This is a genomic window from Burkholderia pyrrocinia (assembly GCF_003330765.1).
Lineage (GTDB): Bacteria > Pseudomonadota > Gammaproteobacteria > Burkholderiales > Burkholderiaceae > Burkholderia > Burkholderia pyrrocinia_B.
In genome coordinates, this window is record NZ_CP024902.1 from 2657240 (window position 1) to 2713393 (window position 56154).

53 protein-coding genes (2 of these 53 only partly in view) are annotated in these 56154 nt (G+C 66.9%); 27 read left to right on the forward strand and 26 right to left on the reverse strand.

The features are described from left to right. Positions 1-582: the 3' portion of a tRNA glutamyl-Q(34) synthetase GluQRS gene (gene gluQRS, locus CUJ89_RS12840; RefSeq protein ID WP_114177646.1), read on the forward strand. Its footprint begins 312 nt before the window's first position; 582 of the gene's 894 nt are visible here — the last part of the coding sequence; its start codon lies beyond the left edge, outside the window; it ends in the stop codon at positions 580-582. Positions 583-758: 176 nt separating this feature from the next. On the opposite strand, the gene CUJ89_RS12845 is transcribed toward gluQRS, so the two are convergent. From CUJ89_RS12845 to purT, 4 genes are all read right to left on the reverse strand, one after another. Further along, positions 759-2357: a DEAD/DEAH box helicase gene (locus CUJ89_RS12845; RefSeq protein ID WP_114177647.1), complete on the reverse strand. Its 1599-nt coding sequence runs from the start codon at positions 2355-2357 to the stop codon at positions 759-761. A 387-nt stretch (positions 2358-2744) separates the two neighbouring features. After that, positions 2745-3125, reverse strand: a complete 381-nt coding sequence (locus CUJ89_RS12855) for an MliC family protein (protein ID WP_114177648.1) — start codon at positions 3123-3125, stop codon at positions 2745-2747. An 81-nt stretch (positions 3126-3206) separates the two neighbouring features. Then, positions 3207-3392: a DUF6726 family protein gene (locus tag CUJ89_RS12860; protein WP_114177649.1), complete on the reverse strand. Its 186-nt coding sequence runs from the start codon at positions 3390-3392 to the stop codon at positions 3207-3209. An 18-nt stretch (positions 3393-3410) separates the two neighbouring features. Next, positions 3411-4625 (reverse strand): formate-dependent phosphoribosylglycinamide formyltransferase, encoded by a 1215-nt coding sequence (gene purT, locus CUJ89_RS12865; protein WP_114177650.1) that lies wholly within the window; start codon positions 4623-4625, stop codon positions 3411-3413. A gap of 213 nt (positions 4626-4838) precedes the next feature. On the opposite strand from purT, the gene CUJ89_RS12870 reads away from it, so the two are divergent. Both CUJ89_RS12870 and CUJ89_RS12875 read left to right on the forward strand, forming a co-directional pair. Then, positions 4839-5384 carry an META domain-containing protein gene (locus CUJ89_RS12870; protein ID WP_114177651.1) on the forward strand — a complete coding sequence of 182 codons (546 nt, stop codon included), beginning with the start codon at positions 4839-4841 and terminating at the stop codon, positions 5382-5384. Positions 5385-5561: 177 nt separating this feature from the next. Further along, entirely contained in the window at positions 5562-9641 is a 4080-nt protein-coding gene (locus CUJ89_RS12875) for an FtsK/SpoIIIE family DNA translocase (protein ID WP_114177652.1), read from the forward strand. Positions 9642-9743: 102 nt separating this feature from the next. On the opposite strand, the gene CUJ89_RS12880 is transcribed toward CUJ89_RS12875, so the two are convergent. Then, positions 9744-10988, reverse strand: coding sequence for a lactonase family protein (locus CUJ89_RS12880; RefSeq protein ID WP_114177653.1), 1245 nt, complete (start codon positions 10986-10988; stop codon positions 9744-9746). A 164-nt stretch (positions 10989-11152) separates the two neighbouring features. Between CUJ89_RS12880 and CUJ89_RS12890 the strand changes: the two genes are divergently transcribed. Both CUJ89_RS12890 and CUJ89_RS12900 read left to right on the forward strand, forming a co-directional pair. Further along, positions 11153-12982, forward strand: a complete 1830-nt coding sequence (locus tag CUJ89_RS12890) for a glycoside hydrolase family 15 protein (RefSeq protein WP_114177654.1) — start codon at positions 11153-11155, stop codon at positions 12980-12982. 211 nt (positions 12983-13193) lie between these two features. Then, positions 13194-14666 (forward strand): polyhydroxyalkanoate depolymerase, encoded by a 1473-nt coding sequence (locus CUJ89_RS12900; protein ID WP_114177656.1) that lies wholly within the window; start codon positions 13194-13196, stop codon positions 14664-14666. A gap of 81 nt (positions 14667-14747) precedes the next feature. Here the strand turns inward: CUJ89_RS12900 and CUJ89_RS12905 are convergent, their stop codons facing one another. Further along, entirely contained in the window at positions 14748-15380 is a 633-nt protein-coding gene (locus tag CUJ89_RS12905; RefSeq protein WP_049031880.1) for a TetR family transcriptional regulator, read from the reverse strand. Between the two features lie 156 nt (positions 15381-15536). Between CUJ89_RS12905 and rsxB the strand changes: the two genes are divergently transcribed. After that, positions 15537-16559, forward strand: a complete 1023-nt coding sequence (gene rsxB, locus CUJ89_RS12910) for an electron transport complex subunit RsxB (protein WP_114177657.1) — start codon at positions 15537-15539, stop codon at positions 16557-16559. Beyond that, complete coding sequence (nth, locus tag CUJ89_RS12915) at positions 16556-17200, forward strand: endonuclease III (protein ID WP_114177658.1); 645 nt, start codon at positions 16556-16558, stop codon at positions 17198-17200. The genes rsxB and nth overlap by 4 nt, the downstream gene beginning before the upstream one ends. Positions 17201-17295: 95 nt before the next feature. Here nth and CUJ89_RS12920 read toward each other — a convergent pair whose 3' ends face one another. Further along, on the reverse strand, positions 17296-18225 hold the full coding sequence (locus CUJ89_RS12920) for a DMT family transporter (protein ID WP_114177659.1): 930 nt from the start codon (positions 18223-18225) through the stop codon (positions 17296-17298). A gap of 245 nt (positions 18226-18470) precedes the next feature. Between CUJ89_RS12920 and CUJ89_RS12925 the strand changes: the two genes are divergently transcribed. Beyond that, positions 18471-18938: a DUF1841 family protein gene (locus CUJ89_RS12925; protein ID WP_236654889.1), complete on the forward strand. Its 468-nt coding sequence runs from the start codon at positions 18471-18473 to the stop codon at positions 18936-18938. Between the two features lie 85 nt (positions 18939-19023). Here the strand turns inward: CUJ89_RS12925 and CUJ89_RS12930 are convergent, their stop codons facing one another. Then, a complete protein-coding gene (locus tag CUJ89_RS12930; protein WP_048249238.1) occupies positions 19024-19383 on the reverse strand; it encodes a c-type cytochrome in 360 nt (119 codons plus the stop codon). Between the two features lie 39 nt (positions 19384-19422). Further along, entirely contained in the window at positions 19423-19782 is a 360-nt protein-coding gene (locus tag CUJ89_RS12935; protein WP_114177661.1) for a c-type cytochrome, read from the reverse strand. A gap of 245 nt (positions 19783-20027) precedes the next feature. Between CUJ89_RS12935 and CUJ89_RS12940 the strand changes: the two genes are divergently transcribed. The 5 genes from CUJ89_RS12940 (at position 20028) to CUJ89_RS12960 (ending at position 25156) form a co-directional block, all read left to right on the forward strand. Further along, positions 20028-20870 carry an AAA family ATPase gene (locus CUJ89_RS12940; RefSeq protein ID WP_114177662.1) on the forward strand — a complete coding sequence of 281 codons (843 nt, stop codon included), beginning with the start codon at positions 20028-20030 and terminating at the stop codon, positions 20868-20870. Positions 20871-20897: 27 nt separating this feature from the next. Then, positions 20898-22073: a vWA domain-containing protein gene (locus tag CUJ89_RS12945; RefSeq protein ID WP_114177663.1), complete on the forward strand. Its 1176-nt coding sequence runs from the start codon at positions 20898-20900 to the stop codon at positions 22071-22073. 56 nt (positions 22074-22129) lie between these two features. Next, on the forward strand, positions 22130-23341 hold the full coding sequence (locus CUJ89_RS12950; protein WP_114177664.1) for a benzoate/H(+) symporter BenE family transporter: 1212 nt from the start codon (positions 22130-22132) through the stop codon (positions 23339-23341). Positions 23342-23509: 168 nt separating this feature from the next. Further along, complete coding sequence (gene tal / locus CUJ89_RS12955) at positions 23510-24463, forward strand: transaldolase (protein WP_114178600.1); 954 nt, start codon at positions 23510-23512, stop codon at positions 24461-24463. A 240-nt stretch (positions 24464-24703) separates the two neighbouring features. Then, positions 24704-25156: a VOC family protein gene (locus tag CUJ89_RS12960; protein ID WP_114177665.1), complete on the forward strand. Its 453-nt coding sequence runs from the start codon at positions 24704-24706 to the stop codon at positions 25154-25156. Positions 25157-25218: 62 nt separating this feature from the next. On the opposite strand, the gene mctP is transcribed toward CUJ89_RS12960, so the two are convergent. From mctP to CUJ89_RS12975, 3 genes are all read right to left on the reverse strand, one after another. After that, the gene (gene mctP / locus CUJ89_RS12965) at positions 25219-26769 is read right to left on the reverse strand and encodes a monocarboxylate uptake permease MctP (protein ID WP_114177666.1); all 1551 of its coding nucleotides are present in this window, start codon (positions 26767-26769) and stop codon (positions 25219-25221) included. Continuing rightward, entirely contained in the window at positions 26766-27008 is a 243-nt protein-coding gene (locus CUJ89_RS12970) for a DUF3311 domain-containing protein (protein ID WP_114177667.1), read from the reverse strand. Before CUJ89_RS12970 ends, mctP begins: the two co-directional genes overlap by 4 nt. A 199-nt stretch (positions 27009-27207) precedes the next feature. Then, complete coding sequence (locus CUJ89_RS12975) at positions 27208-28125, reverse strand: spermidine synthase (protein ID WP_114177668.1); 918 nt, start codon at positions 28123-28125, stop codon at positions 27208-27210. 170 nt (positions 28126-28295) lie between these two features. On the opposite strand from CUJ89_RS12975, the gene CUJ89_RS12980 reads away from it, so the two are divergent. Continuing rightward, positions 28296-28574 (forward strand): YlcI/YnfO family protein, encoded by a 279-nt coding sequence (locus CUJ89_RS12980; RefSeq protein WP_114177669.1) that lies wholly within the window; start codon positions 28296-28298, stop codon positions 28572-28574. 41 nt (positions 28575-28615) lie between these two features. Further along, positions 28616-28870: a hypothetical protein gene (locus tag CUJ89_RS12985; RefSeq protein WP_114177670.1), complete on the forward strand. Its 255-nt coding sequence runs from the start codon at positions 28616-28618 to the stop codon at positions 28868-28870. Between the two features lie 40 nt (positions 28871-28910). On the opposite strand, the gene CUJ89_RS12990 is transcribed toward CUJ89_RS12985, so the two are convergent. From CUJ89_RS12990 to CUJ89_RS13005, 4 genes are all read right to left on the reverse strand, one after another. Then, positions 28911-29387 carry a DNA-deoxyinosine glycosylase gene (locus tag CUJ89_RS12990; RefSeq protein ID WP_114177671.1) on the reverse strand — a complete coding sequence of 159 codons (477 nt, stop codon included), beginning with the start codon at positions 29385-29387 and terminating at the stop codon, positions 28911-28913. Continuing rightward, positions 29387-29983 carry a chorismate--pyruvate lyase family protein gene (locus CUJ89_RS12995; protein ID WP_114178601.1) on the reverse strand — a complete coding sequence of 199 codons (597 nt, stop codon included), beginning with the start codon at positions 29981-29983 and terminating at the stop codon, positions 29387-29389. Before CUJ89_RS12995 ends, CUJ89_RS12990 begins: the two co-directional genes overlap by 1 nt. Before the next feature lie 8 nt (positions 29984-29991). Next, positions 29992-31890, reverse strand: a complete 1899-nt coding sequence (htpG, locus tag CUJ89_RS13000; protein ID WP_114177672.1) for a molecular chaperone HtpG — start codon at positions 31888-31890, stop codon at positions 29992-29994. Positions 31891-32048: 158 nt separating this feature from the next. Further along, positions 32049-33506, reverse strand: a complete 1458-nt coding sequence (locus CUJ89_RS13005; RefSeq protein ID WP_114177673.1) for a PLP-dependent aminotransferase family protein — start codon at positions 33504-33506, stop codon at positions 32049-32051. A gap of 231 nt (positions 33507-33737) precedes the next feature. Between CUJ89_RS13005 and CUJ89_RS13010 the strand changes: the two genes are divergently transcribed. The 7 genes from CUJ89_RS13010 to CUJ89_RS13045 all read left to right on the forward strand — a co-directional run bounded on the left by CUJ89_RS13010 (position 33738) and on the right by CUJ89_RS13045 (position 42088). Continuing rightward, positions 33738-34430, forward strand: a complete 693-nt coding sequence (locus tag CUJ89_RS13010) for a VOC family protein (protein ID WP_114177674.1) — start codon at positions 33738-33740, stop codon at positions 34428-34430. A 56-nt stretch (positions 34431-34486) separates the two neighbouring features. Beyond that, a complete protein-coding gene (locus CUJ89_RS13015; RefSeq protein ID WP_114177675.1) occupies positions 34487-35395 on the forward strand; it encodes a DMT family transporter in 909 nt (302 codons plus the stop codon). Positions 35396-35547: 152 nt separating this feature from the next. Further along, the gene (locus tag CUJ89_RS13020; RefSeq protein ID WP_114177676.1) at positions 35548-36729 is read left to right on the forward strand and encodes a PLP-dependent aminotransferase family protein; all 1182 of its coding nucleotides are present in this window, start codon (positions 35548-35550) and stop codon (positions 36727-36729) included. A gap of 42 nt (positions 36730-36771) precedes the next feature. After that, positions 36772-37230 carry a RidA family protein gene (locus CUJ89_RS13025; protein ID WP_114177677.1) on the forward strand — a complete coding sequence of 153 codons (459 nt, stop codon included), beginning with the start codon at positions 36772-36774 and terminating at the stop codon, positions 37228-37230. 13 nt (positions 37231-37243) lie between these two features. Next, positions 37244-38125, forward strand: coding sequence for a PhzF family phenazine biosynthesis protein (locus CUJ89_RS13030; protein ID WP_114177678.1), 882 nt, complete (start codon positions 37244-37246; stop codon positions 38123-38125). Between the two features lie 217 nt (positions 38126-38342). Further along, on the forward strand, positions 38343-40682 hold the full coding sequence (locus tag CUJ89_RS13040) for an EAL domain-containing protein (RefSeq protein ID WP_114178602.1): 2340 nt from the start codon (positions 38343-38345) through the stop codon (positions 40680-40682). Between the two features lie 197 nt (positions 40683-40879). Then, positions 40880-42088 (forward strand): chromate transporter, encoded by a 1209-nt coding sequence (locus CUJ89_RS13045; RefSeq protein ID WP_114177679.1) that lies wholly within the window; start codon positions 40880-40882, stop codon positions 42086-42088. 41 nt (positions 42089-42129) lie between these two features. Here CUJ89_RS13045 and CUJ89_RS13050 read toward each other — a convergent pair whose 3' ends face one another. After that, a complete protein-coding gene (locus CUJ89_RS13050; protein WP_114177680.1) occupies positions 42130-42576 on the reverse strand; it encodes a multidrug/biocide efflux PACE transporter in 447 nt (148 codons plus the stop codon). 113 nt (positions 42577-42689) lie between these two features. Between CUJ89_RS13050 and CUJ89_RS13055 the strand changes: the two genes are divergently transcribed. Further along, on the forward strand, positions 42690-43574 hold the full coding sequence (locus CUJ89_RS13055) for a LysR family transcriptional regulator (protein WP_114177681.1): 885 nt from the start codon (positions 42690-42692) through the stop codon (positions 43572-43574). A gap of 48 nt (positions 43575-43622) precedes the next feature. On the opposite strand, the gene CUJ89_RS13060 is transcribed toward CUJ89_RS13055, so the two are convergent. The 5 genes from CUJ89_RS13060 to CUJ89_RS13085 all read right to left on the reverse strand — a co-directional run bounded on the left by CUJ89_RS13060 (position 43623) and on the right by CUJ89_RS13085 (position 51538). Then, entirely contained in the window at positions 43623-44081 is a 459-nt protein-coding gene (locus CUJ89_RS13060; RefSeq protein ID WP_114177682.1) for a CopD family protein, read from the reverse strand. Positions 44082-44327: 246 nt separating this feature from the next. Beyond that, positions 44328-46649 carry a DNA topoisomerase IV subunit A gene (gene parC, locus CUJ89_RS13065; protein ID WP_114177683.1) on the reverse strand — a complete coding sequence of 774 codons (2322 nt, stop codon included), beginning with the start codon at positions 46647-46649 and terminating at the stop codon, positions 44328-44330. A 69-nt stretch (positions 46650-46718) separates the two neighbouring features. Continuing rightward, positions 46719-48701, reverse strand: coding sequence for a DNA topoisomerase IV subunit B (gene parE / locus CUJ89_RS13070; protein WP_114177684.1), 1983 nt, complete (start codon positions 48699-48701; stop codon positions 46719-46721). 234 nt (positions 48702-48935) lie between these two features. After that, positions 48936-50885: an ATP-binding cassette domain-containing protein gene (locus CUJ89_RS13075; protein WP_114177685.1), complete on the reverse strand. Its 1950-nt coding sequence runs from the start codon at positions 50883-50885 to the stop codon at positions 48936-48938. Positions 50886-51133: 248 nt separating this feature from the next. Next, positions 51134-51538 (reverse strand): DUF4399 domain-containing protein, encoded by a 405-nt coding sequence (locus tag CUJ89_RS13085; protein ID WP_114177686.1) that lies wholly within the window; start codon positions 51536-51538, stop codon positions 51134-51136. Between the two features lie 198 nt (positions 51539-51736). On the opposite strand from CUJ89_RS13085, the gene CUJ89_RS13090 reads away from it, so the two are divergent. Continuing rightward, a complete protein-coding gene (locus CUJ89_RS13090) occupies positions 51737-51919 on the forward strand; it encodes a rubredoxin (protein WP_114177687.1) in 183 nt (60 codons plus the stop codon). Positions 51920-52217: 298 nt separating this feature from the next. Here the strand turns inward: CUJ89_RS13090 and CUJ89_RS13095 are convergent, their stop codons facing one another. The 4 genes from CUJ89_RS13095 to CUJ89_RS13110 all read right to left on the reverse strand — a co-directional run bounded on the left by CUJ89_RS13095 (position 52218) and on the right by CUJ89_RS13110 (position 54471). Continuing rightward, on the reverse strand, positions 52218-52622 hold the full coding sequence (locus CUJ89_RS13095) for a hypothetical protein (RefSeq protein WP_152036617.1): 405 nt from the start codon (positions 52620-52622) through the stop codon (positions 52218-52220). Beyond that, the gene (locus tag CUJ89_RS13100; protein ID WP_114177689.1) at positions 52619-53197 is read right to left on the reverse strand and encodes a Panacea domain-containing protein; all 579 of its coding nucleotides are present in this window, start codon (positions 53195-53197) and stop codon (positions 52619-52621) included. Before CUJ89_RS13100 ends, CUJ89_RS13095 begins: the two co-directional genes overlap by 4 nt. A gap of 131 nt (positions 53198-53328) precedes the next feature. Further along, positions 53329-54033 carry an SOS response-associated peptidase family protein gene (locus tag CUJ89_RS13105; RefSeq protein ID WP_321970374.1) on the reverse strand — a complete coding sequence of 235 codons (705 nt, stop codon included), beginning with the start codon at positions 54031-54033 and terminating at the stop codon, positions 53329-53331. A 48-nt stretch (positions 54034-54081) separates the two neighbouring features. Continuing rightward, positions 54082-54471, reverse strand: a complete 390-nt coding sequence (locus tag CUJ89_RS13110; protein WP_236654890.1) for a hypothetical protein — start codon at positions 54469-54471, stop codon at positions 54082-54084. Between the two features lie 333 nt (positions 54472-54804). On the opposite strand from CUJ89_RS13110, the gene CUJ89_RS13115 reads away from it, so the two are divergent. The 3 genes from CUJ89_RS13115 to CUJ89_RS13125 all read left to right on the forward strand — a co-directional run. Beyond that, positions 54805-55305: a hypothetical protein gene (locus CUJ89_RS13115; protein WP_236654891.1), complete on the forward strand. Its 501-nt coding sequence runs from the start codon at positions 54805-54807 to the stop codon at positions 55303-55305. 90 nt (positions 55306-55395) lie between these two features. Next, on the forward strand, positions 55396-55809 hold the full coding sequence (locus tag CUJ89_RS13120) for a PAAR domain-containing protein (protein WP_114177693.1): 414 nt from the start codon (positions 55396-55398) through the stop codon (positions 55807-55809). A 3-nt stretch (positions 55810-55812) separates the two neighbouring features. Beyond that, positions 55813-56154: the 5' portion of a DUF4123 domain-containing protein gene (locus CUJ89_RS13125; RefSeq protein WP_114177694.1), read on the forward strand. The gene runs 162 nt beyond the window's last position; 342 of the gene's 504 nt are visible here — the first part of the coding sequence; its start codon is at positions 55813-55815; the stop codon falls past the right edge of the window.

Consider the following 56154-nt stretch of genomic DNA (forward strand, 5'->3'; position numbering starts at 1 on the left):
GAAATCGCCGATTCGCTGCGCGCCGCGCACGAGCGCCACACGACGCTCGCGTATCCTGGCACCTGCCGCACCGGCCTGCACGGCAAGCCCGCGCGCGCATGGCGACTGCGCGTGCCCGACGGCGACGACGCGATCGTAGCGTTCGACGATCGCTGGCAGCACGCGCAATCGCAGAACCTCGCGACCGAAGTCGGCGATTTCGTGCTGAAGCGCGCGGACGGGCAATGGGCCTATCAGCTCGCGGTCGTCGTCGACGATGCCGATGCGCGCATCACGCACGTCGTGCGCGGTGCCGACCTGCTCGATTCGACCGCGCGCCAGATCCATCTGCAGCACTGCCTCGGCGTGCCGACGCCGCGATATCTGCACGTGCCCGTCGTCGTCGATGCAAACGGCGAGAAGCTCAGCAAGCAAACGGGCGCGACCGCACTCGAACACGGCGATCCGCTGCCGGCGCTGCAGGCCGCGGCCGCGCACCTCGGCCTCGCGCCCGATGGCGCACCGGGCGACACGACGCTGGATGCGTTCTACGCGGCCGCGACGGCTGCGTGGGCGCGGCGCTTCGGGCCGCTGGCCGGCTAAGGCGCAGCGAGCCGATTTCGCGGTGATCGAATGCCGGCTGCATCGCTCGCCGGCACCCGCGCCCGCTCCCGATCCCCCACCCAATCGCGGCCCAAATAAAAAACGGGCACATGCTCATCGCATGCACCCGCTTCTCCGGCAGCGCTCGCGCGCCGCCCCCGCCACGTCCGCCGGGCTTACGCCGACGGCTTGCGCGGCATCCCGAACCCGCCGAGCAGCGCGGCAACCTGGCGCTTCGGCCCTTTCTTCTCGGGCTGCTGCTCAGGCTGCGCGTCGTCCAACTGCTTCGCCTGCGCCGACGGCTCATACGGCTTCAGGAAGAAATCGTCGACCGGCGCTTCGTGGCGACGGTGATGGCCGCCGCGCTCGGAACCGGTCGACCGCCGCCCCGACGCACCACGATGCTCGTCGCGATCGCGCCGGCCGCCCCGTTCGCCACCGCGCTCGCTGTTGCGATCGCCGCCGCTACGTTCGCCGCTACGTTCGCCGCTACGTTCGCCGCTGCGTTCGCCGCCACGGTCGTCGTGACGATGGCGTGCCGGCTTGTCGAGCGCGAGCGTCTGCACCTCGAGCGGACGCTTGATCAGCTTCTCGATATCGGCGAGCTGCTTGCGTTCGTTCGGGCTGCACAGCGACAGCGCATCGCCCGTCGCGCCCGCGCGGCCGGTGCGGCCGATCCGGTGCACGTAGTCTTCCGCGCTGAACGGCAGGTCGAAGTTGATCACGGCCGGCAGCTCGGCGATGTCGAGGCCGCGCGCGGCCACGTCGGTCGCGACCAGCGCCTCGATCTCGCCGCGCTTGAACGCGTCGAGCGCCTGCATCCGCTCAAGCTGCGTCTTGTCGCCATGGATCGCCGATGCGACCACGCCGTCGCGCTCGAGGTTGCGCGCAAGCCGGCTCGCGCCGATCTTGCTGTTGCAGAACACCAGCACCTGCTTGAGGCCGCGATCGCGCAGCAACTGCACGACGGCCGCCTGCTTGTCGCCTTCGGCGACGTCGTAGACGATCTGCGTGACGTTCGCGTTCGTCGAGTTGCTGCGCGCGACCTCGATCGTCTGCGGGTTGCGCAGGTAGGTCGACGCGAGCTTCTTGATTTCCGGCGAGAAGGTGGCCGAGAACAGCAGCGTCTGGCGCTCCTTCGGCAGCAGGTTCAGGATGCGCTGCAGATCGGGCAGGAAGCCCATGTCGAGCATCCGGTCGGCTTCGTCGAGCACGAGGATCTGCACCTGGCCGAGATTCGCCGTCTTCTGCTGCACGTGGTCGAGCAACCGGCCCGGCGTCGCGATCAGGACTTCGACACCGCGGCGCAGTTCGGCCATCTGCGGGTTCATGTCGACGCCGCCGAACACGACCGCGCTGCGCAGCGACGTGTGCTTCGCATACGCGTGCACGTTCGCGGCGACCTGGTCGGCGAGTTCGCGAGTCGGCGTGAGGATCAGCGCACGCACGGGGTGGCGCGCCGGTGACGCGCTCGTGCTGGCCTGCGGCAGCAGGCGCTGGATGATCGGCAGCGAGAAACTCGCGGTCTTGCCGGTACCCGTTTGCGCGGCGCCCATGACGTCGCGGCCGGCGAGCACGACCGGAATGGCCTCCGCCTGGATCGGCGTCGGCGTCGTATAGCCCTGCTCCGCAATGGCTTTCAGGATATCGGCGGCAAGGCCGAATTGGTCGAAGGTTGCGTCGACGGGCTTGGCGACAGAATCGGACATGGTGGCGTTTCGCTCAAAAGGCGCGGCGGGGACATCGTGCGTCAGGCCAGCCGGGCCTGCGCTCATCACAATTCGGAAGTAGACGGAGCCGCGGCGCGCCGCGCGGCGCCGCTCTGGCGCTTGGAACCGGCTCAATTCGAACACCGGGCACCAGGCCGTGCGGACTCCGTTCGGCGCGAATGCCGGCGGAAAGGGGCACATTGTAGCACTGCGCGGCCATCTGTCCGTGACAACGCCGCGAACGGCCGCAACGGCAGTGCGCGCGGCGGGCCCGTACGGCCCGCGCGGCCGACAGACGGCCTGATCGAGCTATCCCGATCGGCTGGCGAGCAATATCAGGGGTCCGATCGCGAGTTGCCTTGCCCGAACGCGCGCCGCCAGCCCGCGTGTCGGGCCTCGGGCCCCGCCGCCGGCAAACACTGACCGGGCACATTCCGCGATCGTGCCCCGCGTTCAGCCCTTCTTCTTTTTCTTCTCGACCTGCACGCAGTCGGCAAGCAGCGGCGGCGCCTTCTGGTCGGCGATCTCGTCGCGCAGCGTCGCTTCCTTGCCCTTCGTCCACCACGTATAGCGACCGGCCTGGTAGCGTGCGCCCGAGGCCGATACGGTATCGACGAACAGCAACTGCCGCCCGTTGACCGGCACGAGCGCGAAGCTCTGACCGTTGCCCGCGAGCCAGTACGACACGCGCACGGGCTGCTTCTGGTTCGCGCACTGGTAGACGGCCAGCTGGCGCGAATCGGCGTCGATTTCCTCGACGGTCAGTTGCGCGGCATGCGCGACGGAAACGGCGGTGCCGGCGAGCGCGAGCGCGGCGAGGGTTTGGCGAATCATGCAGGTCCTCTCACGAGACGGGTGGAAACGCGCCCTCGCGGGGCGCGCGTTTATTGTTGGTTATCGCGTCGGGTATCGTGGTCAGGGATCGATGACGTCGGCGCATGCGTCGGTCGGCGCGGCCGCGACATGGCCGACGAGCGGCACGATCTTGAGCCCGGCCGATGCCACCCGGCACGGCGCGGCCGCGAGGCCGCAACCCGCGAGACTCGCGGCAAGCGCCAGCGCGGCGCCCAGCTTCCCGATATGCAGCCACCTCGACGCCATCGTCCTCTCCTTGTTCCGTCAGCGGGCCGACACGGGCCGCACGGCCGCGGCGGCGCGCTGCGCGCGTTCGCGGGCTTCGTCGACGGTCGCGCCGGTCGCCAGCGCGACGCCCATGCGCCGCTTCGCAAAACTTTCCGGTTTGCCGAACAGGCGCAGGTCGGCGCCCGGCACCGCGAGCGCGTCGCGCACGCCTTCGAACGCGATCCCGCGCTCGTCGAGCCCGCCGTAGATCACGGCCGACGCGGCCGGCGTACCGAGCGCCGGATCGACCGGCAGCCCGAGAATCGCGCGCGCGTGCAGTTCGAATTCCGACTGGCGCTGCGACGCGAGCGTGACGAGGCCCGTATCGTGCGGCCGCGGGCTCACCTCGGAGAACCACACGTCGTCGCCGCGCACGAACAGCTCGACGCCGAACATCCCGCGCCCGCCGAGTGCCTCGGTGACCTTGTGCGCGATGTCGCGCGACTTCTCGAGCGCCACCGCGCTCATCGGCTGCGGCTGCCACGATTCGACGTAGTCGCCCGCGACCTGCACGTGGCCGACCGGCTCGCAGAAGTAGGTGCGCGTGCCGAGCGTCGCCGGGTCGATCGCGCGCACGGTCAGCTGCGTGATCTCGTATTCGAAATCGATGAAGCCCTCGACGATCACGCGGCCGTGGTTCACGCGCCCGCCCGCCATCGCGTAGTCCCACGCGGGCTTCACGTCGGCCTCGGTCTTCACGACCGACTGCCCCTTGCCCGACGACGACATCACGGGCTTCACGACGCACGGCATGCCGATCTTCGCGACGGCCGCGCTGAACGCTTCGAACGATTCCGCGAACGCATACGGCGACGTCGGCAGGCCGAGCTCCTCGGCCGCGAGCCGGCGGATTCCTTCGCGGTTCATCGTGAGCTGCGTCGCGCGCGCGGTCGGAATCACCTCGGCGAGACCGGCCGCCTCGATCGCCGCGAGCGCATCGGTCGCGATCGCCTCGATCTCGGGCACGATCAGGTGCGGGCGCTCGGCCTCGACGATCGCCCGCAGCGCGGCGGCGTCCGTCATGTCGATCACGTGCGCGCGATGCGCGACCTGATGGCCCGGCGCGTCCGGATAGCGGTCGACCGCGACGACTTCGACGCCGAGCCACTGCAACGCGATGATGACTTCCTTGCCGAGCTCGCCGGCGCCGAGCAGCATGACGCGCGTGGCCGAAGGTGAAAGCGGCGTACCGAGCCGCTGACCGATCTGCATGTGATTTCCCGCTTCTGGTGGAGGACGAAAACGGCTTCGATGTTAACATGCGCCACGGCACCGGTTTAGCGCGTTTCGCCGCGCCGGCGCCCGGCCGCGGGCGGCTCGCGGGCCGGCCGCGAACGTTTTCACGCGCGAAGTGTCGGCTCGCCTGCCGCGGGGCGGGTGCGTTACTCTTACGCCTTGATCAGAATCCGATGAGGAACGAGGCTCATGTCCCACCTGTTCGCAGCCGCACGCGCACGCACCGGCCTGCTTCGCCCGCTGCGCGCGCCGCTCTGCGCGTTGACGCTTGCCACGCTTCTCGCCGCCTGCGCGATGCCGACCCACCCCGATTCCGCCGCCCCCGCGCCCGACCCGTACAACCCGGCCGCCGTCCAGCTGCTCGACGATACGCGCTGGGAACTCACCAGCTGGCTGAACGCCGACGGCACGCCGCGCACGGTCCCGCACGGCGACAACGGCGAGCCGATCAAGCTCGCGCTGTCGACCGAATCGGGCATCCGGCGCGCCAGCGGGTTCTCGGGCTGCAACCGCTACATGGGCACCTACGCGATCAAGAACGGCCTGCTGAGCTTCGGGCCGCTCGCCGGCACGCGGATGGCCTGCCCGAATACGCTCGGCGGCCAGCTCGAGCACGCGTACCTCGACGCGCTCGCGCACATCGAGAAGACCGGCGTGCAGATGCGCGAGCCGCAGCAATTGCAGATCGTGACCGATGCCGGCGCAACGCTGACCTTCACGCACCGGAGCCCCTGATGCATGGTGCGCGCGAAGGCCGACCGACCGCCTTCGCGTTGCGCGCCACACGCGTGTGCCGGGCACACGCGTCGCGCGGCGTGAATCGAGTTCACGCCGCGTTAGAGTCTTGTCCGCCGGCCGGTTAAACTCGGCGGGTCGCGCCCCGCGCGCCCCTCCCCACTCCTGTTTCAAAGCATGCACACGGTTGTCTTCGGCTGGTTCGGCATCTCCGCCGTCTGGTTCCTCCTTCTCTTCGGGCGTCTCGTGCAGGCAATGCTGCCCGGCGGCGGCGGGCTCGCCGGCCGCGGCTCGATCCGCCTGTGGCTCGGCTTCGCCGCGGTCTTCGTTGCAAGCTGCACGCTGACGAGCGCGCTGTCGGGCCCCGACACGAACGCGCTCGGCCATGCATTCTCGGCGGGCTTCGCGCGCGTGCTCGGCCCGATCGGCACGCCGGTCGCGATGGTCGTGCTGTTCTTCGCCGGGCTGCCCTGGCTGACCGGCATCGGCTGGCGGCAGTTCGCCGCCTGGGTCGACACGTCGTTCGGCGTCAAGCTGTCGCGCGACGGCGGCGACGACGACGCGCGCGGCATCGCCGACCTGCCGCGCAGCGCGCTACATCGCGACGACGACGTCGTGCAGCCGACCACCGCGCACACCGTCAACTCGATGGCGCCGCGCCAGAACGGCCGGTATTCGCGCCCGACGCTGTGGAAACCCGACCCGCAGGCGCGGCCGAAGCCGCGCAGCAAGACGCCCCCGCGTCCGCACGCGGAACCCGTCGCGCCGTCGGGCTGGTTGAAGCCGACCGCGACCCAGCGCGTGCCGGCGCCGCCCGCGCCGATTCCGACCAGCGCGATGCCGCCCCCCACGGCCGGCAGCACCGCCAGCCTCGCGCGCGCGGCGGCGAACGCGCAAGTGCCGCGCCCCGATCCAGCCCCGCTTCCTGTCGGATTCGAACCCGTCCGCCCGCGGCCGACTGCTGCGCGACCGGCCACCGCTGCGTTGAAGCAGACGGCTCCGCGCGCCACGGTCACGCCGCGGCCAGCAAGCGCACAGCCGCCCCGCCCGACCGTACGCCCGGCCGCAGGAACAGCCGCGGCCGGCCTGCCGCCGGACACGGCGCGACGCCGCCCGTCGCCGCAAACGCCGGCGCGCGCGCCGCTCTATGCGTGGACGGAAAAGCCCGCGGCGCCGATCACGCCGGCACCGAGCGTGCACGACACGCTGCGCTCGATCGAGGCCAGCACCGCGCAATGGGCGACGCTGAGTGGTGCGCAGTCGGACGCAGCGCATGCGGCTGCCGCAGCCGCAGCCGCAGCCGTGGCCGGTGTAGCCGCGGCAGCAGGCAGCGTTGCCGCGCCGGTATCGGCGGCCGTGTCGAACGGGTTCGTCTCCGCAACGCACGACCTCTCAGCCCATGACGCCGGCGTTCCGGTCGAACACGATGCGGCGCCTGCGTACGACGACAGCGCGCCGATCGTGCTGGATGCGTTCGTGCCGGCAGAGCCCGGCATCCACACTCCGGTTGCCGATTTGGGCACCACGGCGTTCGACGACGCGGCACCGCACGCGCTGTCGAATACCGCCATCGACAATGCCGCGTTTTCGCATCACGCCGGCGACGAGATTCGTTACGTCGACGATGCGCCCGCCGCGCCGGCATTCGGGATCGCGCCCGCGCCATCGTTCGACGCGCCCATCGACCTCGCGCCGTGGGAAGACCTCACCAGCCAGCCGGTTTCCGCATTCGACATATCGACCCGGAACCCGATCGCTGCGTCGCTGGCGGACGCGACGGGATCGGAGCCGGCCAATGTCGCCTCCGCGCAACCGGAAGACGAAGCGGTTCACGATGTCGTCGCAAGCACGCCGGCTGCGTCCATCGATACCGACAACTGGTACGACGCGCAACCGGCTCCTGCAATCGATCGCACTGCATCTGCCTGCGTGCCGCAGGGCGCTGCCGATGCGGACACCGACGCAAAACCCGCCGGGGGCATCGCTCCGTTTGCCGCCCTCCCCTCGTCGTCGATCGCCGGAACCGCGGCGCGTGCAATGTCCGAGGTCGCGCCGCTTGCGACAACGTCGGCACTGGCTGCATCGAATACCGCACCGGTAGTCGCCAGACCGGACGCGGCGGAGCGTGCAGCGCCGCTGTCGGCAATCGCCCAGCGCACCGTGCCCGTGACGGATTGGGTGCGGACGCCGTCGATTCCGCCGACGGTGCACCCTGCAACGACAAATACCACCGTCTCCGCGGAATTGCCGAAAGCGTCGGCAGCTCAACCGTTTGCCGCCGCACCGACGGCTCCGGCCGCCGCTGCGGCGACGCCGGCCGGTGTCACGGGCATGACTTACGGTTCGCTCTCCCTCGCATCGACTCCCGCATCGACCGTTGCGCCCGCCGCGACGCCGTCGACGACCGGCATATCGGGTTCGACATCCGGTTCGACCGCGCCTGCGCCTGCGCCTGTAGCAATCACAACCACGACGTTCACAACGCCGCCCGCCCCTGCCGCATCGTCGGCAAGCTGGTCCGTATCGAATGTGTCCGGAACGCCGGCTGTCGCATCGACCGGAGCACCGCAGCCTGCAGCAACCGTTCCCGGCGCGGGCCTGTCCACGCCGGCGGCTGTCGCTGCCGTACCGACGATTCCCGTTGCCCCGCTGATCGGCGCAACCGCCACCATGGCAATCGAACCGGCCGCGCCGGCCGCAGCCGATGCAGCAGCCCCCGACGCCCCCACCCGCCCGCCGCGTCCGAACGCGTTTGAATTCCACGCACCCGCGTCGTTCAGCGTCGAACTGCCGACGCTCGACCTGCTCGAGCCCGCGTCCGACGACGTCGAAACGATCACCGACGAACACCTCGCCCAGACGGCGCAGGTGATCGAACAACGGCTGCAGGAATTCAAGGTGCCGGTGACGGTCGTCGGCGCATCGGCCGGCCCCGTGATCACGCGCTTCGAGATCGAACCCGCGCTCGGCGTGCGCGGCAGCCAGATCGTCGGCCTGATGAAGGACCTGTCGCGCGGCCTCGGCCTCACGTCGGTCCGCGTCGTCGAGACGATTCCCGGCAAGACCTGCATGGGCCTCGAACTGCCGAACGCGAAGCGCCAGATGATCCGTCTGTCGGAGATCATCGAGTCGCGCCAGTACCAGCACTCGACGTCGCAACTGACGATCGCAATGGGCAAGGACATCACGGGCCACCCGGTCGTCACCGATCTCGCGAAGGCGCCGCACATGCTCGTCGCGGGCACGACGGGCTCGGGCAAGTCGGTCGCGATCAACGCGATGATCCTGTCGCTGCTGTACAAGGCGACGCCCGAGGACGTGCGGCTCATCATGATCGATCCGAAGATGCTGGAGCTGTCGGTCTACGAAGGCATCCCGCACCTTCTCGCGCCGGTCGTCACCGACATGAAGCTCGCGGCGAACGCGCTGAACTGGTGCGTCGGAGAAATGGAGAAGCGCTACCGGCTGATGTCGGCCGTCGGCGTGCGCAACCTCGCGGGCTTCAACCAGAAGATCCGCGATGCGGAAGCGAAGGAAAAGAAGATCGGCAACCCGTTCTCGCTGACGCCCGAGGATCCCGAGCCGCTGTCGAAGCTGCCGCTGATCGTCGTCGTGATCGACGAGCTGGCCGACCTGATGATGGTCGCCGGCAAGAAGATCGAAGAGCTGATCGCGCGCCTCGCGCAGAAAGCGCGCGCAGCCGGCATCCACCTGATCCTCGCGACGCAGCGTCCGTCCGTCGACGTGATCACGGGTCTCATCAAGGCGAATATCCCGACGCGCGTCGCGTTCCAGGTGTCGTCGAAGATCGACTCGCGCACGATCCTCGACCAGATGGGCGCCGAATCGCTGCTCGGGATGGGCGACATGCTGTTCCTGCCGCCGGGCACGGGTTATCCACAGCGCGTGCACGGCGCGTTCGTCGCCGACGAGGAAGTGCACCGGATCGTCGAGTACCTGAAGCAGTTCGGCGAGCCGCAGTACGAGGAAGGGATCCTCGACGGCCCGGCCGCCGACGGCGCGACGCAGGACCTGTTCGGCGAAGCGCCGGACGCGGAAGCCGATCCGCTGTACGACGAAGCCGTTGCGTTCGTCGTGCGCACGCGGCGCGCGTCGATCTCGTCGGTGCAGCGGCAGTTGCGCATCGGCTACAACCGCGCCGCGCGCCTCGTCGAGCAAATGGAGGCGGCCGGGCTCGTATCGGCGATGGGTATCAACGGCAGCCGCGAAGTGCTCGTGCCGGCCGCGGCCGACTGAGCGCGGCGGCCGGTGGGCCGCCACCAACCGATGCGGGCGCACCGGAAAACCGACCGCCCCGAAAAACCAAGGGCGCTGCATCGGCAGCGCCCTGTTTCATTTTTACTGCATCGGCACCAGCTTGAAGTCGACCGGCTTGCCGACCGCGACCTTCTGCGGATTCGGGCCGAGCTGCCCCGTTTCGGCATCGCGGCGGAACACGTAGAACGTGTCGCTGTCCTGGTTGCCGACGATCAGCCACTTGCCGGTCGGATCGATCAGGAACTCGCGCGGCGTCTTGCCGAGACTCGACTGCCGGCCGACATGCTTCAGCCGGCCATCGGCCTTGTTCACCGCGTAGATCACGATGTCGTTCGCGTCGCCGCGGTTGCTCACGTACAGGAAGCGGCCGTCCGGCGACAGGTGGATCGCGCCGCCGCCGACCTTGCCCTTGAAGCCCGGCGCCGTCATCGGCAAGGTTTCGACCGGCGTCAGCTTGCCGTCGCGGTAGCCGAACACCTCGACCGACGCGTTGAGCTCGCTCGTCACGTACGCGAACCGGCCGTCGGCGCCGAACACCATGTGACGCGGGCCCGAGCCGGCCTTTACCGGCGTGTAGCGCGTGTCGGTCGGGCTGATCAGCCCGCGGCTGCCGTCCACCGTATAGCGGTAGCCGTAGATCTTGTCCGCGCCGAGATCCTGCACGAACAGGTAATGGCCGTCCGGCGAAAACACCGTCGAGTGCACGTGCGCGCCGTCCTGGCGGCCCTTCACGGGCCCCGTGCCTTCGTGATGCACGGTCAGCACGGCCTGGCCGACCGCGCCGTCGTCGCGCAGCGGAAACACCGCGAAGCTGCCGCCCGGATCCGCCGCGACCGAATAGTTGGCCGTCACGAGCGTCTTGCCGTCCGGCGACAGCGCGAGATAGCAAGGATCGTTCCCTTCCGACGACACGCGGTCGATGAAGGTCAGCGCGCCCGTCTTCGCGTCGAAGCGGAATGCGCTGACGCCGCCGCGCTGCGTCGCCGGCCCGTTGTCGCCGGGTAGTTCGTTGACTGCGTAGACGGTGCGACCGTCGCGGCTCGGCAACAGGTACGACGGATTCACGGTCTTCGCCGACGACACGGGCGCGACGCTGCCGGTCCTGGTATCGAAGCGGTAAACATAGATCCCGTCGCTGCCGCCGCCCGTATAGGTGCCGACGAGCAGGTTGTAGACGCCGTCGGCCGGTGCGGGCGATTGCTGCGCAAATGCGTGGGTCGCGGACAGGGAAAGCACGATCGCGAAACCTTTCATCCAGTGAGCGAGCCTAAGCGGGAACCCTCGTGTCGAAGCGCGTGCGTCACGCTCGCGTAAACGGCTGGGCATTGAATCCTCCTTGCATCGAGTCGCTTCAAGTGTTGAGATAGGACGAAACGCCGGCCGTTCATGCGCTCCTCCGCCCGGCCGAGTATACGGGGCGGGGCGCCGGCACGTGAAGCCCGGCGGCGGCCGCCCGCATTGTGAACGCGATACCCAAGGAACGCCTGCCCATGCCTGCCCTGATCGAAGACTACGCCCTCGTCGGCGACGGCCATACCGCCGCGCTGATCGCAAAAGACGGCTCCGTCGACTGGCTGTGCTGGCCCCGCTTCGATTCGGGCGCCTGTTTCGCGGCGCTCATCGGCACGCCCGAGCACGGCCGCTGGCTGCTCGCTCCGGCCGCCGACGCCGCGATCACGCACACGACACGCCGCTATCGCGGCGACACGCTGATTCTCGAAACCGATTACGAAAGCGCCGACGGCGCCGTCACCGTGATCGACTTCATGCCGCCCGGCAACGGCTGGTCCGAACTCGTGCGGATCGTCGTCGGCCGCCACGGCACGATGAAGATGCGCATGGAGCTCGTGTTGCGCTTCGACTACGGTTTCTCGATCCCGTGGGTTACGCAGCTGACCCGCGAGGATGGCATGAAGGCGATCGCCGGCCCCGACACCGTCGTGCTGCGCACGCCGGTGCCGCTCACCGGCAAGAACCTCCATACGCTCGCGGAATTCACGGTGAGCGCCGACGAGCGCGTGCCGTTCTCGCTCAGCTACGCGGCGTCGCACATGCGGCTGCCGCCCGCGCGCGATTCCCTATCGATGCTCGCGCGCACCGAGAATTACTGGCTCGAATGGTCGGGCCGCTGCCAGGTGCAGGGCCGCTACGCGGCCGCCGTGCGCCGTTCGCTGATCACGCTGAAGGCGCTCGCGTACGAGCCGACCGGCGGCATCGTCGCGGCACCGACCACGTCACTGCCCGAGAAAATCGGCGGCAACCGCAACTGGGACTACCGCTACTGCTGGCTGCGCGACGCGACGATCACGCTGCTCGCGCTGATGCGCGGCGGTTACTACGACGAGGCGCGCGCGTGGCGCACGTGGCTCGGCCGCGTGATGGCCGGTTCGCCCGAGCAGATCCAGATCATGTACGGGATCGCCGGCGAGCGCCGGCTGCCGGAAATGGAGCTCGACTGGCTGCCCGGCTATCAGGACTCTAAGCCGGTACGCGTCGGCAACGGCGCCGCGAACCAGCTTCAGCTCGACGTGTTCGGCGAGGTGATGGCCGCGCTGCACCTCGCGCGCGTGGGCGGCCTGCAGGCCGACGACACGGTCTGGTCCGTGCAGTGTGCGCTGCTCGACCATCTCGAAAAGATCTGGCAGGAGTCCGACGAGGGGATCTGGGAAACCCGCGGCGGCCGCCGCCATTTCACGTTCTCGAAGGTGATGGCGTGGGTCGCGTTCGACCGCGCGATCAAGTCGGCGGAGATGTTCCGGCTGCCCGGCTCGCTCGACCGCTGGCGCGCGCTGCGCGAGCAGATCCATGCAGACGTCTGCGACAACGCATGGCACAAAGGCAAGCAGGCGTTCGCGCAGAGCTACGGCAGCGACGAACTCGACGCGAGCGTGCTGCTGATGCCGTTGCTCGGCTTCCTGCCGCCGGAAGACCCGCGCATCGTCGGCACGGTGGAAGCGATCGAGCGGGAATTGCTGCACGACGGCCTCGTGATGCGCTACCGCACGACCGAGTACGACGACGGCCTGCCGCCCGGCGAAGGCACGTTTCTCGCATGCAGCTTCTGGCTGGTCGACAACTACGCGCTGCTCGGCCGGATCGACGACGCGCACCGGCTGTTCAGCCGGCTGCTCTCGCTATCGAACGACCTCGGGCTGCTCGCGGAGGAGTACGATCCGGTCGAGGGGCGGCTCGTCGGCAACTTCCCGCAGGCGTTCTCGCACGTGGCGCTGGTGCACACGGCGATGAACCTGATGCACCACGAAGAGGCAATGGCACGCGCGGCCGGCCAGCCCTCACCTGCCGTGGCGACGGGGCGCTGAGCGGCGCGCGGGCGGCTTGTTCAGAGAACGTCAAATCGCAACATTTTGATGAAAAACGGGGGAAATGTTGCATTGCACCAACCATCGTTGTCCGATATGATCGACGAGATTGTCCGGCCGCATTGCAACATGGCCGGCCGCTGACCCACACGGCACGCCGCGACGCTCCACGCCGCCCTTGCGCACCGTCCCCCACGCGGGAGTAGTCTGCATGCTTTACCAACTGCATGAATTCCAGCGGGCCATGCTGAGCCCGCTTACGGCCTGGGCCCAGGCCGCCTCCAAGTCGTTCGCCAATCCGTCCAGCCCGTTCTCGCTGATGCCGGGCGCGCCGCGCATGGCGGCCGCCTACGAGCTGATGTACCGGCTCGGCAAGGATTACGAGAAGCCCGAATTCAACCTTCACCAGATCGTCAAGGACGGCCACAACATTCCGATCGTCGAGCAGACGATCGTCGAGAAGCCGTTCTGCCGGCTGCTGCGTTTCAAGCGCTATTCGGACGACGCCGACGCCGTCACGCAACTGAAGGACGAGCCGGTCGTGCTGGTCTGCGCGCCGCTGTCGGGCCACCACTCGACGCTGCTGCGCGACACGGTGCGCACGCTGCTGCAGGATCACAAGGTCTACATCACCGACTGGATCGACGCGCGGATGGTGCCGGTCGAGACCGGCCCATTCCACCTGCACGACTACATCGCGTATATCCAGGAGTTCATCCGTCACATCGGCGCGCGCAACCTGCACGTGATCTCGGTGTGCCAGCCAACGGTGCCGGTGCTCGCGGCGATCTCGCTGATGGCGAGCCGTGGCGAGGATACGCCGCTCACGATGACGATGATGGGCGGCCCGATCGACGCGCGCCGCAGCCCGACGTCGGTGAATTCGCTCGCGACGCAGCACTCCACCGCGTGGTTCGAGAACAACGTGATCCACACGGTGCCCGCGAACTATCCGGGTGAAGGCCGTCAGGTATATCCGGGCTTCCTGCAGCACACGGGCTTCGTCGCGATGAACCCGGAACGGCACGCGCAATCGCACTGGGATTTCTACCAGAGCCTGCTGCGCGGCGACGAGGAAGACGCCGAGGCGCACCGCAATTTCTACGACGAATACAACGCGGTGCTCGACATGGCTGCGGAGTATTACCTCGAAACGATCCGCGTCGTGTTCCAGGAATTCCGGCTGGCCGAAGGCACGTGGGATGTCGGAGGCGAGCGCGTGCGTCCGCAGGACATCCACCACACCGCGCTGATGACGATCGAGGGCGAACTCGACGACATCTCGGGCAGCGGCCAGACGCACGTCGCGCACGAGCTGTGCACGGGCATCCCGCAAGACCAGCGCCGCAGCCTGACCGCCGAGAAGTGCGGTCACTACGGGATCTTCTCGGGCCGCCGCTGGCGCACGATCATCTACCCGCAACTGCGCGACTTCATCCGCGAGCATGCGCCGGAGCCGAAGCACGGCGCGACGAAGGATCTCCCGGATGCGCCGGCGGCCACGACGCTCGTCGCCGTGCCGGCCAACAACGCGCAGGTCGAAACGGCGCGGGCCACCGCGGCGAAGCGCCCGCGCGCGAAGGCACCGGCCACGGCCGCCGCCCCCGCCAAGGCCGCACCGGCCGCGAAGCGCGCAGGCAGCAGCGCGCGCGCAAAGACCGTTCGCGCGCGCAAAGCCGCCTGACGCACCGCGTTCCGACGAAAAAACGCCGCCGTTGCCTGCGCACGGCGGCGTTTTTGCATCCGGCGGCCGCTTGTCGGCGCCTCAGCGCCGCAGCAGATACGCGAGCAGTACCTCGGTGTTCATCCGGACCATCTCCGCGCGCTCGTCGGTGTCGGTGAAGTCGCGACCGAGCGTCGCGGCCAGCGTGAAGCGGTTCGACACGATGTAGTAGCCGAGCCCCGACAGCGTCACGTAGAAGCGCAGCGGATCGACATCGCCGCGGAACAGCCCGGCCTTCTGGCCGCGCATCAGCACGTTGCCGAGCTTCGCGACGATCGGCGACATCATCTCGCGGATCCGCGTCGACTTGTGCAGGTAGCGCGCTTCGTGCAGGTTCTCGTTGTTGATGAGCCTGAGCAGCTCCGGATGGTCGCGGTAGTAGTCCCAAACGAAATGCGCGAGCCGCGTGACGGCTTCGACCGGCGCGACGCCGTCGAGATCGAGCACGCGCTCGGCCTCGGTCAGCGCGGAGAACGCGTGTTCGAGCACGGCCGTAAACAGCTGCTCCTTGCTGCCGAAGTAGTAATAGAGCATGCGCTCGTTGGTTTCGGCCCGGCGCGCGATCTGGTCGACGCGCGCACCGAACAGCCCTCCACTCGCGAACTCTTCGGCTGCCGCCATCAGGATGCGGCGGCGCGTACCTTCAGGATCTCTTTTGATTTTTGGCTGATTCATGGTGGCGTTTTGCTATGTGAGCCGCGTGATCCGGACCGGCACCCCCACCGCCTCGGCGCCGGCCGCCCTGGAACGGGCGCACCGCGTGCGGCCGCCCTCCTGCTGAGCCCCTGCAAAAAAGCGGTTCGATTATGCGCACAGACGGCGTCCAGCGCAATGCGGGAAATCGGCGATAATCGAGCTTTGGCAAACCTTTCCGGCCGCGCCCGCCGCGGCCGAGAGCCATTCAGCGCCGCTGCGCCCGTTGTCACCGTGACCGACTCCAAAACACTCGCAGATCGCATCGAAGATCTGCTTCCCCAGACGCAATGCACGAAGTGCGGCTATAACGGCTGCCGTCCGTACGCCGAGGCAATCGCCGCCGGCGACGCGAACTACAACCAGTGCCCGCCCGGCGGCGCCGAAGGCATCGCGCGCCTTTCGAGCCTGCTCGGCAAGCCGGTGATTCCGCTGAACCCCGTCAACGGCAGCGAGCATCCGCGCGCCGTCGCATTCATCGACGAAAACCTTTGCATCGGCTGCACGCTGTGCATGCAGGCGTGCCCGGTCGACGCGATCGTCGGCGCACCGAAGCAGATGCACACGATCGTCGAGTCGCTGTGCACGGGCTGCGACCTGTGCGTGCCGCCTTGCCCCGTCGACTGCATCGCGATGGTGCCCGTGACCGGCGATCGCACGGGCTGGGACGCGTGGTCGCAGGAACAGGCGGATGCCGCACGCGAACGCCATGACCTCCGGCTCGCCCGTCAGCGCCGCGAACGCGAGGCCGCCGAAGCTCGCGCGGCCGCACGCCGCGCAGCCAGTGCCGCGAAGCCGGCCGCAGGACAACCCGCGACACCACCTGGTCCGCAGCCCGGCGCGCCGGCCGCCGCACCGGCCGCCGACGACGCCGACGCGAAGAAACGCGCGATCATCGCCGCCGCGCTCGAACGTGCGCGCAAGAAGAAGGAAGAACTGGCCGGGCTGGATGCCGGGCCGAAGAACACCGAAGGCGTGAGCGCGGCCGTCCAGGCGCAGATCGACGCGGCCGAGGCTCGCCGCAAGCGGCTCGCCGAACAGCAGGCGCAGCGTGACGCCGAAGCCGCAGCGCCGGGCAGCAACGACGGCGACACTGGCAACGACGACAGCAACGACGACAAAGGCGGCCCGTCCGCGCCGCCCGACCAGAACGCTCCATGAACGCCAGCAAACGACACGCGATCTACGAAACACTGCAGAGCCTCAATCCGCATCCGACCACCGAGCTCGAATACACGACGCCGTTCGAGCTGCTGATCGCCGTGATGCTGTCCGCGCAGGCGACCGACGTGTCGGTCAACAAGGCAATGCGGAAAATGTTTCCGGTTGCAAACACCCCGCGACAAATCGTCGCACTCGGTGAGGAAGGCGTCGCCGAGTACATCAAGACGATCGGTCTCTACCGGACCAAGGCGAAGAACGTGATCGCGGCGTGCCGGATCCTGCTCGATCGCTACGACGGCGAGGTGCCGGCCGATCGCGAAGCGCTCGAAAGCCTGCCGGGCGTCGGCCGCAAGACCGCGAACGTCGTGCTGAACACCGCGTTCGGCGAGCCGACGATCGCGGTCGACACGCATATCTTCCGTGTCGCGAATCGCACGGGGCTCGCACCGGGCAAGGACGTGCGGGCCGTCGAGGCCGCACTCGAGAAGTTCACGCCGAAGGAATTCCTGCAGGACGCGCATCACTGGCTGATCCTGCACGGGCGCTATGTGTGCAAGGCCCGCAAGCCCGAATGCTGGCACTGCGCGATCGAGCCGCTGTGCGAATTCAGGCCCAAGACGCCGCCGCCCAACGAGTAAGCGTCAGGCACGACACCGTGCCGGCCGATCGAATCGGCCCGGCGCAGCCCGCTCCGCAAGCCCTGTCGTGGCGCACGCGGCTTTCCCCTCCCCGACTACGCGTTGGACGTCGCGGTGGCATCGTCGGCCGCCGCACCGCCCGCGCGCACGAGCGCCAGCACGGCCGCGAGGATCGCAACGCCGCCCGCCCATTGCAGCGGCGACAGCGCTTCACCGAACAGCAGCGCCGCGAGCGCGACCGTCACGACCGGTTCGAGCGTCGACAGCATCGACGTGCGCGCGGCCCCGAGCCGCTCGAGCCCGGCGAAGAACGCGAGCATCGCCGCGACCGTCGATACGAGCGCGATCGCGAGCATCGACGCCCAGCCGCCGGCCGTCGCGGGCCAGCGCGGCGGCGCACCGAACGCGGCCGTCCGGACGACCGCTATCGCCACCAGCGTCGCGGTTGCCGACAGGCAGATGATCGCGGTGGTCGCGAGCGGATCGACGCCGCGCGTCGCCTTCGTGCCGCCGACGATGTACAGCGAATAGATCACCGCGGCGGCCAGCGCGAGCGCGATCCCGAGCGGCTCGCCGTGCCCGCCGCCGACCATCAGCGCCGAACCCGCGACGCACAGCACCAGCGCGACGGCCTTCGCACGCGTGAGGCGCTCGCCGAGCCACCACGCGGCCAGCAGCGTGACGAAGGCCGGATACAGGTACAGCAGCAGCGCGACGAGGCTCGCCTGCGCGTGCTGCAGCGCGCTGAAATAACAGAATGACTGCCCGACATAGCCGAGCGCGCCCATCGCCACGAGCGGCGCGAGCGCGCGCCCGCGCGGCCATGCGACGCGGCGGTGCCGCGCGATCGCGGCGAGCACCGCGCCGCCGATCGCAAAGCGCACGATCAGCAGCCCGAGCACGTCGACACCGGCCGCATACGCGTAGCGGCCGAAGATCGCCATCGCGCCGAACGCGGCGGCGGACAGCGCGACGTAGAGCGTGCCCTGCAGGGCGGCGGACGATGAGCGGACGGTAGCGGTCATGACGGAGCGGGTGGGAACGGCGCGGCAACGGGAATCGTGCGAGTGTAGCGGCGCGGCGGCTGCGGGCCTAGCCCGCGCTTACCCCGCGCTTACTCGTTTCGCAGCCCCGGCGCGGGGCGGTCGCAACCGACCACCCCCGCGCACCCACGCCGCCAGGCCGGCCCCTCCGCCATCGCAGTCGCACCAACCGCTCCAGGCCGCCGCCAGCACCGTCCGCCGAGCCGGCGTACAATGCGCGACGCGGCATGACGCCGCCCGAATCACGACGTTCCCCCATCATGTTCAATCCAAGCCGCGACGAAGTGCGTCGCTTTTTCACCGAGACCTGGCGCAAGCAGCGCGCCGGCGAGATCCTGACGCCGCTGGAAGCGATAGCAGCCGACTGGATCGTCGAGCATCCCGAATACCACGCCGAACTCGCCGATGCCGACGGCGCGGCCGCGCGCGACTACACGCCCGAGGAAGGCCGCACGAATCCGTTCCTGCACCTGTCGATGCACCTCGCGATCAGCGAGCAGTTGTCGATCGACCAGCCGCCCGGCATCCGCGCCGCGCACGACAAGCTGGCGGCGAAGCTCGACTCGACCCACGACGCGCAGCACGCGATCATGGAATGCCTCGGCGAGACGATCTGGGAAGCGCAGCGCACGAACACGCCGCCCGATACCGACGCGTACCTGCAGCGCATCCTGCGCCGCGCGTCGCACGACTGAGCGCCGCGGCGCCGGGCCGCGGACAAAAAAATACCCCGCCTCGGCGGGGTATTTTTGCTGCGCGGGCCTGTCGGGCCCGTCGCGCTTACTTCTTGAACACGAGGTCGGTCTCTTTCAGCGACTCGATGTAGGACGCGATGTCCTTCATGTCGCTGACCGACAGGCTCTGCACCTGCGCCTGCATGATCGCGTTGTTGCGGCCGAGCAGCGGGTTCGTCAGGCCCATCTGGTACTGGCGCATCGCCCACACGAGGTAGTCGGCATGCTGGCCGGCGAGGCGCGGATATTCGGCGTTGATCGGCTTGTTCATCTGCGCGCCGTGGCAGGCGGCGCAGTTGTGCGATTCGACCAGTTCCTTGCCCTTCGTGGCGTCCGCCGCGTGCGCAGTACCGATCGCGAGGCCGGCCGCCAGTGCAACCGCCGCCGTCTTGAATGCGTTGTTCATGAATGCTCCTGTCCCGCCGGAGAGATCGGCGGCGCGCGCTTACTTGTAGGGATTGTCCTTCGAGTCGGCCTTCTGGGCGGCGTAGTAGGCCGCCAGATCCGCGATGTCCTGGTCCGTCAGCGAACCGGCGACGGCGTTCATCGACGGGAAGTGACGATCCTTCTTGCGGTAGGCCTTCAGCGCGTTCTCGAGGTATTGCTGGTTCTGGCCGCCAAGGACAGGCACCCGGTAGACCTCCGGGTACGCCGCGCGGTAGTCCTGGATGCCGTGGCAACCGATGCACATGGCGGCCTTGCTCGCCCCGTCCTTCGGGTTGCCGACCACACCGGCCGCCTGCGCGCTGCCCGCGAGCGCCACGAGCGCTGCGACAACGACGTGTTTGCCGACGAATTTGTTCATAGCTCTTGTAACCTAGCTTGAGGGGAAACTGGCGCCGAAGCGGCAACGGCCCGCGCCGTGTTGCTGATCGGATCGCCACGCAGGCCAAAAAAAACGGCCAGATTGTACCGCGTCGGCGGGGAACGCGTCCATAAGGCGCCCCGGTTCGCCCGGCCACAGCCCCGCAACGATACGCGGGCGCGGCCAAACCGGACAGCCCTTCTGACTTATACTGGGTTTTTTTCCGGATAAAGAAGAGCGCCGCCATGCGTTTCGAAGGGTCCTCGCACTACGTCGCCACCGACGATCTGAAGCTCGCGGTCAATGCCGCACTGACGCTGCAACGCCCGCTGCTGATCAAGGGCGAGCCCGGCACCGGCAAGACCATGCTCGCCGAGGAAGTGGCCGCCGCGCTCGACATGCCGCTGCTGCAGTGGCACATCAAGTCGACCACGAAAGCGCAGCAGGGCCTGTACGAATACGACGCCGTATCGCGGCTGCGCGACTCGCAGCTCGGCGACGCGCGTGTGAAGGATATCTCGAACTACATCGTCAAGGGCGTGCTGTGGCAGGCGTTCGACGCCGAGCACCCGAGCGTGCTGCTGATCGACGAGATCGACAAGGCCGACATCGAATTCCCGAACGACCTGCTGCGCGAACTCGACCGGATGGAATTCCACGTGTACGAGACGCGCGAGACCGTGCGCGCGAAGCACCGCCCGCTCGTCATCATCACGTCCAACAACGAGAAGGAATTGCCCGACGCGTTCCTGCGCCGCTGCTTCTTCCACTACATCCAGTTTCCCGACCCGTCGACGATGCAGAAGATCGTCGCGGTTCACTTCCCGGACATCCGCGAGGAGCTGCTGCGCGCGGCGCTCGAGAGTTTCTTCGAGCTGCGCGGCGTGTCGGGCCTGAAGAAGAAGCCGTCGACGTCCGAGCTGCTCGACTGGCTGAAGCTGCTGCTCGCCGAGAACATCCCGGCCGACACGCTGCGCGGCGTGGACGCGAAGCAGATCGTACCGCCGCTCGCGGGCGCGCTGCTGAAGAACGAGCAGGACCTGAGCCTGCTCGAACGGCTCGTCTACATGAACCGGCACAACCGGTAATCCTCCCCCACCCGCGAAGGCCCGGCCATGCTGCTCAATTTCTTCTACGCGCTGCGCGCAGCCAAGCTGCCCGTCTCGGTGAAGGAATACCTGACGCTGCTCGAATCGCTGAAGGCCGGGCTGATCTCGCCGTCGATCGATGCGTTCTACTTCCTCGCGCGGATGACGCTCGTCAAGGACGAGCAGTACTTCGACAAGTTCGACCAGGCGTTCGGCGCGTATTTCCACGGCGTGTCCGCGCTGCCGTCCGAAGCGTTCGACATTCCGCTCGACTGGCTCGAGAAGCGCCTCGAGCGCGAGCTGTCGCCGGAGGAAAAGGCGCAGATCGAAGCGATGGGCGGGCTCGACAAGCTGATGGAGCGCTTGAAGGCACTGCTCGACGAGCAGAAGGAACGCCACGAAGGCGGCAACAAGTGGATCGGCACGGGCGGCACGTCGCCGTTCGGGCACGGCGGTTTCAACCCCGAAGGCGTGCGCATCGGCGGCCCGTCAAACGGCAACCGCACCGCGGTGAAGGTGTGGGAGGCGCGCGCGTACCGCGACTACGACGATTCGGTCGAGATCGGCACACGCAACATCAAGGTCGCGCTGCGGCGGCTGCGCCGCTTCGCGCGCGAGGGCGCCGCCGAAGAACTCGACCTGCCCGGCACGATCCACAGCACGGCCGCGAACGCGGGCTGGCTCGACCTGCGGATGGTGCCCGAGCGCCACAACAACGTGAAGGTGCTGATGCTGCTCGACGTCGGCGGCTCGATGGACGACCACATCAAGCGCACCGAAGAGCTGTTCTCGGCCGCGAAGGCCGAATTCAAGCACCTGGAATTCTTCTACTTCCACAACTGCGTGTACGACCACCTGTGGAAGAACAACCGCCGCCGCCACTCGGAACGCACCGCGACGTGGGACGTGCTGCACAAGTTCACGCCCGACTACAAGCTGATCTTCGTCGGCGACGCGACGATGAGCCCGTACGAAGTGCTGCAGCCCGGCGGTTCGGTCGAATACAACAACCCGGAAGCCGGCGCCGTGTGGCTGCGCCGCCTCGCCGACCAGTTCCCCCATCATGCATGGCTGAATCCCGAGCCCGAGCGGCTATGGGAATACCGGCAGTCGGTCGCGGTCATCCGCGACCTGCTCGGCCATCGCATGTATCCGCTCACGCTCGCGGGCCTCGAAACCGCGATGCGCGCACTCAGCAAGTAACGAAGCCAACCAGCAGACACGCAGGCCGCGTCCGGGCGGCCTCCCCCGGAGATAGCATGAACCCCTCGCCCACCGCGAGCGCTGGCCGCGCCGGCGGCCGCCGCTTTTTCGCCGACACGTCCGTCTCGGCGCTCGTCGCCGGCTTCGTCGCGATGATGACGGGCTACACGAGTTCGCTCGTGCTGATGTTCCAGGCCGGCCGCGCCGCGCACCTCACCGATGCGCAGATCTCGTCGTGGATCTGGGCGCTGTCGATCGGCATGGCGCTGACGACGATCGGCCTGTCGCTGCGCTTTCGCGCGCCCGTCGTCGTCGCGTGGTCGACGCCCGGCGCCGCGCTGCTGATCGCGTCGCTGCCCGGCGTGCCCTACGCCGAGGCGATCGGCGCGTTCGTCGTATGCGCGCTGCTCCTGACGGCCGTCGGCGTGAGCGGCCTGTTCGACACGCTGATGCGCCGGATTCCGGCCGGCATCGCCGCCGCGCTGCTGGCGGGCATCCTGTTCGAGATCGGCATCGAGATCTTCCGCGCCGCGCAGTTCCAGACCGCGCTCGTGCTCGCGATGTTCTTCACCTACCTGATCGTCAAGCGGCTCGCGCCGCGCTACGCGATCGTGACGACACTGATCGTCGGCACGGCGGCGGCCGGCGGCCTTGGCCTGCTCGACTTCAGTCATTTCCACATCGCGCTCGCGAAGCCCGTGTTCACGATGCCCGCGTTTTCGATCGCGTCGATCGTCAGCATCGGCATTCCGCTGTTCGTCGTCGCGATGGCGTCGCAGAACGTGCCGGGCATCGCGGTGCTGCGCGCGGACGGCTACCCGACGCCATCGTCGCCGCTGATCGCGACGACTGGCCTCGCGTCGCTGCTGCTCGCGCCGTTCGGCTCGCACGGCGTGAACCTCGCGGCGATCACGGCCGCGATCTGCACGGGCCCCGAAGCGCACGAGAATCACGCGAAGCGCTACACGGCCGCCGTGTGGTGCGGCACGTTCTACCTGGTCGCCGGCATCTTCGGCGCGACCATCGCCGCGCTGTTCGCGGCGCTGCCGAAGGCGCTCGTCGTGTCGGTCGCCGCGCTCGCGCTGTTCGGCTCGATCATGAGCGGGCTCGCGAACGCGATGCAGGACCTGAAGCAGCGCGAAGCCGCGCTCGTCACGTTCATGGTCACCGCGTCGGGCCTCACGCTGCTGTCGATCGGCTCGGCGTTCTGGGGGCTCGTCGCAGGGATCGTCACGCAGGTGATCCTGAACGCGCGGCGCCCCGCATGACGCGGCCGCCCGCGTGTTGCGGCGGCGCTCGGGCACGCCAAAACGTGCGCGACACGAATCGGGCCTAAAATGATGGATCGGAAGCGGCGCCCGGCGCCGCTTCGCTTCGCCGCCGCGCTCGCGCGGCCCGTGAGAACCCGGCGCCCCGCGCCCTTCTTCCGAATCGCCATGACTACCGCACTCGACCAGCTGAAACAGTACACGACCGTCGTCGCCGACACGGGCGACTTCCAGCAGCTTGCGCAATACAAGCCGCAGGACGCGACCACGAACCCGTCGCTGATCCTGAAGGCCGTCCAGAAGGATGCGTACAAGCCGATCCTCGAGAAAACCGTCCGCGATCATCGCAACGAAAGCACCGGCTTCATCATCGACCGCCTGCTGATCGCGTTCGGCACCGAGATCCTGAAGCTGATCCCGGGCCGCGTGTCGACCGAGGTCGACGCGCGCCTGTCGTTCGACGCGAAGCGCTCCGTCGACAAGGCGCACGAGCTCATCAAGCTGTATGAAGCCGCCGGCATCGGCCGCGAGCGGATCCTGATCAAGCTCGCGTCGACGTGGGAAGGCATCCGCGCGGCCGAGGTGCTGCAGAAGGAAGGGATCAAGTGCAACATGACCCTGCTTTTCTCGCTCGTACAGGCCGCCGCATGCGCGGACGCCGGCGCGCAGCTGATCTCGCCGTTCGTCGGCCGCATCTACGACTGGTACAAGAAGCAGGCGGGCGCGGAATGGGATGAAGCGAAGGACGGCGGCGCGAACGATCCGGGCGTGCAGTCGGTGCGCCGCATCTACACGTACTACAAGACGTTCGGCTACAAGACCGAAGTGATGGGCGCCAGCTTCCGCACGACCAGCCAGATCACCGAGCTCGCCGGCTGCGACCTGCTGACGATCAGTCCCGATTTGCTGCAGAAGCTGCATGACAGCAACGAGACGGTTTCGCGCAAGCTGTCGCCGGAATCGCTGCAGGACAAGCCGTCCGAGCGCGTCGCGATCGACGAGGCATCGTTCCGCTTCCAGCTGAACGACGAAGCGATGGCGACCGAAAAGCTCGCCGAAGGCATCCGCGTATTCGCCGCCGATGCGGTGAAGCTCGAGAAGCTGATCGACGCGCTGCGCTGAAGCGGGTTTCGCGTCAGCGGCTGTCAGCAACGCTGACAACAGCCGTCAGCAGACGCGCTGCAAACGGCCGCGAACCTTGCGTTCGCGGCCGTTTTATTTTTCATTCCATCGTCAAGCGCGCGCACTACAATCCACGTCACGGGTGCGCCGTCCGCCTCGCGGCATGCCCTTTCCCAGTCAATCTTGCACGACGCCGAACCCGCGCCGACGCGTTGGCTCGGCCCATCACAGGAGACAACGATGCAAGTTCAACCGTACCTGACGTTCTACGGTCGCGCCGACGAAGCCCTTCAGTTCTACGAAAAGGCGCTCGGTGCGAAGACGATGTTCAAGATGCAGTTCAAGGATGCGCCGCCGAATCCCGAACACCCGATCACGCCCGAGATGGCCGACAAGGTGATGCATGCGAGCTTCACGATCGGCGACTCGATGATCATGTGCTCGGACGGCGACTGCAGCCAGCCCGGCGGCACGCACGCCGGCTATTCGCTGTCGCTGAACCCGGCGACGGTCGAAGAAGGCCAGAAGCTGTTCAATGCGCTCGCCGACGGCGGCGAAGTGACGATGCCGTTCGGCAAGACGTTCTGGGCGCTCGGCTTCGGGATGGCGAAGGACCGTTTCGGCGTGCACTGGATGATCAACGTCGAGGACCTGTCGCAGCGCGAGGATCTCGCAAAGCGCGCGCAGGGCTGACGCCGAAAAAACGCCCGCCACCTCGCGGTGGCGGGCGTTTTCATTGCCGCGCGTCGTCCGTCTCAACCCTCGACAACGTCGAAATAGTCCTCCGGCCGCGTGCGATCCTCCGCATGCGCCATGCCCATCACGCGTACCAGCACGCTCACCGCCACCGATACCACCAGGTTCACGATCAGCGACCACACCGCCGCGTAGCCGGGAATCGCGAGGCCGAACAGGTGGATCGTGAAGATCGAGCTCGCGAGCTTCAGCGACACCGCCATCCACGTGCCGCACACGATGCCGGCCGCCCAGCCGGCCAGCAAGCCGCGATGGTCGAGCACGCGCGTGTAGAGGCCGAGCACGATCGCGGGCAGCGTCTGGATGATCCAGATCCCGCCGAGCAGTTGCAACTGGATCGCGTAGGTCAGCGGCAGCCCGAGGATGAACGCGACCGCGCCGACCTTCACGATCAGCGAAGTGAGCTTCGCGACGTGCGTCTCCTGGTCGTGCGTCATGTTGCGGTTCACGAACTCGCGGTGGATGTTGCGCGTATAGAGGTTCGCGGCCGCGATCGACATGATCGCCGCCGGCACCAGCGCGCCGATGCCGATCGCCGCGAACGCGACGCCGACGAACCATGACGGGAAATACTCGAGGAACAGCGCGGGCACCGCGAAGTTCGGGCCGAATGCCTTGAAGTACGGCGCGTACTGCGGCATGTCCTTCACGCCCGACGCGAGCGCCATGTAGCCGAGCAGCGCGAGCAGGCCGAGCACGAACGAGTACGCGGGCAGCATCGCCATGTTGCGGCGGATCGAGTTGCCGGACGACGACGACAGGATGGCCGTAACCGAGTGCGGATACAGGAACAGCGCGAGCGCCGAGCCGATCGCGAGCGTCACGTACGCGCTGTAGCCGTTCAGGCTCGCCGCGTCCGGCGCCTTCAGCAGCAGCTTCGCGGGCGGTACGCTCGCGAAGATGTGCCCGAAGCCGCCGAGCTTCGCCGGAATCACGATGACCGCCGCGGCGATCGTGATGTAGATCAGGATGTCCTTCACGATCGCGATCATCGCGGGCGCGCGCAGCCCCGACGTGTACGTGTACGCGGCGAGGATCGCGAACGCGATGATCAGCGGCAGGTCGCCGACGAAACCGGTCGTATCGAAGCCGAGCGCGCCGATCACCACTTCGATGCCGACGAGCTGCAGCGCGATGTACGGCATCGTCGCGAGGATGCCCGTCACCGCAATCGCGAGCGCGAGCATCCGGCTGCCGTAACGCGCGTTGACGAAGTCGGCGGCTGTCACGTAGCCGTGCCGCTTCGCGATGCTCCACAGCTTCGGGAACACGACGAACGCGAACGGATAGATCAGGATCGTGTACGGCAGCGCGAAGAAGCCCATCGCGCCGGCGCCGAACACGAGCGCGGGCACCGCGACGAACGTGTACGCCGTGTAGAGGTCGCCGCCGAGCAGGAACCACGTGACGATGGTGCCGAAGCGGCGTCCGCCGAGGCCCCATTCGTCGAGATGGGCGAGATCGCCGCGCCGCCAGTTCGCGGCCAGGAAGCCGATGATCGTGACGCCGATGAAAAGCAGGACGAAGACGAAGGTTGCGCCGAGATTCATCGTGCACCTCCCTGCGGGCCGCTCGCCTTCCATGCGTTCTTGGTCTTGAAATACACGAACGCGGTGATGATCGCGCTAATGAAGACCCAAAGCAGCTGGTACCAGTAGAAAAACGGAAAACCGAACCATTGCGGTTCGATCTTGCTGTACGACGGCACCCAGACCATCGCGATCAGCGGCAGCACCAGCAGCCAGAGCCAGCGCTTGGCGGCCCGGTTGGCGTCGGCATCGTGAGCCATGACGTCTCCTCATCTTTCCCGGTTATCGATCTTGTTGAGCGGGTACGGCGGCGAGAGGAGCGGCAAAACGGGTAAGCTGCGGCCCCCCTGGCTTCGCGCCAGTATAGAAGCCGCGAGCACGCGGTCAAGCGGGGGCGAACCCGAGGTGATCCGCCCCTTGTCGCGCGGTTGCACCGGCATGCCGCCGGTGCATGAAGCGTCAGATCGCGAACGAGGCGTCGCGTGCGCCGGTCGTTTCTTTCAAAGCTTTCACCCACTTGCGCGCGGGCAGCTTCAGCGTGTCCTCGATCAGCCTGGCGCGCACGTCGAGCTGCGCGAACGGCACATCGAGCGCGGGGCCCGAGAACGCGATCGCGATCCGGTTGCCGTCGTGCACCTCGGGCAGCGCGATCACGCGCTGATCAAACGCGGCGTTCAGGTGCTTCATGTTGCGCACGAAGCTCGGATGATCGCCGAACAGGTTGATCGTCGCGATGCCTGCGTCGGCGAGGCAGCCGCGCACCGCGCGGTAGAACCCGACGCTGTCGAGCACGGGGCCGCGCGCGGTCGCGTCGTACAGGTCGATCTGGATCGCGCCGGTCGTGCCGCGGTTGGCCGGATCGTTGACGAAATCCCACGCGTCGGCTTCGTGCACGGCGAGGCGCGCGTCGTCGGGCGGCAGCGCGAACATCGTGCGCGCGGCAACGATCACGGCCGGGTTCAGTTCGACGGCCTCGACCTTCGCGTGCGGCAGGAAGCGGTGCGCGAACTTGGTCAGCGCGCCGGTGCCTAGCCCGAGCTGGACGACCCGCTCGGGTGTTTCGAGGAACAGCAGCCACGCCATCATCTGTTGCGCGTATTCGAGCTCGATATGCAGCGGCTTCGAGATCCGCATCGCGCCCTGCACCCATTCGGTGCCGAAATGCAGGAAGCGTACGCCGCCCTCTTCGGAGAACGTGACGGGCGCGAAGCGCGGCTTGCGCGGTGCTTCGAGCACGGGCACATCGTCGTGTTCGTCGATTTCAGGGCGGCGCTTGACGCGCGGCGGCTGGAGTTTTTCGGAGCCGTTGTAGGCGGACGGCTTGGCGTGCTTGAACGCGCGCGCCTCGGCGGACGCGCGCTTGATCAGTCGGGTCATGTGTGAATCTCGCTCGGTGAAGCTGGTTTTGGCGGACGAGAGGATAGCATTGGCGGGAGGTGGCGGCTGTTGGAGACAGATCCACCGTTACGCTCCGTTGATCGGCCAACGTGCAACCACGCTCGGCGTGAACGATAATGCATCGCAACCGTGTTGGAGGAAGTTGCCTGATGAAGACCGCCATTTTTCCATCCATCCACGTCGAGCCGGAACTGCTCAGCGCTGCCGAACGCGTCCTGCGTGACGGCGAAACGCTGTCGAGCTTCGTCGAGCAATCAATCCGTGAAGGCATCGAGCGTCGACAGCTTCGAAGCGAGTTCATTGCACGCGGCCTGGCATCCCGCGACAGCGCAATGCACACGGGTCAGTATGTTTCGTCGTCCGACGTACTCGAACGGCTGGAACGCCGGCTCGATGCGATGCGTGACCGCCAGCGGCAAGCTCGCTGACTGAACGCCCGCGTCACAACCGTCAGACGACGAGGGACCACATGGCCTCGAACGACAAGAAGATCTGGTTTCCGGCCAAGCGCTACGGATGGGGATGGGGGTTGCCGATCGCGTGGCAGGGCTGGCTCGTGCTGCTGCTGTTCGTGATCGGGATCGTCGCGAGTGCGTGGCTGCTGCCACCGCACAAATCACCGTTCGCGTACGGCGCGTGCATTGTGGTGCTATCCGCAATGCTGATCGCCGTGTGCTGGATCAAGGGCGAGAAGCCCGGATGGAGATGGGGCAAGGACGATTGAGCGTCGGGAGCAATGCCCCTCCCCGGCGCTCATGCCAACGTCAGCCGCAAATCCCCCACCACTGCACCAGCTTCTGCTCGAACGACAGCATCGCATTCGCCGGGCTCGACGAAGGCAGCACCAGCGTCTCGTACCCGGCCGCGCCGATCACGTCGGCGAACCGCCCCGCCGTCTTGCCGTTGAAGCACACGCGCTTCAACAACGGCGCATGTTCGCGCAACGCATCGAAATCATTCGGCTTCGCATGGCGAATCGCCGAATCGAGACTCCCATCGCGATGACACGCGGCGAGCACGTCCCAGATGCCGATCCCGTGCGTCAGCACGCGTTCGAGCCGCGCGTCATACGCCAGCTCGTGCAACCCGTGCTCGCCGAGCACCGTGCCGAGCAAGCGCCAGAACTGATTGCGCGGATGCGCGTAGTACTGCGCGGCATCGAGCGACGCCTCGCCCGGAAAGCTGCCGAGGATCATCGTGTGCGTATTCGCCCCGACGATCGGCGGAAAACCCCGCAACATCACGCGTCCCCGCCGTACCCGCCCGTTCGCGGCCCATCGCCGTGCACCGCGAGATGCCGCCACAGCGCGGGCAGCATGCACTCCGTCACCATCAACGGCTCGCCGTGACGCTGGAACACCGAGCGCCGCGCAACGAACGCGTGCGGCGCGCGCACGCCGCCGAGTGCATGACTCGCGAGCGTGTACAGAGGATGACCGGCGATCACGCGCCGGCTGACGAGCGCCGAGCGCTCGACCTGCGGATCGCTGTACAACAGCTCGGCGAGCGGCCGCGTGCGCAGCCGCCGCATCGCCTGCCACACGCCCTTGCTCGCGGCGAGCGGCGCGAGGCTGTGCGCGGCGACGTACGGCGTGCCGTCGACCGACAGGATCACCTCGCGCACCCACATCGGCGCACGCGGCGCGCGCGCGACGGCCGCATGCTCGTCGAACCACGGACAGTCGACGGCCTCGCGCGTCACGCGTACGTTCACGCGGCCGAGCCGCGCGAGATGCGCGGTCAGCGATCCGCCGCGCGTCAGCCAGTCGCGCTGGTCGAGCGTGCAGCCGGGCCGCGGCGTCTCGCGCCAGCCGGCCTGACCGCCGTCGAATCGCATGCGCGCGTTCACGCGGCCCGTGACAGCAGCAGCGCGTTGGTCCGCTTCACGAAGCTCGCCGGATCGTCGAGCATGCCGCCCTCGGCCAGCAGCGCCTGATCGAACAGCAGATGGCACCAGTCGCCGAAATCGGCGCTGTCGGCCTTCAACTGCTTCACGAGCGCGTGCTCGGGATTGATCTCGAGGATCGGCTGCATCGCCGGCGCGTTCTGGCCGGCCGCCTTCAGCATCCGCTGCAGGTAGCCGCTCATGTCGTTGTCGTCCGCGACGAGGCACGACGGCGAATCGGTCAGGCGGAACGTGACGCGCACTTCCTTCACCCTGTCGCCGAGCGCTTCCTTCATCTTCTCGACGACCGGCTTGATCGCCTCGCCCGCTTCTTCCTGCGCCTTCTTCTCTGCGTCGTTCAGCTCGCCGAGATCGAGGTCGCCGCGCGCAACGCTCGCGAGCGGCTTGCCGTCGAATTCCTGCAGGAACGACAGCATCCATTCGTCGACGCGGTCGGTCAGCAGCAGCACCTCGACGCCCTTCTTGCGGAACACCTCGAGATGCGGGCTGTTCTTCGCGGCCTGCCATGCGTCGGCCGTCACGTAGTAGATCTTGCTCTGCTCGGGCTTCATGCGCGACACGTAGTCGGCAAGCGACACGTCCTGCGCATCGGTGTCGCCGTGCGTCGACGCGAAGCGCAGCAGCTTCGCGATGCGCTCGCGGTTCGCGTGATCCTCGCCGAGGCCTTCCTTCAGCACCTGGCCGAACGCGCCCCAGAACGTCTTGTACTGCTCCTTGCCGGCATCCTCTTCCGCGTTGGCAAGCTCTTCGAGCATCGACAGCGCGCGCTTCGTCACGCCTTCGCGGATCGCCTTCACGTCGCGGCTTTCCTGCAGGATCTCGCGCGACACGTTCAGCGGCAGGTCAGCCGAATCGACGACGCCCTTCACGAAGCGCAGGTATTGCGGCAGCAACTGCTCGGCGTCGTCCATGATGAACACGCGCTTCACGTACAGCTTCAGGCCGCCGCGATAATCGCGGTTCCACAGGTCGAACGGCGCGTGCGACGGCACGAACAGCAGTTGCGTGTATTCGCTGCGGCCCTCGACGCGGTTATGCGTCCACGTGAGCGGATCCTGGTGGTCGTGCGCGATGTGCTGGTAGAACTGCGTGTACTGCTCGTCGGTGATGTCGCTCTTCGAACGCGTCCACAGCGCACTCGCCTGGTTGACGGTCTCGTCCTCGTCCTTCAAGACCATCTCGCCCTTTTCCTGATCCCATTCTTCCTTCTGCATCAGGATCGGCAGCGCGATGTGGTCGGAGTACTTCTGGACGATCGACTGCAGGCGGTGCGACGACAGCAGCTCGTCCTCGCCTTCGCGCAGGTGCAGCGTGATGGTCGTGCCGCGCTGCGCGCGCTCGATCGCGTCGATCGTGAAATCGCCCTCGCCCGCGCTTTCCCAGCGCACGGCTTCGCTTGCCGGCAGCCCCGCGCGGCGCGTCTCGACGGTGATCTTGTCCGCGACGATGAAGCCCGAGTAGAAGCCGACGCCGAACTGGCCGATCAGCGCCGCATCCTTCTGCTGGTCGCCTGACAGCTTCGTGAAGAATTCCTTGGTGCCCGAACGCGCGATCGTGCCGAGGTTCGCGATCGCCTCGTCGCGGCTCATGCCGATGCCGTTGTCGTCGATCGTGATCGTGCGCGCGGCCTTGTCGTAGCCGATGCGGATACGCACGTTCGGATCGTTCTCGTACAGCGCGTTGTCCGCGAGCCCTTCGAATCGCAGCTTGTCGGCCGCATCGGACGCGTTCGACACCAGTTCGCGCAGGAAGATTTCCTTGTTGCTGTAGAGCGAATGAATCATCAGATGGAGGAGTTGCTTGACCTCTGCCTGAAAGCTCATCGTTTCGTGTGCCATGGATGCTGTTTCCTCTTACTTGAACTTGAATGATGTGACGCAGGCGCCCGGCGCGCGATGCCGGCAAGCCCGTGAAGGGCGACCGCCTGGCGCAAGCGGTTTGCGCGCGTATCTGGGGACGGCGCGCACGATTTCAAGGGCCGGCGTGCCCCGTCGCGTCACGGCGCCCGTCGCACGGCCGAGTCGATATAGCGCGCAAGCAACCCCGGCAGAGCCGGATCGCCGCAGTTCGCGACGTTGAAGCGCATCCACGTCGACGGCGATTGCTGCGGCGAGAACAGGCTGCCGGGCGTCAGCAGAAAGCCGGCTTCGTGCGCGACCGCCGCGAGCGCGTCCGAATCGACGCCGGTGTCGGCCCACAGGAACATCCCGGCCGCCGGCATCGTGAAGAGCCCGAGCCCCGTGCGCTCGAGCATCCGCGCGGTCTTGTCGCGCACGCCGTCGAGCCGCGCGCGCAGCCGCTCGACATGACGCCGGTAATGCCCTTCGGTCAGGATCTTGTAAAGCACGCGCTCGTTGAGCTCGGGCGTCGTCATCCCGACCAGCATCTTCTGGTCGGTGACCGCCTTCGCGATCTCCGGCGCGCACGCGACGTAGCCGACCCGCAGGTTCGCCGCGAGCGTCTTCGAATAGCTGCCGAGGTAGATCACGCGCTTCAGCTGGTCGAGGCTCGCGAGGCGCGTGGCCGGATAGCTCGGCGGGCACAGGTCGCCGTACACGTCGTCCTCGACGACGAGGAAGTCGTAGGCCTCCGCGAGCTTCAGGATCCGGAACGCCTGCGCGGCCGACAGCGACGTGCCGGTCGGGTTCTGCAGCACCGAGTTGATCACGAGCATCTTCGGCCGCCACATCTGCACAAGCGTCTCGAGCGTGTCGAGATCGGGGCCGTCCGGCGTGTACGGCATCCCGACGAGCTGCGCGCCCTGCGACGCGAAGCGGCCGAACATCTGGAACCAGGCCGGATCGCCGACGATCACCGCATCGCCGGGCCGCACGTAGATCCGCGAAATCAGGTCGATCGCCTGCGTGATCCCCGATACCAGCACGAGCTGGTCGGGCGTCGCGCCGATCTCGACCTCGGCGAGGCGCGTCTGCAGTTGCTGGCGCAGCGGCAGGAAGCCCTGCGCAGTGCCGAAGCCGAGCATCTGCGCGCCGGACTGGCGCCCGAGCGCGCGCAGCGCGCCGGTGATCAGCTCGCCGTCGAGCCAGCGGCCCGGCAGGTAGCCGAGACCGGGCCCCTTTTCCGGGCTGACGGTGTGCAGCATGTTGCGCAGCAGCCAGACGACGTCGATCGTGTTGTGCACGGGCGCGGCCTCGGACACGCGCGCCACGCTGTCGGCCGGCTGCGGGCCGGCCGTGCGTTCGCGCACGTAGAAGCCCGAGCCGCGCCGCGAGTCGAGGTAGCCCTGCGCGACGAGGCGCTCGTACGCCTCGACGACGGTGAAGCGCGACACGCTCTTGTCGAGCGCGAGCTTGCGGATCGACGGCATCCGCATGCCGGGCCGGAACACGCGCTCGTCGATGCGTCGCCGTGCCCACTGGACAAGCTGGTCGACGAGCGTCAGCGTGGCCGTATCGTGCGGCGCAGGAATCTGGGCAAGGGGAACGGTGGACATGGGGCGGCAACTCCAACTGTACCGAAGGCTATCGCGCCGATTGTACCGTTACTGTGCCGGTATCGACGATTACAGTTGACCGGAATGGCGACCGTGCGGCCGCCGTTCCGGCCCCGCTGCACCTGGAGCCGCGCCGGCCGGCCTGCGTCGCGGCCCGTGCGCCGGCCGGTCCGACAACCGCCCGGCACATCGCCCACCCACCATGACACTTTCGCTCCCCGACCGACGTTCATGCCAGCCCGCTCCCTGACACTCGACCATCTCGTGATCGCCGCGCGCACGCTCGACGACGGCGTGCGCCATGTCGCCGACGCGCTCGGCATCGAACCGGCCGGCGGCGGCCGGCACCCGCTGATGCGCACCCATAACGCGCTGTTCGGCGCATGGGGCGGGCTCTACCTCGAAGTGATCGCGATCGACCCCGACGCGCCCGGCCCGGACGACGCCGCTACGCCGCCGCGCGCGCGGCTGTTCGGGCTCGACGATCCGGCGATGCACGCACGGCTCGCGCAGGGCCCGTTTCTCGCGCACTGGGTGGCGCGCGTCGACCGCCCGCGCCAGCTCGCGCTGTGGCAAAGCCAGTACCCGGCCCGCATCCCGCCCGTGGTCGCGATGCGACGCGGCGACCTGAGCTGGGGCCTCACGGTGCCCGACGACGGCGCATTTCCCGCGTGGCAGGGTTCGGGCGACGGCCTCGTGCCGTCGCTGATTCAGTGGGACAGCCCGCGCCACCCGGCCGAATCGCTGCCGCCCGACAGCATCGCGCTGACAGCGCTCAAGGGCGCCCATCCGCGCGCGGCGCTCATCCGCGAGCAGCTCGACTGGCTCGGCGCCGCCCACCTGATCGACCTCGAATCCGCCGACGGCCCACCCGCGCTGGTCGCCGAATTCGACACGCCGCAGGGCCCGCGCACGCTGCGCTGAACGCCCCGCCGCCGCCCTCGATTACCCCAACCCTGCAATACGGAGACACCCACGACATGAATTCGCGCGAAACCCGGGGCATGCTGCTCGGCCTCATCGGCGTGATGATCTTCAGCCTGACGCTGCCGATGACGCGTATCGTCGTCTCCGAACTCAATCCGCTGCTCAACGGGCTCGGCCGCGCACTCGCCGCCGCCGTGCCGGCCGGCCTGCTGCTGTGGTGGCGCCGCGAGGCGCTGCCGACCCGCGCGCAACTGAAAAGCCTCGCGATCACGTCGGCCGGCGTGATCATCGCGTATCCGGTGTTCTCCGCATGGGCGATGAAATCGGTGCCGGCGTCGCACGGCGCGGTCGTCAACGGGCTGCAGCCGCTGTTCGTCGCGCTGTACGCGGCATGGCTGTCGCACGAGCGGCCGTCGAAGGCGTTCTGGGCCAGCGCGGTGGCGGGCAGCGCGCTCGTGATCGCGTTCGCGCTGCGCGACGGCGGCGGCACCGTGCAGGCCGGCGACGCGCTGATGCTCGTCGCGGTCGGCATCGGCGCGCTCGGCTATGCGGAAGGTGCGCGCCTCGCGCGCCAGATCGGCGGCTGGCAGGTGATCTGCTGGGCGCTCGTCGTGTCCGCGCCGTTCCTCGTGCTGCCGGTCGGCTGGCTCGCGTGGATGCAGCATGCCGCGCATCCGGGCCCGCTCGCGCTGCGTACCTGGCTCGCGTTCGACTACGTGACCCTCTTTTCGCAGTTCATCGGCTTTTTTGCGTGGTATGCGGGGCTCGCGATGGGCGGCATCGCGCGCGTCGGCCAGGTGCAACTGCTGCAGATTTTCTTCACGATCGCATTTTCCGCGCTGCTGTTCGGCGAAACGGTCACGTCGTCGACGTGGCTGTTCGCGGCCGCCGTGATCGCCACCGTGGTGCTCGGGCGCCGCTCGGCGGTCGCCACCACCGCGCAACCGGCTCGCGCCGGCTGAACAGGTGCGCCATAATGTTTGTTTTGCCTGATCGGTTTTGCCCACCCAGCCGCGAAGGCTCGATCGCGCTCGCGCTCGCCCACCCGGCAGCGTCGAAGCGATCCGCCCGAACGACCTTTCTTGACTGACCACGATATCCGAACGAGGAGACTATGAATCCGAGCGACCTGCATCCGCCGCACTGGCAGCTTTCCGAACGCGCCCGCAAGCTCACGAGCTCTGCGATCCGCGAGATCCTGAAGATCACGGAACGCCCCGAGGTCATCTCGTTCGCCGGCGGCCTGCCCGCCCCCTCGACGTTCCCGGCCGAACGCATGCGCGCCGCGGCCGATCGCGTGCTGCGCGATGCGCCGGCCGCCGCGCTCCAGTACAGCGCGACCGAAGGCTACCTGCCGCTGCGCGAGTGGATCGCCGAGCGCTACAGCGTGCGCGTGTCGCAGGTGCTGATCACGACCGGCTCGCAGCAGGCGCTCGACCTGCTCGGCAAGGCGCTCGTCGATCCGGGCAGCCCGATCCTCGTCGAAACCCCGACCTACCTCGGCGCGCTGCAATCGTTCTCGCTGTACGAGCCGCGCTACGTGCAGGTGCCGACCGACGAGCAGGGCCTGCTGCCGGAAGGCCTCACGCCCGAGCTCACGCAAGGCGCGCGCCTGCTGTACGCGCAGCCGAACTTCCAGAACCCGACCGGCCGCCGCCTGCCCGTCGAGCGCCGCCGCGCGCTCGCCGCGTTCGCGCAGACGAGCCCGTTCCCGGTGCTGGAAGACGATCCGTACGGCGCGCTCAACTACCAGGGCGAGCCGCTGCCGACGATGCTGTCGATGGCGCCCGACCACGTCGTGCACCTCGGCACGTTCTCGAAGGTGCTCGCACCGGGCCTGCGGATCGGCTACATCATTGCGCCCGAGGAACTCCACTTCAAGCTCGTGCAGGCCAAGCAGGCCACCGACCTGCACACACCGACGCTCACGCAGCGCATCGCGCACGAAGTGATCAAGGACGGTTTCCTCGACGAGCACATCCCGACGATCCGCGAGCTGTACAGCGCGCAATGCGACGCGATGCTCGGTTCGCTCGCGCGCCACATGCCGGAAGGCGTCACGTGGAACCGCCCGGAAGGCGGGATGTTCATCTGGGTGAACCTGCCCGCGCAGATCGACAGCATGAAGCTGCTCGCCGCGGCCGTCGACAACCACGTCGCCTTCGTGCCGGGCGCGCCGTTCTTCGCAGACAACGCGCAGCAGAACACGCTGCGCCTGTCGTTCGTGACGGTGCCGCCCGAGAAGATCGAGGAAGGCGTCGCGCGGCTCGGCAAGCTGCTGCGCGAGCGCCTCTGATCCCATTTTTCCTGTCACGACTCTCTACGAGGAATCGAACGCATGGCTAACGTCTACGACAAACTGAATTCGCTCGGCATCGAGCTCCCGACCGCCGGCGCACCGGCCGCCGCCTACGTGATGAGCGCGCAAAGCGGCAATACGGTCTACCTGTCGGGTCACATCGCGAAGAAGGACGGCAAGGTCTGGGCCGGCAAGCTCGGCGCGGATCTGCAGACGGAAGACGGCAAGGCGGCCGCACGCTCGATCGCGATCGACCTGCTCGCGACGCTGCACGCGCACACGGGCGACCTGAACAAGGTCACGCGCATCGTCAAGCTGATGAGCCTCGTGAACTCGACGCTCGACTTCACCGAGCAGCACATCGTGACGAACGGCGCGTCGGAACTGATCGCCGAAGTGTTCGGCGACGCGGGCAAGCACGCGCGCTCGGCATTCGGCGTCGCGCAGATCCCGCTCGGCGCGTGCGTCGAGATCGAGCTGATCGCCGAAGTCGCGTAACAGGCGCACCGCGATGCCCGGTCATCTCGTCCGCTTCAAGCAGGTCGACGTGTTCACGTCGGCGCCGTTCAAGGGCAACCCGCTCGCCGTGGTGTTCGACGCCGATTCGCTCGGCGACGACGACATGCTCGCGATCGCCCGCTGGACCAACCTGTCGGAAACGACGTTCGTCTGCACGCCGACCGATCCGGAAGCAGACTACCGCGTGCGGATCTTCACGACAGGCGGCGAGCTGCCGTTCGCCGGCCATCCGACGCTCGGCACCGCGCACGCGTTCCTGGAAAGCGGCGCGCGGCCGCGCACGCCGGGCCGGCTGATCCAGCAGTGCGGGGTCGGCCGGGTCGCGCTGCGCGAGCAGGCCGACGGCTGGGCGTTCGCCGCGCCGCCGGCGCGCGTCACGCCGCTCGACCGTTCGGACTACGCGGCGCTGGCTGCCGCGTTGCGGAGCGACGCGATCGATCCGGATGCCGAACCGTGCGCGGTCGACAACGGCGCGCCGTGGCTCGTCGTGCGGCTGACGTCGGCCGACGCGTGCGTCGGCCTGTCGCCCGATCCGGCCGCGCTGGCGGCGCTCACGCACCGCTACGGCACGCACGGCCTCGCGGCCTACGCGCCGCACGCCGAAGGCGGCCCCGCGACGTTCGAAATCCGCTGTCTGATGACGGGTGAAGCCTTCGGCATCGGCGAGGACCCCGTCACGGGCAGCGCGAACGCCGCGCTGGCCGGGCTGCTGACCCGCCAGCAGCGCCGCCCCGGCACGTCGTACACGGCCCGCCAGGGCACGGCGATCGGCCGCGACGGCCGTATCTTCGTCAGCTACGACGAAGACGGCACGACGTGGATCGGCGGCCACGCCGTCACGGTCGTCGACGGCACGTTCCGGTCGCCTGCCTGACATTTCGCGATGTGCGATGGCGCCGGCCCGTCCGGCGCCCCTTCGATTCGCCTAACTATCGCAAAAACCTTCCAGCCAGTAATATCGGGCCTAATCCGTCGTTTCGGAGGTCTGTCCATGATTACGCATCCCGCGGACGAACAGACGCCGGGGCGACCCCAACCATAGCCGGCCATCCCGACGGATGGCGCACGCGAGCAGGACGCCGCCCTTTTCGATGAGCTCCGCCCGGTCCAACCACACACCGCCGACCCGGCCGCTGCGCGCGCCGCGCAAATCGCGCCGGCGCGCGCTGTTCGCGATCCCGCTGCTCGGGATGCTGGCGCTTGCGCTGCTGTGGGCGGTGATCATCGCGCGTCTGTCGGTGGAGAAGGACAGCGCGTACAAGGAGGCGGCGGCGTCCGCGGCGATCCTGTCCTCCGCGCTCGAGCAGCATACGGTCAAGGCGATCCACCAGGTCGATCAGATCACCCGCTTCGTGAAGTTCGAGTTCGAGAAGTCGCCGTCGCGCTTCAACCTCGCGAGCGCCGTCGAGAAAGGCGTCGTGCCGAGCGACACGCTGATCCAGGTATCGCTCGTCAACGCGAAGGGCATCCTGTTCGCGAACACCGCCGAGCTTCATCCACTGCCGATCAACCTGTCCGATCGGGAGCACTTCAAGGTTCACCTCTCGCACAACGACGACCGCCTCTTCATCAGCAAGCCCGTGCTCGGCCGCGTGTCGAGCCACTGGACGCTGCAGATGACGCGGCGCCTGAACAACCCGGACGGCAGCTTCGCGGGCATCGTGGTCGTGTCGGAAGACCCGAGCTACTTCACGAACGACTTCTACAACAACGCGGCGATCGGCAAGGAAGGCGTGATCGCGGTCGTGTCCGACACGGGCACCGTGCTCGCGCGGCGCACGGGCTCGCTCAGCAACGCGCCGGGCGCGTTTTCGGCATCGGGCGTCTACCCGATCGCCGAGCGCGTGACGGGCACGATCATCGACCCGATCGACGGCGTGACGCGCATCGTGTCGTACCGCCACCTCGACGGCTACCCGCTCGCGGTGATGGTCGGGCTGTCGCAGACGGAAGAATTCGCGGATTACTCCCACACGCGCAACGTCTACCTGCTGATGACGAGCTTCATCACGCTCGCGATGCTCGCGTTCTTCGGCGTCGCGACGGGCCTGATCGGCAAGCTGCTCGGCCGCGAGCGTGAAATGACGCAGCTCGCGGAATACGACCTGCTCACCGGCCTCGCGAACCGCTATGCGACGCTGCGCGGGCTGCGCAACGACGTGTCGATGCCGACGAGCCTGTCGCGGCTCGGCCTGCTGTTCATCGATCTCGACAACTTCAAGACCGTCAACGACACGCTCGGCCACAACGCCGGCGACATCGTGCTGCAGATGACCGCGTCGCGCCTGTCCGATGCGGTCGGCGACGAAGGTTCGCTCGCGCGCATCGGCGGCGACGAGTTCGTCGTCGTGATGAAGGGCGACGACGTCGAGCGGCGCGCGGTGCGGCTCGCGGAAGCGATCATCCGGATGTTCGGCGAACCGTTCGACGTGCGCGGCAGCTCGTTCGTGCTGCATGCGAGCATCGGCATCGCGCTGCATACCGTCGCGAACGAAAGCGAGATCGACCTGCTGAAGAAGGCCGACCTCGCGATGTACAGCGCGAAGGACGCCGGCAAGAACTGCTACCAGTTCTATGCGCCGCACCTGTCGCACCGTGCCGACCACCTGATGCGCTGGGAACAGCAATTGCGCGTCGCGCTCGCCGAGGAGCAGCTGTTCCTCGCGTACCAGCCGAAGATCGACCTCACGCACCGCTATATCACCGGCTTCGAAGCGCTCGCACGCTGGGATCACCCCGAGCACGGGGTCATCTCCGCGAACGAATTCATTTCGATCGCCGAATCGACGGGCCTGATCGTGCCGATCGGCGACTTCGTGATCCGCACCGCGTGCGAGCAGATCGCACGCTGGCGCGACGAGGGCCACGACACGCTGACCCTCGCGGTCAACATCTCGCCCGTGCAGTTCTGGCGCGGCGACCTGATCGAGACGATCTCGCGCACGCTGCAGGAAACCGGCATCGACGCGAACCGGCTCGAACTCGAGATCACCGAAACCGCGATGATGGAATATCCGGAACTCGTGTCCGAGAAGATCGTCGCGCTGAAGAAGCTCGGCATCCGGATCGCGCTCGACGATTTCGGCACCGGCTATTCGTCGCTGTCGTACCTGCACCGCTTCTCCGTCGACACGCTGAAGGTCGACCGCTCGTTCGTGCAGGCGATCCCGAACGATCGCAGCGTGTGCGTGATGGTGTCGTCGATCGTGCATCTCGCGCGCTCGCTCGGCCTGACCGTCGTCGTCGAAGGTACGGAAACCGAAGAACAGATCACGTGGCTGGCCGCGCTCGGCGAGATCGAGGCGCAGGGCTTCCTGTTCTCGCACCCGGTGCCGGCCGATGCGATTCCCGCGCTGATCGCGCGCTTCGGCGTGCGTGGCGACCACCCGCACGTCATCGCACACCGCGCGACGGGCAGCACCGGCGCCTGAGCGCACCACGGCCGTGGCGCGACTTGCGCGCCGCCGCAATTGTTTCGGTTTCCGATCCGATCGTTTGGTTCATCAACTAGCGTTTTCGCGCATGGCCGTGTCACGGCACGCGGCGGACAATTGGGAGGGCCAACGTATCGGCGGGCCGCCGGCACCTCCACACGCGAAAGATCAGGCCCTGCGCCACCAGCACAATCATGACAACCGTCGAAGTCGAAGCGCCCGCTCGTGTCGAACAGGCACAGGCATCCCTGTGGGCCTTGTTCAAGGCCATCGCCGCCATTTCGGCGGTCTCGTGGGGCGGGCTTTCGATGATGGCGCAACTCGAACGACTCTACGTAGAGCGGCTGCAGCGCATCGAGCCGCACGTATTCGGTGATTTCGTCGCACTCGCATGGCTCGTGCCGGGCCCCGTCGGCTGCAATGTTGCGGTGCAGGTCGGCCAGACGCTGCACGGCCGCGCCGGCGCATGGGTCGCCGGCATCGCGAGCGTGCTGCCGTTCTCCCTATTGATGACGCTGTTCGCGATCTTCTATCGCACGCCGCTCGTGCGCTCGCTTGCCGCGCCGATGCTGATCAATCACTTCGGGATGGTGCTCGCTGCGCTGATCGGCGTCACGTGGATCAAGCAGTTGCGCTCGCTCGCGCGCACGCGGCTCGAACAGGTGATCGCCGCGCTGTCGACGATTCTGCTCGCTTTCGCGCATAGTCCGGCCGCTTTCGTCGGAATTCTTTTCTCTGCGTTTGCAGCGGGCTGGCTGACGGGGCCGTCGCAACGCGACACGGTTGATTTCGCGCTGTCGAGACGCGACCGCAACCTGCTCGTGCTGCTCGGCGTGCTCGTCGTGCTGTTCGCGGTGCCGCTGCCGGGCGATTACCAGGCGCAGCTGCTGTGGCCGCGCCTCGCGGGCGCCGGCATGACGCTGTTCGGCGGCGGCTTTTCCGCGCTGCCCGTGCTCAAGACGCTGTTCGTCTCGCCAGCAACGGGCATCTCCGATCACGACTTCACGCTGGCGTTCGCGCTGTCGCCCGTGGCGCCGGGGCCGCTGCTGAACGTCGTGCCGTTTCTCGGCTACCTGACCGACGGCTGGGTCGGCGCGCTGCTCGCAACGGCCGCGCTGTTCATTCCGTCGGGTTGTCTCGTCGTGTTTGCGCAGAAGCATCTGTTCCGGCTCAAGCGCCATTCGCGCTTCGAGCACGGGATGCGCCTGCTGCGCGCGGCGACGACGGGTTTTCTCGTCGTCGCCGTCGTGAAGATCCTGCATCGCGAGCCGGCCGACCCCGTTTACTGGCTGACGGGCGCCTTCGCGACGCTGTGCTTCGCGCGCCTCAAGGTGCCCGTCTATGCCGTCTATGGTGCGGTCGCGATTGTGTGCGGCGTGTGGCTATGGGCCGCCGCGCACTGACGGGCGGCGGCCCCGCCGGGTTCAATCTGCCTTGACCGTCCTCAACCTGCCTGCATCGCGACCCGGCGTGCCATCCAGCGGGTGCGCAGCGCGTCGTACGCGAGGTTGAAGCAGAACGTGTAGGGCAGGAAGAACAGCACGATGCCGAGGTCGAGCAGCAGCGCCTCGACGAGCCCCACGTTCAGCCACCACGCGGCAACCGGCACCACCATCGCGACGAGGCCGAGCTCGAACATGAGCGCGTGCGCGATTCGCATGCCGAGCGTACGCGACAGTCCCGCGCGCCGCTCGAAGCGGTCGAACAGCGTGTTGAAGACCATGTTCCACGCCATCGCGATCAGCGACACCATCACCGTCAGCACGCCGACGTGCGACACCGGCATGTCGAGCAGCCACGCGCCGATCGGCGCGCACAGCGCGATCGCGACCAGCTCGAACGTCAGCGCATGCAGCAGTCGTTCCGTCACCGTTTTGTTGATCTGTTTCATGATTCCCTCCGATTCGTGTACTTCATTCATGTCGGCTATTTTGATCGGCGTAACCGTATGAATCCAGTTTGATATCATCGGCTTTACCGATATAACACAGTCAGGAGCGCCGCATGCGCCACGCCCCGGAAGCCCTGCTCGCGTTCGCCGAAGCCGCGCTGCTCGGCTCGTTCACGGCCGCCGCGCGCAAGCTCGGCAAGCGCCAGTCGACCGTGTCGGAGGCGATCGCGAACCTCGAGATCGATCTCGGCGTGCAGTTGTTCGACCGCTCGACGCGCGCGCCGACGCTGACCGACGCCGGGCGCGCGCTGCTGCCGCAGGTGCAGCGCGCGCTCGAGGCCGGCGCGGCGATCGACCGCACGGCCGCGCGGCTTGCGGGTGGCGAGGAAGCGCGGTTGACGCTCGTCGTGTCCGATACGTACCAGTCGAAGCGCTACGAGGAAACCTTGATGGCGCTCGAACGGCGCTTTCCGGCACTCGAGCTCGAATGTCAGATCGCCGAGCACGAGGACGTGCTCGACCTGATCCAGCAGGGCCGCGCGCAGCTCGGGCTGATGGCCGCGCGCGCGGCCTACCCGGCCGATATCGGCGCGGCGACGGTGGCGGAGGAATCGGAGATCGGGTTGTTCGTCGGACGCACGCACGCGCTCGCCGGGTACGGCGAGACGGAAGTGCCGCACGCGGCGCTGCGCGACGTGCGCGAACTGCGCCTCAATACCTACGTGAAAACGGAAGGCCGCAGCGCCGATGACCGGATCGTCGTCGGCACGCAGCACTGGCTGGCGCCGAGCTACCTGATGCTGCTGGAGATGGCCGTGCTCGGGTTCGGCTGGGCGGAGCTACCGCGCTGGATGGTCGAGCACTTCGCGCGCGATCGCCTGTGCGAGCTGCGCGCACGCGGCTGGCCGCGCCGCGTGCGGGTGGATGCCGTATGGTCGCGCAACCGGCCGCTCGGCCCGGCCGGCTCATGGCTGCTCGACGCAATGCTGGCCGCATAGCGGCGCATGCCGAGGCGCCCGCGGTTGGCGCCGGCCGGCGCCGGAAGGTCAGAAGCCGCGCGACAGCACGGCCGCGCCGACCGTGACGACACCGAGCACGAGGTTGACGATGACGAGCAGGCGCACCGCGTTCACCGCGCGCGCGCCGTCCGGCCAGTTCTGCGCCTGCACCGCACGACGGATGCGCGGGAACAGCGCGAACCGGATGTGCCCGAAGATCAGCATCATCACGACGCCGAGCCCGGCCATCGCGTGCAGCGACCACGTCGCGTGTGCGCCGCCGAATTCCATGAGCAGGAAGCCGCCGGACAGCAGGATCACGATCACGGAACCCGACACCCAGTTGAAGAAGCGGCCGAACACGCCTTCGATCAGCGGCAGCCGGAGCTGCGGCGACAGGTCGGACAGCGCCGGACGCAGGCAGAAGTTCGCGAAGACCATCCCGCCCACCCACACGGCGACGGCCAGCAGATGAAGAAACAGCGCGACGGCAACAGCGTGGGACATGAGGGCAATCCTGTGGTGGGTTGGGTGCAGCGAACGGCCGCGTCACACGCGGCATCAAGCGACGTTCGACCTGCCTGTCGCCGCGCGGTTCAGGCCCCACGCGCGATTTCACAATATTTTGCAAGTTCCGCATGACAGCGCCACGCCTGCTTACCCGAATCCCCGGTCCAAAAGAAAAGGCCGCACGCCCGCCGAAGCGGAGGTGCGGCCTTCGATCGCGGCCGAACCGGACGATCGCGCCCGGCGTCAGCCGAGCAGCGGACGCAGCTCGCTGACGACCTTGAGCTTCGTATCCGGCGCGCGGCCCTTGCGTGCGCGCTTGCCGAGGTGCGGCGCGAGCCCCGCATACGACAGCGTCTCGTCCTGCGCCTTGCCGCCGCGACCGGTGCCGATCAGCACGACGCCTGCCGGATCGATCGCGAGCGCCTGCACGAGCGTTTCCTTGTCGTCGAGCGCCATCAGGATCACGCCGCGGCCGCCGCCGGACAGCGTCTTCATCTCGTCCATCCCGAACACGAGCAGCCGGCCGCCGCTCGACAGGCACGCGATCTGCGTCGCGTTCGGCAGCACCGGCATCGGCGCGAGCGGCACCGCGCCCGCATCGATCGTCATGAACGCCTTGCCGGCCTTCACGCGGCTCACCATGTCGCCGACCTTCGCGAGGAAGCCGAAGCCGTTGCTCGATGCGAGCAGCAGTTGCTGGTCGGCCGGCGCCGCGTAGTAGTGCATCAGGTGCGAGCCCGATTCGAGCTCGATCAGCGACGTGACCGGCACGCCGTCGCCGCGCCCGCCCGGCAGCACCGACACGTCGACCGAGTACACGCGGCCGCTGCTGCCCCATGCGATCAGCCGGTCCGGCGTGCGGCACTGGAACGCCGCGTACAGGTGGTCGCCGGCCTTGAACGTGAAGCCGGCCGGGTCGAGCCCGTGGCCCTTCAGCGCACGCACCCAGCCCTTCTGCGATACGACGACCGTCACCGGCTCGTCGACCACCTTCGCTTCGAACGTCGCGCGCTTTTCCTGCTGGATCAGCGTGCGGCGTTCGTCGCCGTACAGCTTCGCGTCGGCCTCGATCTCCTTGATCATCAGCCGCTTCATCGCGCTTTCGTTCGCCAGCAGTTCCTCGAGCTTCGCTTTCTCGTCGCGCAGCGTTTCGAGTTCCTTCTCGATCTTGATCTTCTCGAGCCGCGCGAGCTGACGCAGGCGGATTTCGAGAATGTCCTCGGCCTGCCGGTCGCTGAGACCGAACGCGCTCATCAGCGCCGCCTTCGGCTCGTCCGACTCGCGGATGATGCGGATCACCTCGTCGATGTTCAGGAAGACGATCATCCGCCCTTCGAGGATGTGGATGCGATCGTCGACCTTGCCGAGACGATGGCGCGTGCGTCGCGTCATCGTCAGCTGGCGGAACTTCACCCATTCGTCGAGGATCGTCAGCAGCCCCTTCTGGCCCGGCCGACCGTCGGCGCCGATCATCACGAGGTTCAGCGTCGCGTTCGATTCGAGGCTCGTGTACGCGAGCAGCGTGTTCACGAATTCCGTCTGGTCGATCGTGCGCGACTTCGGCTCGAACACCAGCCGCACCGCCGCTTCCTTGCCCGACTCGTCGCGCACCGCGTCGAGCAGGTCGAGCATCGCCTTCTTCGTGTTGAGCTGCTCGGGCGTCAGCGTCTTCTTGCCGAGCTTGAGCTTCGGGTTGGTCAGTTCCTCGATTTCCTCGAGCACCTTCTGGCCCGACGTGCTCGGCGGCAGCTCGGTCACGACGAGCTGCCACTGGCCGCGCGCGAGATCCTCGATCTTCCAGCGCGCGCGCACTTTCAGGCTGCCGCGGCCCGTTTCGTACGCCGCCGCGATTTCGGTGTCGCTCGAGATGATCTGGCCGCCGCCCGGGAAATCCGGGCCCGGGATCAGGTTCATCAGCTCGGCATGCGTGAGCTTCGGATTGCGGATCAGCGTGACCGCCGCCGCTGCGACTTCGCGCAGGTTGTGCGACGGGATTTCGGTAGCCAGGCCGACCGCGATGCCCGACGCGCCGTTCAGCAGCACGAACGGCATGCGGCTCGGCAGCGTCTTCGGCTCCTCGAACGAACCGTCGTAGTTCGGCATGAAGTCGACCGTGCCCTGGTCGATCTCGTCGAGCAGCAGCTTCGCGATCGGTGTGAGGCGCGCTTCGGTGTAACGCATCGCCGCCGCGCCGTCGCCGTCGCGCGAGCCGAAGTTGCCCTGCCCGTCGATCAGCGGGTAACGCAGCGAGAAATTCTGCGCGAGACGCACGAGCGCGTCGTATGCCGACTGGTCGCCGTGCGGGTGGTATTTACCGAGCACGTCGCCGACGACGCGCGCCGACTTCACCGGCTTCGCATCCGGGCCAAGGCCCATTTCGTTCATCGCGAACAGAATCCGGCGCTGCACCGGCTTCTGGCCGTCGCATACGTCGGGCAGCGCGCGGCTCTTCACTACGCTGACCGCATAGCTGAGATACGCCTGCTCTGCGTAATTGCCGAGCGTCAGCGCCTCCGCATCGGGTGCGTCGGACGCGGCGAAGAGATCGGAAGTGTTGTCGTCCATCTGAATTCCGTATTCGTAAGTGGCGAGAGGCCGGGCCGGGCGTCATGCCCGGCCGCGCGGGCTCGTGGCTTAGATGTCCGCTTCGACGTCGTTGCCCTTTTCCTCGAGCCAGCCGCGTCGCGCGGCTGCCTCGCCCTTGCCCATCAGCATCGTCATCCGCGCGACGGTCGCCTCGTAATCGAGCTCGCCGAGCTTCACCGGCATCAGGCGGCGCGTATCGGGGTTCATCGTCGTGTCCCACAGCTGCTCGGCGCTCATTTCGCCGAGACCCTTGAAGCGGCTGATGCTCCACTGCGTCTCGCGCACGCCGTCCTTGCGCAGCTTGTCGAGAATCGCTTCCAGTTCGCCGTCGTCGAGCGCGTACAGCTTCTGCGCAGCCTTCTTGCCGCGCGCCGGCGCGTCGACGCGAAACAGCGGCGGCCGCGCGACGCACACGTGGCCGCGTTCGATCAGCTGCGGGAAATGCTTGAAGAACAGCGTGAGCAACAGCACCTGGATGTGCGAGCCGTCGACGTCCGCGTCCGACAGGATGCAGATCTTGCCGTAGCGCAGGTTCGACAGGTCGACGATGTCATCCGGGCTGTGCGGATCGACACCGATCGCGACCGAGATGTCGTGCACCTCATTGTTCGCGAACAGGCGGTCGCGCTCGGTTTCCCAGGTATTCAGCACCTTGCCGCGCAGCGGCAGGATCGCCTGGTACTCCTTGTCGCGGCCCATCTTCGCGGAGCCGCCCGCCGAGTCGCCCTCGACGAGGAACAGCTCGTTACGCTCGATATCCTCGGTCTCGCAGTCGGTCAGCTTGCCGGGCAGCACCGCGACGCCCGAGCTCTTGCGCTTCTCGACCTTCTGGCCGGCGCGCGTGCGCGCCTGCGCCTGCTTGATCACCAACTCGGCGAGCTTCTTGCCGTGCTCGACGTGCTGGTTCAGCCACAGTTCGAGCGCCGGGCGCGAGAACGACGACACCAGCTTCACCGCGTCGCGGCTGTTCAGGCGCTCCTTGATCTGCCCCTGGAATTGCGGATCGAGCACCTTCGCAGACAACACGAACGACACGCGCGCGAACACGTCTTCCGCGAGCAGCTTCACGCCCTTCGGCTGCAGGTTGTGCAGCTCGACGAAACTCTTCACGGCCTGGTACAGGCCGTCGCGCAGCCCCGACTCGTGCGTGCCGCCGGCCGGCGTCGGGATCAGGTTCACGTACGACTCGCGCACCAGGGAGCCTTCCTCGCTCCATGCGACAACCCACGATGCGCCCTCGCCTTCGGCGAAGGTATCGTCGCCCGAACGCGAATCAGCGAAACGCTCGCCTTCAAACAGCGGGATCAGCAGCTCGCTGCCGTTCATTTCGTCGAGCAGGTAGCCGCGCAGACCGTCTTCATACTTCCACGTCTGGCGCTCGCCCGTCTTTTCGTTAACGAACACGACCTCGACGCCCGGCAGCAGCACCGCCTTCGAGCGCAGCAGGCGCTGCAGCTCGCCGAGCGGCAGGTTCGGCGAATCGAAGTACTTCGGATTCGGCCACACCTGCACGCGCGTGCCGGATTTCTTCTCGCCGCGACCCGCGCCTTGCATCGTGAGCGGCTTGACGACATCGCCTTCGGCAAAGCCGAGCTCGGCGATCTTGCCGTCGCGCCAGACCGACACGTCGAGGCGCGTCGCGAGCGCGTTCGTCACCGACACGCCGACGCCGTGCAGGCCGCCCGAGAACGTGTATGCGCCGCCCGCGGCCTTGTCGAACTTGCCGCCCGCATGCAGGCGCGTGAACACGATCTCGACGACCGGCACGCCTTCTTCCGGGTGCATGCCGAACGGAATGCCGCGACCGTCGTCCTCGACCGATACCGACTGATCGATATGCAGCGTGACGATGATCTGCTTGCCGTAGCCGCCGAGCGCCTCGTCGGACGCGTTGTCGATGACTTCCTGGATGATGTGCAGCGGATTCTCGGTACGGGTGTACATGCCGGGCCGCTGCTTGACCGGCTCGAGACCCTTGAGCACCTTGATCGATGCTTCGCTATAGGTCGCGCTGGGTTTCTTCGTTGACATAGGCGCTGAATTTCGTCATTCATCGGGACGTTGTCCACACCTCGTGTGGATAACGTCGTGGACAAAACGTTGAGTTCCGTAAAAAAGCGAATCGAAACAACGGTGTGCTTGGACTGCTCCGAAAGCGGGCGCGCGGCGTGCGCTGCGCGGCCCGGGACGCGCGGTATTCTACTGGTTCCGCGTGGCACACCCATCACGAGATCGTCGCGCGGCCGCTGCCGGCCGTGCGGCGCATCACGCAGGCTTGCGCTTCGCCTCGAGCGTTTCCCACCGTTCGAGCGCGGCGAGCAATTCGTCGTCGATCGCCGCGAACCGCTCGGTCAGGCGCGTGCCTTCCTGCGGCTCCTTCGCGAAAATCGAGCCGTCCTCGAGCCGTGCATTGATCGTCTTCTGCTCCTCTTCGAGCGCGGCGATCTTCTCCGGCAGCGAATCGAGTTCGCGCTGCTCGTTGAACGACAGCTTCACCGTGCGCTGCGCGTTGCGGCCCGCGGCGCTCTTCGCCGGTTCTTCCTTGACCGGCGCCGCTTCCTTCACCGCGCGCTTCGCCGCTTCCTGCTGCGCGAGCTGCTCCGAGCGCTCGCTCTGGATCTGCCAGTCGGTGAAGCCGCCGACATATTCGCGCCACTCGCCGTCGCCCTCGGACGCGATCACCGACGTCACGACGTTGTCGAGGAACGCGCGATCGTGGCTGACGAGCAGCACCGTGCCGTCGTAGTCGGCCAGCAGTTCCTCGAGCAGTTCGAGCGTCGGGATGTCGAGATCGTTGGTTGGTTCGTCGAGCACCAGCACGTTGGCCGGACGCGCGAACAGACGCGCGAGCAGCAGCCGGTTGCGCTCGCCGCCCGACAGCGACTTCACCGGCGAACGCGCACGTTCCGGCGCGAACAGGAAGTCGCCGAGATAGCTCATCACGTGCTTGCGCACGCCGCCGATCTCGACCCACTCGCTGCCCGGGCTGATGGTATCCGCGAGGCTCTTGTCTTGATCGAGCTGTGCGCGCATCTGGTCGAAATACGCGACCTGCAGGTTCGTGCCGGTGCGCACCGTGCCTTCGTCGGGCTTCAGTGCGCCGAGGATCAGCTTGAGCAGCGTGGTCTTGCCCGCACCGTTCGGGCCGACGAAGCCGATCTTGTCGCCGCGCATGACCGTCGTCGAGAAACGGTCGACGACCGTGCGGCCGCCGTAGCGCTTCGTCACGTCGGTCAGCTCCGCGACGATCTTGCCGGACTTCTCGCCCTGCGCGACGTCGAGCCTCACGTTGCCCTGCGAATTGCGGCGCTCCGCGCGATCGTGACGCATCTGCTCGAGCCGCGCGATGCGGCCGACGCTGCGCGTGCGGCGTGCCTCGACGCCCTTGCGGATCCACACTTCTTCCTGCGCGAGCAACTTGTCGAACTTGTCGTTTTCCACGCGCTCGACTTCGAGCTGCTGCGCCTTGCGCGTCTGGTACGCGGAAAAATTGCCCGGATACGACAGCAGCCGGCCGCGATCGAGCTCGACGATGCGCGTCGCGACGCGGTCGAGGAACGCGCGATCGTGCGTGATGAACAGCAGGCCCGCGCGCTGCGCGACGAGCAGTTCTTCCAGCCAGCGGATGCCGTCGAAGTCGAGGTGGTTGGTCGGTTCGTCGAGCAGCAGCACGTCGGGCTGCAGCACCAGCGCGCGCGCCAGCGCGACGCGCTTCTGCATCCCGCCCGACAGCGCGTCGACGCGTGCGTCGACGTCGGCGAGACCGATCTGCGCGAGCGTCATCGACACGCGCGTGCGCCAGCTCCATGCGTCATGCGTATCGAGCGACGACTGCAGCGCGTTCATCCGCGCGAGCAGCGCATCGTGCTCGGCGCCTTCCGGTATATCCGCGAGGCGGTGCGCGATCGAATCGTATTCTTCGAGCAGTTCGCGCGTGTGCGTGAGCCCCGACGCAACCGCGTCGAATACCGTCGCGCCCGGTTCGAATTCGGGCTCCTGCGGCACATAGACGGTCACGAGTTCCTGCTGGCGCGTGACCAGCCCGTCGTCGGGCTTCGCGAGCTCCGCGACGATCTTCAGCAGCGACGACTTGCCCGCGCCGTTGCGGCCGATCAGGCCAACGCGCTCGCCGGCTTCCAGCGAGAAATCCGCGTGATCGAGCAACGCGACGTGACCGAACGCGAGCTGCGCGCCGGTAATGGAGTAGAGCGACATGGGGAGACGGCGAAGAGAGGAGTCGGAAGCGCCCATTGTACCGGTCGCGGGCGCCGCTACCGGCATGGCCGGACGGACTAGGCCGGCGAACGGGCTTTTTGACGGTAAGCCGGCGGCGACCAGCGAACCGCATTGGGGCGATGCGATGAATTGCCGTACGCGGCCGGCGGCCGGTTTCCGGTGCCGGATACCGGCCGATCAGCCCACCCGCGCTAGGCGCATCGGGCGCCCGCACGCGGGACGCGCAATTACTTAACGTTGATCGTGATCGTCGAGCTCATTTCGGGGCCGTACGAACGGTGCGCGCCGTCACCGAACTGCAGCGTCAGCGTGTGCGAGCCCGGCGGCAGCTTCACGTCGGTTTCGGTCTGGCCCTTGCCGAAGTGCAGCGAATGGTCGGTCGCCGGGATCACGTCGCCCTTCGGCAGCGGCTTGCCGTCGATCAGCAGGTGATGATGGCCCGTATCCGGCGTCATGTCGCCGGCCGGCTTGAGGCCCATGCCTTCGAGACCGAACTTCACGTGCACGGGGCTCGACACCGTCGCACCGTCCTTCGGCTCGACGAAGAACACCCGCGCCTCGGCGTGCGCAACCGTCGACATGGCCAGTGCCGCGACACATACCGCACCCGCGATCCACTTACTGTTGAGCATCGTTTCCTCCTTCAGATTGAAAGGCCCACGAAGCATACACTGCACGCCCGTCGCACGCGACGGCGTCCGTTGTTCGCGATGCGTACGTTTAAAACGACGTTACGGAGGCGTTCGGCGAAATTCCGGTACCATTGCGCCTTTCGTCCGCCGTCCAGGCCGCGGACGGCATTACCGAGTTTTCATTATCCTGAGCGCTACATGAGCGAAGTCATCGAATACCAGAGCTGGGTCTGCCTGATTTGCGGGTGGGTCTACAACGAAGCGGAAGGGTTGCCCGACGAGGGCATCGCGCCCGGCACCCGTTTCGCCGATATTCCCGCCGACTGGCGGTGCCCGCTGTGCGACGTGGGCAAGGACGATTTCGTCGTCGTCGATTTCTGATCGCGACGGATCGCGCGATACGCGCATCGGCGCGCATTCCACCGCCGATGCGCCGAGCGTTTGCTATACTCTGCGCGCTGTCCACACCGCCGTCCGGTTCGCGATTTTTCGCGCGATTCCCCCGGATATGGCTCTCCCCGTAGTTCAGGGGACGGAATGATAAGCGCAAGGCTTATCCAGCAAGGCTCCCGCCCCCTGCTGTAGCAAATCTGTAGCACGCAAAAAAGCCCGCAAGCAGCGGGCTTTTGCTTTTTTGGTTGCGTGTTTTGATCAGTCGCCAAATTCAAGCGGTGACCAACTAGATCGGAAGACTGCTTATGTAGGTCGGCGTTGCCTGCGAAACCAGTAAGCCGGCCTTGATGCGTGAGATTTGCCCCGCAGTGAAATCGGCATCCTGCGGCCAAATTCCAGTACTCACGTTCTGCATTACCGCGTCAGCAAACTCCACATCGGCCATCGCATAGAAAACGAAGCTCTTGTGCCTGAAATACCGATGGTCTTGGGGCGAAAAAACGCAGGTAAGATCGTCGAATCGGGTGCCCTTTATCGACGAAAAATTCACCACAACAACGCAAGGGCGCTTACCCTTGTTGACAACCGCAATTGGATTGCTGAGCACCACATGGAGGTGTGGCTGCGAACCAGTCATTTTGTGGAATGCAAGACCGGGGTACGGCAGTGGTTGAGCCGCCGGCGTACTCAAGATGCGCTCTCGGCGGTGAGTTGATTGAGACTATCAATCTCTTCCAACTGAATCAAGACCCCTTCAATTTCCGCAGGAGAGAACTCAAGGGCACGGAAAAGTTGCTTATGGGAAATGGTTGTCTCATCTGATGCAGGGTCCCATTCCTTGCATTCACTTTGCACAGCCTCAATTAAGCGCGGAACAGGTAACTCGCCATAGTCACCCCACACGGACTGCAAAACGTTGACGTCCGCCCTACTCAGCACCGTATGTCGCTCGAAGTAGGGCTCCCACTTCTCAGGCATTAATTTCTGCCGCATAGCGACATATCGATCGGGCAAGTTCGACATCAAGGACCTCCAATCGGGAACCTCGCCAACCAAGCGCTGATGCGTGTGCCACAGCGCCGGCCCATTCTCGAAAGAGACCAAGTTATCACCAGTTAATGGGAGACCAGAACTCTTGAACGATTCTCGCTCCGCCAAGTACAGCAACCGCTCCAGGACAGTAAGACGCATAGCACCCCCTGCCTGATTCATCAGGTACGCGGTCGCGTCCAACGCCTTCCTCGCGTTATACAAATGGGGGAACATGCCAGTCTCCAAAAAACGGTCACTTACTCCTGACCAGATTATCTAGGACAGAATCTAGTGTCTATAGGGTTATCGGTAGCATTCGGTGAATACATCAACGTATGTAGCTCCCGCACCACTATCGGCCAACGTTACTTTGGCTCTGCGATCATCTCGTCGGCCGGATACAGCTGTAGCATCGCGCGGGCGACGTCGACATTCTTCGTGTGCAGCCATTCGTCATAGTCGGCCGGATGCAGGAACGCGACGCCGCGCTTCTCGTCGATCGGCCGGTGCATGCGGTTCCAGATCGCGTGTTCCGCGCCGTTGAGCGTGAGCATCGAGATACCGATCACCGTCCCGTCCTTGGTCTCGTTTGCCTGCCAGATGCCCGGTACGCAAAACGGCCGCCAGTCGGTTAGGCCAATGCGCTGCCAGGTACACGGCCCGTTGACCCACACGCCCTTGGCGTTGCGGTGCGCATTCGGGTACGACGGCTCGACGACCCAGAGCGCGGGAATCAGGCACCGCCTGCCTTCGCGCCACGCCTTTTTGTACATGGACTTTTCACCGACTTCCTCGCCGCGAGCGTTGTAGGTTGACGCCTTCGGCGCTTTCTTGCCGTCCTGTTTGATCCGGTCTTTCTGCAGGAACTTCGGGACGAAGCCGTACACGCCCGCGACAACGACCGAGCCTCGTCCGTTCGCCAATACCGCCGGAGCACGATAGTCGGGCCATACGTCGACGTCCCACGGATCGCGGCGAAAAAGGTCGCCGATTCCAATCTTCAGCTCGTTGATGCCCGGATCGTCGTTTGGCGCTTTGTAGTTTGTGCACACAGTCCAGACCTTCCACACGTAAAGTTGGCAATCAAACCGCTTAAAGTCGAAGCGGAAAGGATCCGCTCATAGTTCCCGCGATAACGAGATCCACTCCATCAGCACGGCAGGCTCCGCTTGGTCAGCCGGGTCCGGCGGCCACGAAACCTGCTCGATCGGCATCACGAGACCGCTCAACCACTCATCAAGCGCCGTGCACACGACGTCGTAGGCGTCGTCGAATTCTGAGCCCTCAGGTTGGTTCGGTGCATCGGGAAACAGGCTCAGCCCGGTCTCAATCATGTCCGAGTCGCAGAAGCCGTATTTGTCGAGGATGATGTCGTCGGCCAATGCGTTGTAGCTGCTGGCATCGCTCGACACGACGCTGATCGACATGAGGTCGACGATCCGGAACTTGGAATACGCGATGCACCAGTCAACGAATGCTTGTTGCACCACCGTCATCGGTCGTGGCATGCCCCCTGTCCGATAGGTTCGCCTGCGTTGCCTCTTGGAGCGATCTTACTGCGCTGACCGACGGTCTGCCGCCGATCGCGATCAGCGGCATATCGATGGCGCAGCGAAGACGTAGCTTGCGCACACTGCCCGCCCCATTTTTGAGACTTGACGACTCCATCTTACTGCGCGATAAACTGTATATCCATACAGTATTTTCCGCGCACCATGATCCTGCCCCCATTCGATCCGCCACAGTTTGACGCTATGTCGGAATGGTGGTGCACGTGCACGTACGCCGACGTCCACCGCCTGATTCTCGAAGTGCTACACCTGCGGATCACGTTACGCGAGATGAGCGACCTAACCGGCGACGCGACGCGGATGATCGCGTACCTCGAACGAGCCGACGAGCTGAAATACGCCGCACCGCTGCGCCGGCTGGCGATCAAGATCGACAAAGAGATCATGCGATCGGGCCGACTCGGCAACCCTCGTGCGCAAATTGCCCCGTTCTCTGACGAATGGCGTGCGCGCGAGGCCATGAAATGCCGGCTCCACGACACCCCAGGTGAGCCCGATCCCGGCTCCGACAAAGCCACAAAGTTACCTGAGTTTCAGCGCCTGACATGGGCCGAATTGCGCTACTCGTGGAGAGCGACCGCCTTCAAGAAAAATCGACCGCTGACGCTTGAACAGCGCTTCGTGCTGGAAATCGTGCATGTCCGCCGAACACTGCGGCTCATGGAAAAAATGGTCAGCGCCGCCGAGTTGGAATCGAAGAAGAACGGCTCACCCGACTTGTTCGCACTCGACCAACTCCGTCGCATGATCGACGGCGCTCGCGACGCTTGACAATAGTTGACTGACTGCGAGACAGCCAACGGCCGGCCGCTCTCCCGGGAATGGTAAATTCATACGAAAACCACACCTACGAGAGAACATATGGCCCGAGCCATGATTTGCGTCGGCGACACGACGACGCATGGCGGACGCGTGCTGGAGGGCAGCGCGACCGCAAGCATTGACGGAAAACCCATTGCCGGCGTCGGGCACAAGGTACTTTGCCCGCAGTGCAAGGGGGTCTTTCCGATCCTGCCCGCGACAGGGCGGCGATACCCGCACACCTTTGATGGACGAGAAACAGCTATCGAGGGCATGAAGACCGCGTGCGGGGCGACACTGATCGCCTCGCAGTCGTCCGCGACGCTCAACGACGTCGGATCTGGCGAAGCGACGACAGGCGGCGCTGCGGCTGTCGCTGCGACCGCAGCGGCGCTTGCCCCCTCACCGACGCTCTGTCTCGAATGCCTGAAAGCAGCGGCCGAGAACGCCGCGACGATGATCGCGCGCGGGTAGGACATGACCGAAAATTCGATTGAAGCATTTTTCGTCAAGCGGCAACAGCAGTTGACCATGCAGGTGCATCTGTATGCCCTTGTCGACGGCCTTCTATATGCCGACGCGGCCAACGGTTCATCACTGCAACGATCACAGGCGGCCGTAGCCGTGTTCGACAGTACGCCTGACGCGTCGCTGGCCGACGCGGGACCATGGTTAATCGACTACGAGCGAGCGTCCGGCAATACCCGCCGAACACTTTCCGCAATGGCGAGCAGTTCCACGGGTGTGTCCTGGCTGATCAGCGGCTACCCGATTGAGTCGCTCGCTGACGAGTTGCGCAGCCGTCTCGACGTGCGCTTG

Bases quoted from the DNA above. Each gene is read 5' to 3' on its own strand.
- CUJ89_RS12845 (WP_114177647.1), bottom strand. From the start codon at position 2,357: ATGAGCGCAGGCCCGGCTGGCCTGACGCACGATGTCCCCGCCGCGCCT.
- CUJ89_RS12855 (WP_114177648.1), bottom strand. From the start codon at position 3,125: ATGATTCGCCAAACCCTCGCCGCGCTCGCGCTCGCCGGCACCGCCGTT.
- CUJ89_RS12860 (WP_114177649.1), bottom strand. From the start codon at position 3,392: ATGGCGTCGAGGTGGCTGCATATCGGGAAGCTGGGCGCCGCGCTGGCG.
- purT (WP_114177650.1), bottom strand. From the start codon at position 4,625: ATGCAGATCGGTCAGCGGCTCGGTACGCCGCTTTCACCTTCGGCCACG.
- CUJ89_RS12870 (WP_114177651.1), top strand. From the start codon at position 4,839: ATGTCCCACCTGTTCGCAGCCGCACGCGCACGCACCGGCCTGCTTCGC.
- CUJ89_RS12875 (WP_114177652.1), top strand. From the start codon at position 5,562: ATGCACACGGTTGTCTTCGGCTGGTTCGGCATCTCCGCCGTCTGGTTC.
- CUJ89_RS12880 (WP_114177653.1), bottom strand. From the start codon at position 10,988: ATGCCCAGCCGTTTACGCGAGCGTGACGCACGCGCTTCGACACGAGGG.
- CUJ89_RS12890 (WP_114177654.1), top strand. From the start codon at position 11,153: ATGCCTGCCCTGATCGAAGACTACGCCCTCGTCGGCGACGGCCATACC.
- CUJ89_RS12900 (WP_114177656.1), top strand. From the start codon at position 13,194: ATGCTTTACCAACTGCATGAATTCCAGCGGGCCATGCTGAGCCCGCTT.
- CUJ89_RS12905 (WP_049031880.1), bottom strand. From the start codon at position 15,380: ATGAATCAGCCAAAAATCAAAAGAGATCCTGAAGGTACGCGCCGCCGC.
- rsxB (WP_114177657.1), top strand. From the start codon at position 15,537: ATGCGGGAAATCGGCGATAATCGAGCTTTGGCAAACCTTTCCGGCCGC.
- nth (WP_114177658.1), top strand. From the start codon at position 16,556: ATGAACGCCAGCAAACGACACGCGATCTACGAAACACTGCAGAGCCTC.
- CUJ89_RS12920 (WP_114177659.1), bottom strand. From the start codon at position 18,225: ATGACCGCTACCGTCCGCTCATCGTCCGCCGCCCTGCAGGGCACGCTC.
- CUJ89_RS12925 (WP_236654889.1), top strand. From the start codon at position 18,471: ATGACGCCGCCCGAATCACGACGTTCCCCCATCATGTTCAATCCAAGC.
- CUJ89_RS12930 (WP_048249238.1), bottom strand. From the start codon at position 19,383: ATGAACAACGCATTCAAGACGGCGGCGGTTGCACTGGCGGCCGGCCTC.
- CUJ89_RS12935 (WP_114177661.1), bottom strand. From the start codon at position 19,782: ATGAACAAATTCGTCGGCAAACACGTCGTTGTCGCAGCGCTCGTGGCG.
- CUJ89_RS12940 (WP_114177662.1), top strand. From the start codon at position 20,028: ATGCGTTTCGAAGGGTCCTCGCACTACGTCGCCACCGACGATCTGAAG.
- CUJ89_RS12945 (WP_114177663.1), top strand. From the start codon at position 20,898: ATGCTGCTCAATTTCTTCTACGCGCTGCGCGCAGCCAAGCTGCCCGTC.
- CUJ89_RS12950 (WP_114177664.1), top strand. From the start codon at position 22,130: ATGAACCCCTCGCCCACCGCGAGCGCTGGCCGCGCCGGCGGCCGCCGC.
- tal (WP_114178600.1), top strand. From the start codon at position 23,510: ATGACTACCGCACTCGACCAGCTGAAACAGTACACGACCGTCGTCGCC.
- CUJ89_RS12960 (WP_114177665.1), top strand. From the start codon at position 24,704: ATGCAAGTTCAACCGTACCTGACGTTCTACGGTCGCGCCGACGAAGCC.
- mctP (WP_114177666.1), bottom strand. From the start codon at position 26,769: ATGAATCTCGGCGCAACCTTCGTCTTCGTCCTGCTTTTCATCGGCGTC.
- CUJ89_RS12970 (WP_114177667.1), bottom strand. From the start codon at position 27,008: ATGGCTCACGATGCCGACGCCAACCGGGCCGCCAAGCGCTGGCTCTGG.
- CUJ89_RS12975 (WP_114177668.1), bottom strand. From the start codon at position 28,125: ATGACCCGACTGATCAAGCGCGCGTCCGCCGAGGCGCGCGCGTTCAAG.
- CUJ89_RS12980 (WP_114177669.1), top strand. From the start codon at position 28,296: ATGAAGACCGCCATTTTTCCATCCATCCACGTCGAGCCGGAACTGCTC.
- CUJ89_RS12985 (WP_114177670.1), top strand. From the start codon at position 28,616: ATGGCCTCGAACGACAAGAAGATCTGGTTTCCGGCCAAGCGCTACGGA.
- CUJ89_RS12990 (WP_114177671.1), bottom strand. From the start codon at position 29,387: ATGTTGCGGGGTTTTCCGCCGATCGTCGGGGCGAATACGCACACGATG.
- CUJ89_RS12995 (WP_114178601.1), bottom strand. From the start codon at position 29,983: ATGCGATTCGACGGCGGTCAGGCCGGCTGGCGCGAGACGCCGCGGCCC.
- htpG (WP_114177672.1), bottom strand. From the start codon at position 31,890: ATGGCACACGAAACGATGAGCTTTCAGGCAGAGGTCAAGCAACTCCTC.
- CUJ89_RS13005 (WP_114177673.1), bottom strand. From the start codon at position 33,506: ATGTCCACCGTTCCCCTTGCCCAGATTCCTGCGCCGCACGATACGGCC.
- CUJ89_RS13010 (WP_114177674.1), top strand. From the start codon at position 33,738: ATGCCAGCCCGCTCCCTGACACTCGACCATCTCGTGATCGCCGCGCGC.
- CUJ89_RS13015 (WP_114177675.1), top strand. From the start codon at position 34,487: ATGAATTCGCGCGAAACCCGGGGCATGCTGCTCGGCCTCATCGGCGTG.
- CUJ89_RS13020 (WP_114177676.1), top strand. From the start codon at position 35,548: ATGAATCCGAGCGACCTGCATCCGCCGCACTGGCAGCTTTCCGAACGC.
- CUJ89_RS13025 (WP_114177677.1), top strand. From the start codon at position 36,772: ATGGCTAACGTCTACGACAAACTGAATTCGCTCGGCATCGAGCTCCCG.
- CUJ89_RS13030 (WP_114177678.1), top strand. From the start codon at position 37,244: ATGCCCGGTCATCTCGTCCGCTTCAAGCAGGTCGACGTGTTCACGTCG.
- CUJ89_RS13040 (WP_114178602.1), top strand. From the start codon at position 38,343: ATGAGCTCCGCCCGGTCCAACCACACACCGCCGACCCGGCCGCTGCGC.
- CUJ89_RS13045 (WP_114177679.1), top strand. From the start codon at position 40,880: ATGACAACCGTCGAAGTCGAAGCGCCCGCTCGTGTCGAACAGGCACAG.
- CUJ89_RS13050 (WP_114177680.1), bottom strand. From the start codon at position 42,576: ATGAAACAGATCAACAAAACGGTGACGGAACGACTGCTGCATGCGCTG.
- CUJ89_RS13055 (WP_114177681.1), top strand. From the start codon at position 42,690: ATGCGCCACGCCCCGGAAGCCCTGCTCGCGTTCGCCGAAGCCGCGCTG.
- CUJ89_RS13060 (WP_114177682.1), bottom strand. From the start codon at position 44,081: ATGTCCCACGCTGTTGCCGTCGCGCTGTTTCTTCATCTGCTGGCCGTC.
- parC (WP_114177683.1), bottom strand. From the start codon at position 46,649: ATGGACGACAACACTTCCGATCTCTTCGCCGCGTCCGACGCACCCGAT.
- parE (WP_114177684.1), bottom strand. From the start codon at position 48,701: ATGTCAACGAAGAAACCCAGCGCGACCTATAGCGAAGCATCGATCAAG.
- CUJ89_RS13075 (WP_114177685.1), bottom strand. From the start codon at position 50,885: ATGTCGCTCTACTCCATTACCGGCGCGCAGCTCGCGTTCGGTCACGTC.
- CUJ89_RS13085 (WP_114177686.1), bottom strand. From the start codon at position 51,538: ATGCTCAACAGTAAGTGGATCGCGGGTGCGGTATGTGTCGCGGCACTG.
- CUJ89_RS13090 (WP_114177687.1), top strand. From the start codon at position 51,737: ATGAGCGAAGTCATCGAATACCAGAGCTGGGTCTGCCTGATTTGCGGG.
- CUJ89_RS13100 (WP_114177689.1), bottom strand. From the start codon at position 53,197: ATGTTCCCCCATTTGTATAACGCGAGGAAGGCGTTGGACGCGACCGCG.
- CUJ89_RS13110 (WP_236654890.1), bottom strand. From the start codon at position 54,471: ATGCCACGACCGATGACGGTGGTGCAACAAGCATTCGTTGACTGGTGC.
- CUJ89_RS13115 (WP_236654891.1), top strand. From the start codon at position 54,805: ATGAGCGACCTAACCGGCGACGCGACGCGGATGATCGCGTACCTCGAA.
- CUJ89_RS13120 (WP_114177693.1), top strand. From the start codon at position 55,396: ATGGCCCGAGCCATGATTTGCGTCGGCGACACGACGACGCATGGCGGA.